Origin of the sequence: Haemophilus haemolyticus, assembly GCF_001008275.1 — a bacterium.
GTDB classification, from domain to species: domain Bacteria; phylum Pseudomonadota; class Gammaproteobacteria; order Enterobacterales; family Pasteurellaceae; genus Haemophilus; species Haemophilus haemolyticus_P.
On sequence record NZ_LCTH01000049.1, the window covers coordinates 1 to 42,385 of the forward strand.

At 36.9% G+C, this 42,385-nt stretch carries 36 protein-coding genes, 2 tRNA genes and 3 pseudogenes; 24 read left to right on the forward strand and 17 right to left on the reverse strand.

The window, feature by feature from the left end; all coding sequences use genetic code 11:
- Window positions 1-363 precede the first annotated feature (363 nt).
- From AAX15_RS07060 to AAX15_RS07105, 11 genes and pseudogenes are all read left to right on the forward strand, one after another.
- The gene (locus AAX15_RS07060) at window positions 364-816 is read left to right on the forward strand and encodes a DUF441 domain-containing protein (protein ID WP_046939760.1); all 453 of its coding nucleotides are present in this window, start codon (window positions 364-366) and stop codon (window positions 814-816) included.
- Window positions 817-1,191, forward strand: coding sequence for a DUF423 domain-containing protein (locus AAX15_RS07065; protein WP_046939762.1), 375 nt, complete (start codon window positions 817-819; stop codon window positions 1,189-1,191).
- Window positions 1,188-5,099, forward strand: a complete 3,912-nt coding sequence (gene hrpA, locus AAX15_RS07070; protein ID WP_046939764.1) for an ATP-dependent RNA helicase HrpA — start codon at window positions 1,188-1,190, stop codon at window positions 5,097-5,099. The genes AAX15_RS07065 and hrpA overlap by 4 nt, the downstream gene beginning before the upstream one ends.
- A 175-nt stretch (window positions 5,100-5,274) precedes the next feature.
- Complete coding sequence (locus AAX15_RS09640) at window positions 5,275-7,368, forward strand: P-loop ATPase, Sll1717 family (protein ID WP_046939766.1); 2,094 nt, start codon at window positions 5,275-5,277, stop codon at window positions 7,366-7,368.
- A 383-nt stretch (window positions 7,369-7,751) separates the two neighbouring features.
- Window positions 7,752-7,853 (forward strand): annotated as a pseudogene (locus tag AAX15_RS09730) (DUF3418 domain-containing protein); the annotation flags it as partial.
- Between the two features lie 256 nt (window positions 7,854-8,109).
- A complete protein-coding gene (gene nrfA / locus AAX15_RS07080) occupies window positions 8,110-9,636 on the forward strand; it encodes an ammonia-forming nitrite reductase cytochrome c552 subunit (protein ID WP_046939768.1) in 1,527 nt (508 codons plus the stop codon).
- Window positions 9,637-9,712: 76 nt separating this feature from the next.
- Window positions 9,713-10,363, forward strand: coding sequence for a cytochrome c nitrite reductase pentaheme subunit (gene nrfB, locus AAX15_RS07085; RefSeq protein WP_005634454.1), 651 nt, complete (start codon window positions 9,713-9,715; stop codon window positions 10,361-10,363).
- A complete protein-coding gene (gene nrfC / locus AAX15_RS07090) occupies window positions 10,360-11,037 on the forward strand; it encodes a cytochrome c nitrite reductase Fe-S protein (protein ID WP_046939769.1) in 678 nt (225 codons plus the stop codon). The genes nrfB and nrfC overlap by 4 nt, the downstream gene beginning before the upstream one ends.
- Window positions 11,034-11,999 carry a cytochrome c nitrite reductase subunit NrfD gene (gene nrfD / locus AAX15_RS07095; protein ID WP_009500169.1) on the forward strand — a complete coding sequence of 322 codons (966 nt, stop codon included), beginning with the start codon at window positions 11,034-11,036 and terminating at the stop codon, window positions 11,997-11,999. Before nrfC ends, nrfD begins: the two co-directional genes overlap by 4 nt.
- Before the next feature lie 100 nt (window positions 12,000-12,099).
- Window positions 12,100-12,509 (forward strand): annotated as a pseudogene (locus AAX15_RS07100) (hypothetical protein).
- 264 nt (window positions 12,510-12,773) lie between these two features.
- Window positions 12,774-13,598 carry a class II glutamine amidotransferase gene (locus AAX15_RS07105; RefSeq protein ID WP_046939771.1) on the forward strand — a complete coding sequence of 275 codons (825 nt, stop codon included), beginning with the start codon at window positions 12,774-12,776 and terminating at the stop codon, window positions 13,596-13,598.
- Between the two features lie 56 nt (window positions 13,599-13,654).
- Here AAX15_RS07105 and AAX15_RS07110 read toward each other — a convergent pair whose 3' ends face one another.
- The 4 genes from AAX15_RS07110 to bcp all read right to left on the reverse strand — a co-directional run bounded on the left by AAX15_RS07110 (window position 13,655) and on the right by bcp (window position 15,971).
- The gene (locus AAX15_RS07110; RefSeq protein ID WP_046939773.1) at window positions 13,655-14,428 is read right to left on the reverse strand and encodes an energy transducer TonB; all 774 of its coding nucleotides are present in this window, start codon (window positions 14,426-14,428) and stop codon (window positions 13,655-13,657) included.
- Between the two features lie 9 nt (window positions 14,429-14,437).
- Complete coding sequence (gene exbD, locus AAX15_RS07115; protein WP_046939774.1) at window positions 14,438-14,881, reverse strand: TonB system transport protein ExbD; 444 nt, start codon at window positions 14,879-14,881, stop codon at window positions 14,438-14,440.
- A gap of 3 nt (window positions 14,882-14,884) precedes the next feature.
- Window positions 14,885-15,337 carry a TonB-system energizer ExbB gene (gene exbB, locus AAX15_RS07120; protein WP_005627854.1) on the reverse strand — a complete coding sequence of 151 codons (453 nt, stop codon included), beginning with the start codon at window positions 15,335-15,337 and terminating at the stop codon, window positions 14,885-14,887.
- Window positions 15,338-15,503: 166 nt separating this feature from the next.
- On the reverse strand, window positions 15,504-15,971 hold the full coding sequence (gene bcp / locus AAX15_RS07125; RefSeq protein WP_046939776.1) for a thioredoxin-dependent thiol peroxidase: 468 nt from the start codon (window positions 15,969-15,971) through the stop codon (window positions 15,504-15,506).
- Window positions 15,972-16,072: 101 nt separating this feature from the next.
- On the opposite strand from bcp, the gene dapA reads away from it, so the two are divergent.
- Together dapA and bamC are read left to right on the forward strand one after the other, a co-directional pair.
- Complete coding sequence (gene dapA / locus AAX15_RS07130) at window positions 16,073-16,969, forward strand: 4-hydroxy-tetrahydrodipicolinate synthase (RefSeq protein WP_046939778.1); 897 nt, start codon at window positions 16,073-16,075, stop codon at window positions 16,967-16,969.
- A 98-nt stretch (window positions 16,970-17,067) separates the two neighbouring features.
- Window positions 17,068-18,072 carry an outer membrane protein assembly factor BamC gene (gene bamC / locus AAX15_RS07135; RefSeq protein WP_046939779.1) on the forward strand — a complete coding sequence of 335 codons (1,005 nt, stop codon included), beginning with the start codon at window positions 17,068-17,070 and terminating at the stop codon, window positions 18,070-18,072.
- Between the two features lie 31 nt (window positions 18,073-18,103).
- Here bamC and AAX15_RS07140 read toward each other — a convergent pair whose 3' ends face one another.
- Window positions 18,104-19,147, reverse strand: coding sequence for a glycosyltransferase family 9 protein (locus AAX15_RS07140; protein WP_046939781.1), 1,044 nt, complete (start codon window positions 19,145-19,147; stop codon window positions 18,104-18,106).
- Between the two features lie 76 nt (window positions 19,148-19,223).
- On the opposite strand from AAX15_RS07140, the gene AAX15_RS07145 reads away from it, so the two are divergent.
- Complete coding sequence (locus AAX15_RS07145) at window positions 19,224-19,949, forward strand: 3-deoxy-D-manno-octulosonic acid kinase (protein WP_032828045.1); 726 nt, start codon at window positions 19,224-19,226, stop codon at window positions 19,947-19,949.
- An 11-nt stretch (window positions 19,950-19,960) separates the two neighbouring features.
- Window positions 19,961-20,548: an RdgB/HAM1 family non-canonical purine NTP pyrophosphatase gene (rdgB, locus tag AAX15_RS07150; protein ID WP_046939783.1), complete on the forward strand. Its 588-nt coding sequence runs from the start codon at window positions 19,961-19,963 to the stop codon at window positions 20,546-20,548.
- A 90-nt stretch (window positions 20,549-20,638) separates the two neighbouring features.
- On the opposite strand, the gene AAX15_RS07155 is transcribed toward rdgB, so the two are convergent.
- Together AAX15_RS07155 and AAX15_RS07160 are read right to left on the reverse strand one after the other, a co-directional pair.
- Window positions 20,639-22,483, reverse strand: coding sequence for an ABC transporter ATP-binding protein (locus AAX15_RS07155; RefSeq protein ID WP_046939785.1), 1,845 nt, complete (start codon window positions 22,481-22,483; stop codon window positions 20,639-20,641).
- A 78-nt stretch (window positions 22,484-22,561) separates the two neighbouring features.
- Window positions 22,562-23,457 (reverse strand): annotated as a pseudogene (locus AAX15_RS07160) (cupin domain-containing protein).
- 111 nt (window positions 23,458-23,568) lie between these two features.
- Between AAX15_RS07160 and AAX15_RS07165 the strand changes: the two are divergent.
- Complete coding sequence (locus AAX15_RS07165) at window positions 23,569-23,910, forward strand: carboxymuconolactone decarboxylase family protein (RefSeq protein WP_046939787.1); 342 nt, start codon at window positions 23,569-23,571, stop codon at window positions 23,908-23,910.
- 118 nt (window positions 23,911-24,028) lie between these two features.
- On the opposite strand, the gene rnhB is transcribed toward AAX15_RS07165, so the two are convergent.
- From rnhB to AAX15_RS07190, 5 genes are all read right to left on the reverse strand, one after another.
- Complete coding sequence (rnhB, locus tag AAX15_RS07170; RefSeq protein WP_046939789.1) at window positions 24,029-24,622, reverse strand: ribonuclease HII; 594 nt, start codon at window positions 24,620-24,622, stop codon at window positions 24,029-24,031.
- Window positions 24,615-25,787, reverse strand: a complete 1,173-nt coding sequence (gene lpxB / locus AAX15_RS07175; RefSeq protein WP_046939791.1) for a lipid-A-disaccharide synthase — start codon at window positions 25,785-25,787, stop codon at window positions 24,615-24,617. The genes rnhB and lpxB overlap by 8 nt, the downstream gene beginning before the upstream one ends.
- A 66-nt stretch (window positions 25,788-25,853) precedes the next feature.
- Complete coding sequence (gene lpxA, locus AAX15_RS07180) at window positions 25,854-26,642, reverse strand: acyl-ACP--UDP-N-acetylglucosamine O-acyltransferase (RefSeq protein WP_005642748.1); 789 nt, start codon at window positions 26,640-26,642, stop codon at window positions 25,854-25,856.
- Window positions 26,643-26,656: 14 nt separating this feature from the next.
- Window positions 26,657-27,061 carry a 3-hydroxyacyl-ACP dehydratase FabZ gene (fabZ, locus tag AAX15_RS07185; protein ID WP_044233196.1) on the reverse strand — a complete coding sequence of 135 codons (405 nt, stop codon included), beginning with the start codon at window positions 27,059-27,061 and terminating at the stop codon, window positions 26,657-26,659.
- Window positions 27,062-27,188: 127 nt separating this feature from the next.
- Window positions 27,189-28,748, reverse strand: a complete 1,560-nt coding sequence (locus AAX15_RS07190) for a phosphoethanolamine transferase (RefSeq protein ID WP_046939793.1) — start codon at window positions 28,746-28,748, stop codon at window positions 27,189-27,191.
- 130 nt (window positions 28,749-28,878) lie between these two features.
- Here AAX15_RS07190 and pyrH point away from each other — a divergent pair, with 130 nt between their 5' ends.
- Entirely contained in the window at window positions 28,879-29,592 is a 714-nt protein-coding gene (gene pyrH / locus AAX15_RS07195; RefSeq protein WP_005628053.1) for a UMP kinase, read from the forward strand.
- Window positions 29,593-29,656: 64 nt separating this feature from the next.
- Here the strand turns inward: pyrH and AAX15_RS07200 are convergent, their stop codons facing one another.
- A complete protein-coding gene (locus AAX15_RS07200) occupies window positions 29,657-31,183 on the reverse strand; it encodes a catalase (protein ID WP_046939795.1) in 1,527 nt (508 codons plus the stop codon).
- Window positions 31,184-31,920: 737 nt separating this feature from the next.
- Between AAX15_RS07200 and AAX15_RS07205 the strand changes: the two genes are divergently transcribed.
- The 3 genes from AAX15_RS07205 to AAX15_RS07215 are packed head-to-tail and all read left to right on the forward strand — an operon-like array spanning window position 31,921 to window position 34,163.
- Entirely contained in the window at window positions 31,921-32,133 is a 213-nt protein-coding gene (locus AAX15_RS07205; protein WP_010129411.1) for a helix-turn-helix transcriptional regulator, read from the forward strand.
- Window positions 32,126-32,404, forward strand: a complete 279-nt coding sequence (locus AAX15_RS07210) for a hypothetical protein (RefSeq protein ID WP_010129410.1) — start codon at window positions 32,126-32,128, stop codon at window positions 32,402-32,404. Before AAX15_RS07205 ends, AAX15_RS07210 begins: the two co-directional genes overlap by 8 nt.
- 40 nt (window positions 32,405-32,444) lie before the next feature.
- Window positions 32,445-34,163: a hypothetical protein gene (locus tag AAX15_RS07215; protein ID WP_046939798.1), complete on the forward strand. Its 1,719-nt coding sequence runs from the start codon at window positions 32,445-32,447 to the stop codon at window positions 34,161-34,163.
- A 42-nt stretch (window positions 34,164-34,205) separates the two neighbouring features.
- Here the strand turns inward: AAX15_RS07215 and AAX15_RS07220 are convergent, their stop codons facing one another.
- Window positions 34,206-34,793 (reverse strand): hypothetical protein, encoded by a 588-nt coding sequence (locus AAX15_RS07220; protein ID WP_005644465.1) that lies wholly within the window; start codon window positions 34,791-34,793, stop codon window positions 34,206-34,208.
- Window positions 34,794-35,022: 229 nt separating this feature from the next.
- Between AAX15_RS07220 and merR the strand changes: the two genes are divergently transcribed.
- From merR to AAX15_RS07235, 3 genes are all read left to right on the forward strand, one after another.
- Window positions 35,023-35,415, forward strand: a complete 393-nt coding sequence (gene merR / locus AAX15_RS07225; protein WP_005644354.1) for an Hg(II)-responsive transcriptional regulator — start codon at window positions 35,023-35,025, stop codon at window positions 35,413-35,415.
- A gap of 28 nt (window positions 35,416-35,443) precedes the next feature.
- Window positions 35,444-37,084, forward strand: coding sequence for a mercury(II) reductase (gene merA, locus AAX15_RS07230; RefSeq protein WP_001031935.1), 1,641 nt, complete (start codon window positions 35,444-35,446; stop codon window positions 37,082-37,084).
- 225 nt (window positions 37,085-37,309) lie between these two features.
- Window positions 37,310-38,233 carry an ISL3 family transposase gene (locus tag AAX15_RS07235; RefSeq protein ID WP_005644441.1) on the forward strand — a complete coding sequence of 308 codons (924 nt, stop codon included), beginning with the start codon at window positions 37,310-37,312 and terminating at the stop codon, window positions 38,231-38,233.
- Window positions 38,234-39,046: 813 nt separating this feature from the next.
- On the opposite strand, the gene AAX15_RS07245 is transcribed toward AAX15_RS07235, so the two are convergent.
- The 3 genes from AAX15_RS07245 to gltX all read right to left on the reverse strand — a co-directional run bounded on the left by AAX15_RS07245 (window position 39,047) and on the right by gltX (window position 42,083).
- Window positions 39,047-40,246, reverse strand: coding sequence for a tyrosine-type recombinase/integrase (locus tag AAX15_RS07245; protein ID WP_046939806.1), 1,200 nt, complete (start codon window positions 40,244-40,246; stop codon window positions 39,047-39,049).
- A 238-nt stretch (window positions 40,247-40,484) separates the two neighbouring features.
- Window positions 40,485-40,560, reverse strand: a tRNA-Ala gene (locus tag AAX15_RS07250).
- Between the two features lie 80 nt (window positions 40,561-40,640).
- A complete protein-coding gene (gene gltX / locus AAX15_RS07255; protein ID WP_046939807.1) occupies window positions 40,641-42,083 on the reverse strand; it encodes a glutamate--tRNA ligase in 1,443 nt (480 codons plus the stop codon).
- A 170-nt stretch (window positions 42,084-42,253) separates the two neighbouring features.
- Between gltX and AAX15_RS07260 the strand changes: the two genes are divergently transcribed.
- Window positions 42,254-42,329 (forward strand) — tRNA-Val (locus tag AAX15_RS07260).
- Window positions 42,330-42,385 lie beyond the last annotated feature (56 nt).

Sequence of the window (42,385 nt, forward strand, 5' to 3'; positions counted from 1 at the left end):
AACTGGTGTTGGACGAGCATCTGCAAAATTTGAAGTAGATTTACAAGCAGTCAAACTTAGTGCAATACACATCGCTAATGCGGTTGTTTTTAACGTTGGTTTCATAACTTTTTCCTTTAAATATAAAGATATCGATTAATGCTTTCATTGAAATCATACTGACTACATAATGCCTTATTAACAATAAATTCCAATAAAAACTTCGGTATAATAAACCAAAAAAACATAAACGATAAATGAAAATTATTCACATCTGTAAACTTTAAACGCAATTTCTAAATAAATAGAGTGTTCGGTAATTCTATTCATTTTCATGATAGAATGCGCCTTAAATTTTTTTGTTTTTCACCGCACTTTTCAAGTATGTCGTTACAATTCAATATAATCGCCTTATTACTGGTGATTTTAATTATTCTCGGGTTACTCAGTCATAACAATGCAATTACCATTTCTGCTGCCGTATTACTTATCATGCAGCAAACTTTTTTATCTTCACACATTCCTTTGCTTGAAAAATATGGCATTAAAATTGGTATCATTATTTTAACCATTGGGGTTTTAAGCCCCTTAGTTTCCGGGAAAATTCAGTTGCCTGATTTATCAGGTTTTCTTAGTTGGAAAATGGCACTTTCCATTTCCGTTGGTGTGCTTGTGGCATGGCTTGCCGGAAAAGGTGTGCCTTTAATGGGCGAACAACCGATTTTAGTCACTGGCTTGCTTATTGGCACAATTATTGGTGTAGCATTTTTAGGTGGAATTCCTGTTGGCCCACTTATTGCTGCAGGTATATTAGCTTTACTTTTAGGGAAAATTTAAATGAAAAACAAATATCTTACTCTTGCTGCTTTAAGCGGTTTCTTCTGTGTCTCACTAGGCGCATTTGCAGCACATGGCTTAAGTCATATATTAGAAGCCAAAGCATTATCATGGATTGATACGGGTTTAAAATATCAAATGTTCCATACTATTGCAGTACTTGCCGTTGCATTATCCGCTTTACGTGACAACAAATTCGCCCGTTTATCCATGTATTCTTGGTTAATTGGAACCTTATTATTTAGTGGAAGTTTATACGCCCTCGCTTTCGGAGCAAGCAATGTAATTGTGTGGATTACGCCTATTGGCGGAACTTTATTTTTAATCGGATGGATTAGCTTAACTTACGGAAGTTTCAAAAGTAAATCTCTATGAAAAACAGATCGGTAAAACACGCATTAACACCTTTACAACAATCTCTTTATTCTCAATTAAATGACATCATGTTGGTGGAACAACGTCGCTTATCCGCCCGCATCCATGGCATCGGTAAGATTAAAAGCCAAGAGGCTCAACAAGCTGTTGCCGCTGAAATCCAGCTGCAGATTGAACAGGCTCAATTACGTGTAGAAAATCGTAAAAGTGCGGTCAAAAATCCGATTGTTTTTCCAGAGAGTTTGCCGGTTAGTCAACGCAAAGCAGAAATTCAAAAACTGCTTTCTGAACATCAGGTCATTGTGGTGGCAGGGGAAACCGGTTCAGGTAAAACCACCCAATTGCCGAAAATGTGTTTGGAATTAGGTTTCGGCAATTTGGGCATGATTAGTCATACTCAACCACGCCGTATTGCCGCTCGTTCGGTGGCAGCGCGTATTGCGGAAGAACTGGAAACGGAGCTGGGCGGTTTAGTTGGTTATAAGGTTCGTTTTAACGATCAAATCAGTGATGATACGCAAATCAAGTTGATGACCGATGGGATCCTGCTAGCAGAAATTCAAAACGATCGTTTCCTCAACCAATATTCTTGTTTGATTATCGATGAAGCCCACGAACGCAGCCTAAACAACGATTTTATTCTCGGTTATCTGAAACAGCTTTTACCACGTCGTCGTGATTTAAAGGTCATCATCACTTCTGCAACCATTGATGTAGAACGCTTTTCTAAACACTTTAACAATGCGCCGATTATTGAAGTCTCAGGCAGAACCTATCCTGTTGAAGTGCGTTATCGTCCCCTAGTGGAAGAAGACGATCAAGATCAGCTACAAGGCATTCTCAACGCAGTGGATGAACTGCAAGCAGAAGGTCGTGGCGATATTTTGATCTTTATGAATGGTGAGCGTGAAATTCGTGATACCGCTGAAGCCTTACAAAAACAAAATCTAAAACACACGGAAATTCTACCGCTCTTTGCTCGCTTGTCTGCGCAAGAACAGAATAAAATTTTCCATCCAAACGGATTAAATCGCATCGTGTTGGCGACCAACGTCGCAGAAACCTCATTGACCGTACCGGACATTAAATATGTGATTGACCCGGGTACTGCACGAATTTCCCGTTATAGCTATCGCACCAAAGTACAACGTTTACCGATTGAACCCATTTCACAGGCATCTGCTAATCAGCGTAAAGGTCGTTGTGGTCGTGTAAGTGAAGGGATTTGTATTCGTTTATATTCGGAAGAGGATTTTAATTCTCGTCCGGAGTTTACTGATCCTGAAATTCTGCGCACCAATTTAGCCTCCGTTATTTTGCAAATGACGGCATTGGGTTTGGATGATATTGAAGCTTTCCCATTTGTTGATGCGCCAGATAAACGCCATATTCAAGATGGGATAAAACTGTTGGAAGAATTGAGTGCGTTTGAAATGGTTCGCACTAAAACGGGCGAGAAACGTCAATTAACGGCAGTAGGCCGTCAATTATCGCAACTCCCTGTGGATCCACGTTTAGCGAAAATGTTGCTGAGCGCAGTTTCACAAGGTGCGTTGCATGAAGTGATGATTATTGTTGCTGCTTTATCTATTCAAGATCCGCGCGAGCGCCCACAAGAAAAACAGCAAGCTTCCGATGAAAAACATCGTCGTTTTGCCGATAAAAAATCAGATTTCTTGGCTTTCCTCAATCTTTGGCGTTATCTACAAGAACAACAAAAAGAATTGAGTAAAAACCAATTACGCCGTCAATGCCAAAAGGATTTCTTAAATTATTTACGTATTCGCGAATGGCAAGATATTTATCATCAAATTCGTTTAACCGTCCGTGAAATGGGCTTGCCGATTAATTCTGAAAAAGCAGAATATCAGCAAATTCATACCGCACTTTTAAGCGGTTTGCTTTCTCATATCGGTTTGAAAGAAACGGAGAAACAACAATATCTTGGCGCCCGCAATGCGCATTTTGCGATTTTCCCCAATTCTGTGCTTTTCAAAAAACAACCGAAATGGGTGATGGCGGCAGAGTTAGTGGAAACCTCCAAACTTTGGGGGCGTATGGTGGCGGAAATCGAGCCAGAATGGATCGAGCCACTTGCCGAGCATTTAATAAAAAAATCCTATTCCGAACCGCGTTGGTCGAAATCTCGTGGCGCCGTGATTGCTGATGAGAAAGTCACGCTTTACGGTGTGCCGATTGTGGCTGCGCGACCAGTGAATTACGGTGCTATTGATCCAACGGTAAGCCGTGAGATCTTTATTCAATCTGCCTTAGTCGAAGGGGATTGGAATACCAAGCATAAATTCTTCAAAGAAAATCAACGACTCGTTCGAGAAGTAGAGGATTTGGAACACAAAAGTCGCCGCCGCGATATTTTGGTGGATGAACGCACGCTTTTTGAATTTTACGATCAGCGTATTGGCACGGAAGTGGTTTCCCAAAAACATTTTGATACCTGGTGGAAAAAGGCGCAGCAAAAAGATCCGGAATTGCTTAATTTTGAACGTTCATTCTTGATTAATGATGATGCGGAGCAAGTGAGCAAGTTGGACTTCCCAAATTTCTGGCATCAAGGCAATTTAAAACTCAAACTGACTTATCAATTTGAACCAGGCACCGATGCAGATGGGGTGACAGTGCATATTCCGTTACCGTTGCTCAATCAAGTGGAAATGACGGGGTTTGACTGGCAAATTCCAGGCTTGCGTGAAGAATTGGTGATTGCGTTGATTAAATCTCTGCCGAAATCTTATCGCCGTAACTTCGTGCCTGCACCCAATTATGCTCAAGCCTTTTTAGGGCGCGCAGTGCCGTTGGAAAAACCATTGTTGGATACATTAATTTATGAATTGCGTCGCATGACGGGTGTTACCGTAGAAGCGGAACATTGGAATTGGGAACAAATTCCAAGCCATTTGAAAATGACCTTCTGCGTGGTGGATGAAAATGGCAAGAAAATTGCCGAATCCATGAATTTGGATGAGCTGAAATTTAACTTAAAAGATCGCGTGCAGGAAAGCATTTCTGCTGTGGCAGATGATGGTATTGAACAAAGCGGGCTGCATATTTGGAGTTTTGCAGATTTACCACAATGTTACGAACAAAAACAACGTGGTTTCAGCGTCAAAGCGTTTCCGGCCATTGTAGATGAAAAAGATGCCGTAGGTATTAAACTATTTGAAACAGAATTTGAGCAAGCGGTGGCGATGCAACAAGGTTTACGCCGCTTGTTGTTGCTTAATGTACCATCGCCGATTAAATATCTGCATGAAAAATTGCCGAATAAGGCTAAATTGGGTCTGTATTTTACCCCGTTTGGTCGCGTGTTAGATTTGATTGACGACTGTATTGCTTGTGCGGTGGATAAACTGATTGCCGATTTTGGCGGGTTTGTTTGGGATGAAGCAGGCTTTGAAAAATTGCGTGATTTCGTTCGAGAAAACCTGAACGAAGTGACCGTCGATATTGCACAGAAAGTGGAGCAGATCCTATCCCTCAACCATGCCTTAAACCAACGTCTAAAAGGCAAAATGGATTTCACGATGGCATTCGCATTGTCCGACATCAAATCACAACTTTCAGGCTTGGTGTATCAAGGTTTTGTGCAAAAGAGCGGTTACGATCGTCTACCAGATTTACAGCGCTATCTGCAAGCCGTTGATAAACGTATCGATAAACTGGCTCAAGATGTGAACCGCGATCGTGCGGCTATGTTACGCGTGGAACAGGTACAACAGTCTTACCAACAATTGCTCGCTAAACTTCCGAAATCTAAACCTATTTCCGATGAAGTGGCAGAAATTCGCTATATGATTGAAGAATTGCGTGTGAGTTTATTTGCGCAGCAATTAGGCACGAAGTATCAGGTGTCGGAGAAGAGGGTTTTGAATGTTATAGAACGATTTTAAAGAATAGTATTGTTTTTTAAATCTTTTGATTATTTTCTCATACTTTCTTTGTATTATGCTTGCTAATAGATATATAAAATATATTTCTGTTCTTTAGTATTTTTATAGGGGGAAATACAATATATTTAATATATTATGTTATCAGGCTTATACAAAATTATCTTAAGGTGTATATATGAACCAATCCATTAACTATAAATCAAATCCATTTGGTGATGTTACTGCAGAAAATGATAAGAGAATGCTTTCTTCAGCATTTTTAGAAACTCCAGATTTCCGAACTCTAATAGAGTCAGATGATAGGACTATTGTTGTAGGAAGAAGAGGAACAGGAAAAAGTGCCTTATTTCAACAACTGAAAAAGCATTGGGAAAGTGATAAAAAAATTTTGGTACTCACATTTTCACCAGATGATACTGAAATTATTGGATTCAGAGCTATTTTGCGGCCTTTTTCTAGTAATTTTAATTTAGCTAGAGCAGTAACAAAGATTCTTTGGAAATATGCAATGTTAATGGAGATATCATCATATATCTCTAGTCACTATAAATTATCTAAGCTGTTGCCTAAATCGCCAATTATTTCAAAACATTTAGAAGAATGGAATTCTGCTAGTGGAGATGTTTTTCGGAGATGTAGATTAATTGCTAAAAAATATTTAGATGAAAGTGATCCTGAAGGTTCAATAGGGGATTTACAATTCAATTTAGAGCTTTCAGATATTGAGAGAATAATCACAGATTGTATAATTTCTTCTGATTTAGAGATAAAAATTTTGATGGATAAATTAGATGAGGGATATGAGTCTGATAATATTGGTGTTGGTATTATAGCTGGTATTACTTATGCGAGTATTGACTTAAATAAAAAAACTAATCATATAAGACCTATCATATTTCTTCGTGATAATATTTTTAGAACCTTATCTAAGCAGGATCCAGATTACTCACGTAATTTGGAAGGACAAGCCATAAGATTGCATTGGGATTGGGCTCAATTATTGACGTTAGTCGTTAGGAGAATGCGAGTAGCTTTTAATATTGAGAAAGAGAAAGATCAAAAAGTTTGGGATAGTGTGACCGCTGATGAACTAAAGGGGAGAAATGGGTTTAAGAGATGTTTACAGTTTACTTTATATAGACCTAGAGATCTTTTATCACTAATGAATGAGTCTTTTTACAATGCATTTAGAGAGAATAGAGATGTCATTATTAATAGTGATGTAGATAGTGCAGCTAAAACTATCTCTGTAGCCAGATTAGAAGATTTATGGAAAGAATATAACAAAATATTTCCATCTATTCAAATTGTTACTAGCCATTTTAGAGATATTGATCCTGAATTAACAGTATATTCTTGTTTACAAAAAATAGACTCAAGTTATGAAACAGCTAAGACGCAAGGAGATCCTAAAATTGTTTCAGAATTTGAATTATTAAAAAATACGGGGATTTTGCAAGGTTTATATAGTGTTGGATTTATTGGTATTTCTAGTAAACAATCATCTAGTTTTGTATTTTGTCATGATGGAAGAACTCCTGATAAAGGAGTTGATAATGATGATAAAATTCTAATTCATCCGTGTTATTGGATAGCATTAAATCTCGATAAGAATACATTAAGTCCTGAAGAAGCGGAGAGTATTCATGATGAATATGATATAAATATTGTTTCAGATAATCCAGAAATTAGAAATAGAAAAATTGGCCAAATAGTATCAGCCTTAGAATCTATTCCAGAAGGGAGAGAAGGAGCCTCTGAATTTGAACAGTGGTGTGTTGATGCTTTGCGAGTAGTGTTTGCAGCTCATTTAACTGATATCAGAAAGCATCCTAACATGGATAGCGTTCAACGCCGAGATATCACAGGCACGAATAATTCTAAATCTGACTTTTGGAAAAGGGTGTATGAAGATTATTCTTCTAGACAAGTTATATTTGATGCTAAGAATTATAAAGAATTGCATAACTCTGAATATAGGCAGTTGCAATCCTATTTGACAGGGATATATGGTAAACTAGGATTCATTATTAATAGAGATGACAAACCAGAATTAACAGGTAATAACTTAGATTGGACAAAAGAAATATATTTTTCTCATGGGGCACTTATCATAAAATTACCAGCTAAATTTATTGTTAAACTTTTACAAAAATTAAGAAGTCCAGATAAGCATGATGTAATTGATACTCAAATGGCAAAGTTATTAACCACATATGAGACATTGTATTTATCTCTCAAAACTACTAGATCTAAAAATTCTAAATAATATACCCAAAGTAGGTCCCCTCGATGGCGCACGATTCCTAACGTGTGCCTTTTCCAAAATAGCGCAAGCGTCCACACTTGTACTTATTTAGTCCAAGCGAGGATGCTTGTACCATCTTTTAGTTTTTAAAAGTGCGGTCATTTTTCAAATGTCTTTCAACCTCAAAAACACTTTCAAAATCTACCGCACTTTTGCTTATCAAAACTCCACATAAACCTTCTTCCCCAATCCTTCCGTAGTACGTTGTAAAAAGGCAAGTGACGGGTTGTGGTTGCTTGATTCAAAACGACAGATACACTTTGGGCGATGCAGTTTTTCTGCAAAACCGTTTTGGCTGAGTTGCTATTCTTAGCGTAATTTAATGATCTAACGAATAAATTTAATACGTGATAGAAAAATTACGAGTCAGTTTATTTGCTCAACAGCTGGGTACAAAATATCAAATATCGGATAAAAGAATAGCAAATATTATTAGTCAATATTAATGATAATAATACTCAAAATTAAGGCGGTATAAACCGCCTTACATTTATTCAAAACAACACATACCTCTTTGTAAGTATTTTGAAAAATAAGTTTGATCAATCTCACATTTTTTAGTTATGCGAGTGGAAAAACTTTTTTCTTTTGATATCTTACGCGCGAGTGAATCTATATCCACACATTTTATGTGGTATTAAGAATAATTCTCAACTTTCTATTTAACCTAACCTTTTTATTACAACAAATGGAGTGATTATCGTGAACGCATTCAAAAAAAGCCTCATTGTGGCAGCGTCTTTCGCGAGTTTAAGCTTATTTAACTCAGCGATAGCTGATATGGTTTATAAGCCATTAGAACAACCTGTTGAACCAGTAAAACCAGATTTGAAAATTGAATCTGTAAATGAAAAATTTGCAGAAAAATATCCAAATCAATATAACAGCTGGCGTTCAACTGCAAACGGAAACGGCGAAAAAATTATTTATGCCGATGAAGAAAATCCACGCTTAATCGTTCTTTGGGGCGGTTATGCATTTGCAAAAGAATACAATGCACCGCGTGGTCACTTTTATGCGGTGACTGATGTTCGTAACATTCTACGAACTGGCGCACCAAAAACTGCAAATGATGGTCCACAACCAATGGCATGTTGGACATGTAAAGGGCCTGATGTTCCACGTTTAATTGCGGAATGGGGCGAAAAAGATTATTTCAACGCGAAATGGGCAAAAGGTGGTCCAGAAATCGTGAACTCAATCGGCTGTGCTGACTGTCACGATACGACCTCTAAAGATTTTGCTGAAGGAAAACCAGCATTACGTATTGCTCGTCCACACGTATTACGCGCGCTTGACGCTTTAGAAAAAGCAACTGCTGAAAAAGATAAAGCGGAAGGTCGCCCACACAATAATTTAAGTTTCAACACTGCAGCTCGTACTGAAAAACGCGCTGAAATCTGTGCAAACTGTCACGTTGAATACTACTTCGCAGGCGATATCAAACAAGTAACCTTCCCTTGGAATAAAGGTCAAACTGTTGATGATATTGAAAAATATTACGATGAAATTGGTTTTAGTGACTGGACTCATAGCCTTTCTAAAGCACCAATGTTAAAAGCTCAACACCCTGACTTTGAAATTTGGTCTTTAGGTATGCACGGTAAAAATGGTGTAACTTGTGTAGACTGTCACATGCCTAAAGTACAAGGTAAAGACGGTAAAGTTTATACTGATCACCAAATTCAAAATCCATTCGATGCATTTGACCGCACTTGTGCAAACTGTCACGATCAAAGCAAAGAAAAATTACGCGATATCGTTACTTCACGTAAAAAAGAAGTGAAAGATGTAATGGGTCGTTTAGAAGAGCAAGTTGTTAAAGCTCACTTTGAAGCGAAAGCTGCTTGGGATGCAGGTGCAACTAAAGAAGAAATGGAAGCGGCATTAATGGATATTCGTCATGCTCAATGGCGTTGGGATTATGCTGCAGCGAGCCACGGTGGCCATATGCACGCACCTGAAGTAATGCTTCGTGTATTAGGCTCTGGCTTAGATAAAGCCGCGGATGCTCGTACTAAACTTGCAGCAATCTTAACTAAACACGGTGTTAAAACTCCAGTTCAAATCCCAGATATTTCAACAGCTGATAAAGCGTGGAAAGTAATGGGGATTGATATTGAAAAAGAACGCAAAGCTAAAGAAGAATTCTTAAAAACTGTGGTACCACAATGGGAACAACAAGCTAAAGAAAAAGGCTTATTAGTTGATCCACCAGCACAAAAATAAATGAAAAATCCACCGCACTTTTAAGTGCAAACTAGAACGTGCGGTGATTTTCAAGGTCAAATTTGAGGTAACCCAAATGAATTTAACTTCTTTAATCAACAAATCTGCAAAAGCGTTAGCGTTAAGTGCGGCATTTGTAGCTGCGCCATTTTTGGCTCATGCTGATGATGCACAAAAACCTGCGGATCATTTTACTTATGAACCGCAATTAGATAACCAACGCGATCCAAATCAATATTGCGCTAAATGCCATAAATTCGACAAAGTAGATAAAAACCAAACTGTAGATCAGTCTGGTGGAGAACTCCACTTTGGTAAATTCCATGGTGCACACTTAGATAAAAAAAATCCAAATAACGGTAAAGCAATTACTTGTGTAAGCTGTCACGGTAACGTTTCTGAAAATCATCGTCGTGGTGCTAAAGATGTTATGCGTTTTGAAGGGGATATTTTCGGTAATAAAAAACCGATGTATTCAGTTCAAGAACAAAACCAAGTTTGTTTTGCTTGTCACCAACCTGACAAACTTCGTGAAAAACTATGGGCGCATGATGTACACGCAATGAAATTACCTTGTGCAAGTTGCCATACTCTTCACCCGAAAGAAGATGCAATGAAAGGTATTCAACCAAAACAACGCGTTAAACTTTGCGTAGATTGCCATGGTGAACAACAAAAACGTAAAGCAGAACAAGATAAACTAACCGAACAAAAGGATAAACAATGACAGCCTGCTCACGCCGAAACTTTGTTTCCGGCATGGGGGCAGTGATCCTTATGACGGGAACATCTTTACCTTCTTTTGCGAAAGAAGACAAGGCGGATAAACCTAAACGTTACGCAATGGTACACGATGAAAACTCGTGTATCGGCTGTACAGCCTGTATGGATGCATGCCGTGATGTAAACCAAGTGCCAGAAGGCGTTTCTCGCTTGGAAATCTTGCGCAGTGAGCCTTACGGTGAATTTCCAAATCAGGAATATGAGTTCTTCCGTCAATCTTGCCAACATTGTACAAATGCACCTTGCGTAGCAGTTTGTCCAACTGGTGCATCTTTTATTGATAAAGAGACTGGCATTGTAGATGTACATAAAGATTTATGCGTAGGCTGCCAATACTGTATAGCAGTTTGCCCATATCGCGTACGTTTTATTCATCCAGTACATCGTACCGCAGATAAATGTAACTTCTGTCGCGATACAAATTTAGCTAATGGTAAACAACCGGCTTGTGTGGAAGCTTGTCCAACCAAAGCATTAACCTTTGGGGATATGAATGATCCAATGAGTGCAGTTTCACGTAAAGTGAAAGAAAAACCGGTTTATCGCACTAAAGTGGAATTGGGTACACAACCAAACTTGTACCACATTCCATTCCAACATGGGGAGCCTAGAAGATGACATTAGATTATCCAGTTCCATTTCATACGCCTAATCTAGTGTGGGATTCTACCATTGCGATCTACTTGTTCTTATTGGGGATCTCATCTGGTGCGGTACAGTTAGCTATTGCGTATAAACGCAGTAATAAAATAGAAAATCTAAGCCAAAACTGGATTATTCGATCTGGGGTAATTTTAGGCTCTGTACCAACATTAATTGGTTTAACGCTATTAATTTTCCACTTGGCTCGACCTTGGACATTCTGGAAATTGATGTTTAACTATCAATTTAACTCCGTAATGTCGATGGGGGTCATGCTATTCCAAATCTATATGTTGTTTTTAGTAATTTGGGGAGTGGTGATTTTCAAAAAAGAAATCGAAGCATTAATTAATCGCTTTATGCCAAAACTGCAATTTGTGATGAAACTCATCGGTATTGCAGAACGTATTGCAAGTCCAGTCGAAGTTATTCTTTTCATATTGGCTGCAGTGCTTGGAGCATACACAGGGTTCTTACTTTCTGCATTAATTAGCTATCCAATGTTGAATAATCCTGTATTACCTGCATTGTTCTTAGCCTCTGGTACATCATCTGGTATTGCTGCAACCTTCTTAATTATCTTGATTGCGGGAAAATTAAAAGGTGATTCTCACGAATCGCACTTCATCCACAAATTTGAAGTACCTATTATGGTGACAGAACTTGGTTTGCTTGTATGTTTCTTCGTTGGCTTACATTTTGGTGGTGGACAAAAAACAGTTGCATTACATAATGCATTATCTGGTTTTTGGGGAGCTGTGTTCTGGATTGGGGTATTCTTTATTGGTATCTTGATCCCATTAATCGCCAATATGTTTGTTAATGACCGTTTAAAATACAACCGTAACTTTATTATCTTGGTGTCAATTTTTGACTTAATTGGGGTATTCTGTCTACGTTTCTTTGTTTTATATGCGGGACAATTAACTGTGGCATAAATCAGAATTATGTGTATAAGAAAGGCGTATTAATAAATACGCCTTTTTTCTTGTTTAAATAAGGGGCTAACGTAGATTAGCAAGTGCGCTAGTCTATAAAATGAAGATAACTCATTGTAAATTAAATAAATCTATACAAAATAAGCTACTTAAATTTTTTGTATTAGAAGTTACAGCCCGAGCAGCGGCTTATTTACTTGGTATCCACGCCAATTCAGCAATTTTGTTTTTCCGAAAAATTCCTAAAGTCATTAGCTATCATTTAGCCATTGAAGCCGATGAGTTTTTTAATGTGAGCAAATTTCACCACGAACGAATCTATCATTACGAACTATTTGCGGTGAAACAAAACCACATAAATGGAATAGAAAATTTCTGGAGTCAGGCGAATAAAATACTCCGAAAATATAATGAAATTGACCGAAAAAACTTCCTTTATTCTTGAAGGAATGTGAATTTCGGTTTAACGTTGGAGCACCAAAAGAACAGCTTAAAACATTGAGAAAATAGTTCGGTATTTAGCGGTAATCTACGTCATCCCCATTTCTTTTTATCAATATTTATTACTTTAATTTTCAAATCCTATTTCTTTAAATAACTCTTATTAGAAATAATCAGTAACGATTTCTAGAAAATATTGTGTTAACTAAAAGAATCATTTCGAAGAGACCTAATACCTACATGACATGAAAAATACATAGAATCTCTCTTGATATTCCTTTCGTAATGGTGTTAAATCACTCACATATTGTGAGGTTATAACTTATTTAAATTATGTGTCAACTACTCGGAATGAATTGTAATACGCCGACGGATATTGTCTTTTCTTTTGAAGGTTTTCGTCGTCGTGCTGGTTTAACTGATTGTCATTCAGATGGCTTTGGAATTGCTTTTTTTGAAGGGCGTGGAGTACGTATTTTTCGCGACAATCAAGCTGCTAGCCTTTCACCTATCGCTGATTGTGTGAAGCAATATAAAATCAAGTCTTTGAATGTTATTGCACATATTCGTAAGGCGACTCAGGGTGAAGTGAATATTGAAAATACTCATCCGTTTATTCGTGAAATCTGGGGGCAAAACTGGGTTTTTGCTCATAATGGTAATTTGAAAAACCTACCAGATATGACAGAACATTTTTTGCAGCCAATAGGTTCTACAGATTCTGAAGCTGCTTTTTGTTATATGGCGGAATATCTTAAAAATACTTTTCGTAAAAAACCGAGTGAAATGGAAATTTTTGAGGCTATTCAAAAAGTAACAAAAGAGCTGGCTCAACACGGCACATTTAATTTTATTCTTTCTAATGGAGAATGGATGATAGCCCATTGTTCGACGAATTTACATTATGTCATGCGACAAGCGCCTTTTGGTAAAGCACACAGAATTGATGATGATGGTGTTATTGATTTTAGTGATTATGCAAAGGAAGGCGATAAAGTGAATATCATTACGACCTTTCCATTAACCAAAGATGAAAATTGGACAAAAATGGAAAATGGTGGATTTGTATTTTTTAAGAATGGGGACAAAATTGCTGAAGTGGTAGGTACTCCGAAAGAAGCGATTGATGATGGTACATTAGGTAATCGAGCAGCTTAATTAAATCTAACCAAAGAAAAGTGCGGTTAAACTCAAAGAGAATTAACCGCACTTTTTTATTGAAGCGTAAAACTAATTGGCACATTTAACCCTGAAGGGAATCCTGAAGGTCTTGCACCGACAGGTCTTGCGCTGTTAACTGCTTCTAATGCTGCATTATCTAGGCTTTCATCACCTGATGATTGAGTGACGCGAGCACCACTTAGTGAGCCATCAGGACCTACATTGAAGGATACGCTGACCTTACCTTGCTTACGCATCATTTTTGCGCGAGTAGGGTAACGTTTATGACGTTCAATTTCACGACGAATTGCGGAGCGATAGGCTGCCATTTCGCTCGTGTCTGTTCCACTACCAGCCACTTGTGCATTGCTATTGGTGGCGCCAGTTGTGGTCGCTTTAGCATTCACGTTTGCACTTGAATCAATGTTTTGATCACCTTTTGGTAGATCTTTATTGATTGGTTTTTCCTGTGGTTTAACGTCTTTTTTCGGTTTATCCTTTGGCTTTTCTTTAGGTTTTTCTTTTGGTTTTGGCTTTTCTTTTTCCGGTTCTTTGATTTTTTGTGGCTCAGGTTTCACCGTTGGATCTTCCACAACCTCTTGTTTTTCTGGTTCTGGCTCTTTTTGTACATTTTCTGGCTCAGGAGCAGGTTCTTCCATCACCATGCCTTGCACCATTTCCATGGAAATACTTGTGGATATGTCGCCTGATGCGCTATTGGCGCTATCACTTGGCTTATTCCAACTCCATAAGATTAATCCTACAACAATGCTGTGCACGATCAAAGAAATAAGCAAACCTAATAGCGAACGTTTTGTTTGCTGCATAATTATTCCTTAAGGCGTAGTTGGCACAGATTGAGCGGGTGCAGATTCTTGAGGATTTTTACCCGCACTTTTACCCTTATCTTTCATAGAAACAATAGCTACATTTTTGATCTCATTTTTAGAGAGCATATCTGTAATGGTAACAAAATCTTGGAAAGAGGCTTCAGCATCAATTTTTAATGTGACTTTTTGATCTTTATTCCATTGGGCAATTTCTGCTTCTAGGGCTTCTTGCGTAATAGGTCTATCATTGAAATAGAGTTGTTTATCCGCTGTCACAGTCAATAATTTAGCAAGCTCATCAGCTTTAAATGCAACGGCTGTACTGGCTTTAGGTACGTTAACTTTAATTTTACCTTGAGAGATAAAAGACGCAGTGATAAGTACTACAGCAAGTAACACCAACATAATATCAATGAAAGGGATAATGTTGATTTCATCGAATTTTTTCACAGACTATTCCTTATCTTTTTGTTCGTTTAACACTTTCCATTTCAAACGATTAACTTCAACTTTACGACCTAAACCGTTATAAAACACCATAGATGGAATAGCCACAAGAATACCTAATGCTGTCGCTTTTAATGCTAAAGATAAGTGCATCATAATCACGCCAGTATCGATTTCGCCACCGCCATGACCGATTTGATAAAACGTTAATAAAATCCCGATAACTGTACCAAGCAAACCAACATATGGTGCATTTGCGCCAATGGTGGAGATTACGGTCATATTGCGATTTAAATCGATATCTAATGCGTGAATGGTGGAATAGTGTGCGACGTTTACCTTTCTTAAGAAAAGATAACGTTCAATTACCATGGCTAACATAATAATGCTCATCAGTAATAATAAACCGATGATAAAGTAGTCACTGTACTGTTGTAAAAAATCAAAAAGCTGCATCATTTTTTCTGTCCTTATTATTTGAGAAATATCTTGGGAATATAATTGAGAATGAATTTCAATCAAGGATAAATTCTAGCAAAGGCAGAATAATGCGTAAATATCGAACTGAAAAAATAATGAATTTTTACCGCACTTTATATAGAAAAGTGCGGTAATTTTTGCAGGGTTATAGGGAGCGAAGATAATCTACGATAACTTGATGATGTTCTGTTGTTTTGAATTTATCAAATACGTGAATAATTTTTCCATTTTCATCAATTAAAAAACTAATTCGGTGAATTCCATCGTAAGTTTTACCCATGAATTTTTTCTCCCCCCATACACCAAATTGTTCTGCAATTTTGTGATCAGGATCGGAAAGTAGTGTGAAATTAAGGGCTTTTTTCTCAATAAATTGAGCTAATTTTTTCGGTGTATCGGTGCTAATGCCAAGTACAACTAAACCTAATTCATCTAATTCTGATTTACTATCACGCAATCCGCATGCTTGTGTTGTACAGCCAGGCGTGAGTACCTTCGGGTAAAAATAGACTAACACTTTTTTTCCGCGAAAATCATTTAAAGAAACGGGTTGTTCTTGCTGATTTAATAACGTAAAAATGGGTGCTTGGCTACCAACGGATAATGGATTCATAAAAATCTCCTTTGATGAAAAAATATTTGCAAATTCAAGTCATTTTAGCGACTATAACGAGCTATACCAAATAATAAAATTAAAAAACCAACGGAGGTTCTATGTCAGCACAAAATCTTTTATTTTCAGGCAGTATTGTTGCACTTGTTACACCGATGAATAATTACGGCGAAGTAGATTTCGCTTGTTTAGAAAAATTGGTGGAATATCACGTTGAGGCAGGCTCTAATGCGCTTGTTTCTGTGGGAACAACGGGTGAATCAGCAACATTAAGTATTGAAGAAAATGTAAAGGTTATTGAGAAGACAGTTGAATTTGCCAAGGGGCGTATTCCTGTGATTGCTGGCGCAGGCGCAAATGCGACGAGCGAAGCAATTACAATGACTAAATTATTACGCGATAGCGGCGTTGCGGGTTGTCTATCCGTTGTACCTTACTACAATAAACCAACCCAAGAAGGGATTTTCCAGCATTTTAAAGCCATTGCTGAATGTACAGATTTACCGCAAATTCTTTATAACGTACCAGGTCGTACCGGTAGCGATATGAAGCCAGAAACGGTTGCTCGTTTATCGAAAATCAACAACATTGTTGGTATTAAAGAAGCAACTGGAGATATTAGTCGTGTCACCAAAATTAAAGAACTCGCAGGCAAGGATTTCATCGTTTTAAGTGGTGATGATGCAACGAGTTTGGATGCGATGAAACTTGGCGCAGAAGGCGTGATTTCTGTAACGAATAACTTAGCACCAAAAGATATGGCTGATATGTGTCGCTATGCCCTTGCGGGAGATTTTGCTAAAGCCGAAGAAATTAATGCTCGCTTAATGCGTTTACATCATGATCTCTTTGTTGAATCAAACCCAATTCCTGTGAAATGGGCGGCTTATCGTTTAGGTTTAATTAAGTCAGCACACTTACGCTTGCCATTGACGGTGTTAAGTGAAGAGCTTCAACCAAAAGTAGAAGAAGCACTGAAAATCGCAGGATTATTATAAAAATCAGGGGTAAGCCATTACCCCTAAACTTTTTGCATTATAGGCTGTCGAAGTGCGGTCAAAATTCATAAAGTTTTCAATTTAGTTAAGGTTCAAATATGAAAAAAATAATGTTGAGTTTAGCAGCGGTTATCGTATTGGCTGGCTGTTCGTCTGATCCTGAAGCATTAAAGACAGCTAATGATTCTTTCCAAAAATCAGAGGGTTCTATCCCTGGATTTTCACCGTTGGCGAGTGGTGGCGTAATGCTACCAAAAGCAGACGATACTTATGCGTTGCCTAATATTGCTGTGAAAAAGGGAGAAAATATTGATATTCGTCCTCCATCAACACCATTAGCCATTATTGAAAATTCATTAACACAATTCGATGGTGAACGAGCATTAATCGTGTATCCAGAACAGCAAACGAGTGTGTATAACCTACAACAAGTTGAACGCTTATTAAAAGAAGACGGTATTTCATCAACGACGAATGGTGCGATTTTAACGACGGACTGGGCGCCAACAGGAAGAATTGGTGATAAATCGGGCACTGAGATTAAATATCAAGTAGAACAAGTTATGGCTCAAGATGCGAGTGCACTAGCCGTGTCTGTTTTACAAATGCGTCGTGATGGCGTGATTTTCACTCCAAGTGTATCCGATAAGCAACGTTATACGTCTGAACGCTTAAACCGCATTGTGTCTGCATTAACTTCTGCTTATAACAAACAGCAACAAGATTTATCTGGCGCTTCTGTGGGAGCGGTAGCTTCGCAAATTATTCAGGATTTGAATGGTCAAACTGCATTAGCGATGAATGTTAATTTTGGTCAAGCATGGGAAAAATTAGGTGGAGCTTTACCTAAAGTAGGTTTTGCAATTAAATCTGAAACTGCAGGTAAAGGTTATCGTGAATTAAAATATTCAGCATTAAAAAAAGAAGATTGGTTGCGTATGGGTACTGAACTTCCAGAACTTGAAAACGGTACTTACCAAATGCAAATTTCTGATCATGGCAGACAAAGCTCCGTTGTCATTTCTGATGAAAAAGGCAAGGCGTTGTCTGGTGATTCAGCTGCGAGAATTTACCAAGCAATTAGTAACTTGATTGCAAGATAAATAAAAGCTCAGCATTAGCTGAGCTTTTTCTTTAGAATAATCCCAATTTTTTCATTTGTTCAATGACGGGTTCGAGTTGAATCTCTGCCATCAAATTTTTCCCTTTTAGTTTCGTTGCCCAAGGTAGTTTAGAAGATGGTTTGCCAAATTCTTTTTGGGCATTTTCTTCATATACTGATACCACGTTATCTAAATTATTATAAGGAGCAGTACGCAAAGGATTGTGATACGCATATAAGCCAATAACGGGTGTTCCTTGTGTTGTCGCAATATGGGCAGGGCCAGAATCTGGCGAAAGCACCAAATCAACCTTAGAAATTAAAGCGGTAAGCTGTTTTAGGTTTGTTTTTCCTGCAATATTGGTTGGAGTAAAATGGCAATGTGCGGTAATTTTTTCGACTATTTCTAATTCTCGTTTGGCTGGCGAGCTACAGAAGATGACATTGATATTATGCTGATGAGCAATATTGGCAACCTCTGCATAACGTTCGATTAGCCAATCTTTTTCTGCTTTGCTAGAACAAGGGGAAATTAATAAATTTTTACGAGAGAAATCAATAAATTGATCGGCAAATTTATAATCATCTTGTGAGATAGCTAATTCCCATTTTGGTTCTAATTTCGGTACGCCAATATATTCAGCGAAAGCCATAAATCCATCTAATACATGGGGCGATGAGGGATCTGTGATACGACGATTTACAAATAGCCATTGTCCTTCTCGAGAACGTTTTTCTCCAAATCCAATTTTGAATTTTGCTTTAATTCCTAAAGAAAGGATTGATGCACGAAATGCTGTTTGCATATTTAATAGCGCATCAAATTGTTTATTTTTTAGTTTTTTCCAGAGTAATAAAACACCTTTCCATCCCGCTTTTTTATCGTAAGGAATGAGCGTGACATTAGGAATGCCTGAAAGTAAACCCATTTCGGTTTTGCCTACAATCCAAGTAATTTCTGTTTGAGGATAATATGCCTGAATGTGCTGAACCACTGCTAAGGCATGACAGACATCGCCTACAGCTGATAATCGGAGAATACAAAGGGATTTTGGAGCTTCGGTAAAAAGTGGCATTGGCATTCCTTTCTCATTTAACTTGCGCCTATTTTAAAGTAGAATGAGTCCATTTTCTATTCATAACAACATTCCAATGCACCAATTCCAACAAGATAACCAATATTTTATCTTTAATTTTGACCGCACTTTTGAGCAATCAACCGAGTTTTTCCGAGCGGAATTTTGGCAAAAACAAAAACGAGTGATAGGGAGTGCAAAAGGTCGAGGCATCACTTATTTCTTGCAAACGGAAGATTGGTTTGGCGTAAATTGTGCCTTGCGTCATTATTATCGCGGTGGACTTTGGGGTAAACTGAACAAAGATCGTTATCGTTTTTCTGCTCTTGAAACTACCCGTAGTTTTGCTGAGTTTCATTTGTTGCAACGTTTGTATGAAGCAGGTTTGCCTGTGCCTAAACCCATTGCCGCACGTATTCAAAAAGGCAAGTTAGGTATTTGCTATCAAGCGGATATTTTGACGGAAAAAATCGAAAATTCGCAGGATTTAACCGCACTTTTACAAACACAAACATTGCCAAAAGAAACTTGGATGCAAATTGGTCGTTTGATTCGAAAACTACATGATTTACAGATTTGCCATACAGACTTGAATGCACACAATATTTTGGTTCAACAAACTGAACAAGGGCAAAAATGTTGGTTGATTGACTTTGATAAGTGCGGTGAAAAATCTGGAGATTTTTGGAAAGTGCAAAATCTGAATCGTTTAAAACGTTCCTTTGAAAAAGAAGTTGGACGAATGAATATTCAATTTACCGAGCAAAACTGGGCTGATTTAACAGCGGCTTATTATCAATAAAAGGACTGATTATGAAACAAAAAATCGTACTTGCTACAGGCAATAAAGGCAAAGTGAAAGAAATGGCGGATGTCCTATCTGATTTTGGTTTTGAAGTGATTGCGCAAACAGATTTAGGCATTGAAAGCCCAGAAGAAACAGGTTTAACTTTTGTTGAGAATGCGTTATTAAAAGCACGTTGTGCATCAGAAAAATCAGGTTTACCTGCTATTGCGGATGATTCTGGCTTAGTAGTTTCCGCACTTAATGGTGCGCCAGGCCTGTATTCTGCACGTTATTCGGGTGAAGAGGGAAATGATGCTAAAAACCGTGAGAAATTATTGGCTGAGCTTGCTCATGTTGCACAAGATAAGCGCCAAGCCAAATTTGTGAGCTGTATCGTGTTTTTACAGCATCCAACGGATCCATCGCCAATTATTGCCGAAGGTGAGTGTCACGGTGTGATTGGTTTTGAAGAAAAAGGCGAAAATGGTTTTGGTTATGACAGTTTATTCTTTAGCCCAGAACAAGGTTGCACATTTGCTGAATTAGAAACCGTTGAGAAGAAAAAAATTTCTCATCGTGCGCGAGCATTGAAAGTATTAAAAAGTAAGTTATAAATCTAGTTAAACGTATGATAATAAAAGGCACGCATATTTTTTATATGTGTGCCTTTTTATATGGATTTTATCTAGAGCGGAAAAGTAACATTATTCAGCATGTTCACTTAAAAATCCGCCACTTTGATGATTCCAAAGTTTAGCGTACAGACCATTGAGTTCCAGTAATTCAGCGTGAGTACCTTGTTCAACAATTTGTCCTTTATCAAGCACAATCAGGCGATCCATCGCTGCGATGGTGGATAAACGATGGGCAATGGCAATCACAGTTTTATTTTCCATCATCTTATCGAGACTTTCTTGTATCGCCACTTCTACTTCTGAATCCAGTGCGCTTGTGGCTTCATCTAACAATAGGATTGGTGCATCTTTTAACATGACACGAGCAATAGCAATGCGTTGACGTTGACCACCTGAAAGTTTTACACCTCGTTCACCCACGTGGGCATCATAGCCTTTTCTGCCTTGAGCATCAGTGAGAAATGGAATGAAATCAGCGGCTTCTGCTCTTTCAGCAGCTAAAACCATTTCTTCATCTGTGGCATTAGGGCGTCCATAAATAATATTGTCACGCACGGAGCGATGTAGCAGAGAAGTGTCTTGAGTCACTAAACCGATTTGGCGGCGTAGGCTTTCTTGTTGCACATCTAGTACATCTTGCCCATCAATGGTAATCGCGCCTTGTTGTGCTTCGTAGAAGCGAAGCAACAAGTTCACAATCGTGGATTTTCCTGCACCAGAACGGCCGATTAGTCCGACTTTTTCACCTGGTTTGATGGTGAGATTGAAATGATTGAGCAATGGTTTTGTCGGATCATAAGCAAAGCTAATATCGTTAAACTTAATTTCCCCTTGTGTCACTTGTAACGGAGATGCTTGTGGTTTATCCACAATAGTGTGAGGTTTGGTCAACGTATTCATTCCGTCGTTTACGGTTCCGATATTCTCAAACAAACGAGCAGATTCCCACATAATCCAACGAGACAGCCCATTGACTCGTAATGCCATTGCAGTTGCTGTTGCTATTGCACCCACACCAACTTGACCATTTTTCCATAAAATAATACCAAGTATTGCAGTACTTAACGTAAGTAGAATATTTGTAGCGTAAGTGAGTGTATCTAGTGATGTTGCTAAGCGCATTTGGGCGTGCACTGTGACCATAAAATCTTCCATAGAACGTTTGGCATAAGCAGCCTCACGCGAACCATGAGAGAATAATTTTACTGTGGTAATATTGGAATAAGCATCTGTAATGCGTCCTGTCATTAAAGAACGAGCGTCAGCTTGTCGTTGAGCAGTCTTTGATAATTTAGGAATGAGGGTTCGTAGGATAAAAACAAAAATCGTAATCCAAGCAATAAATGGCAGTAAGAACCAAGAATCTAATGCTGCGAGCACCAAGCCCGATGTAATAAAATATACGATGACATATACAAACATATCCGCTAGTGTGAGCACTGTATCACGAACAGCAAGTGCGGTTTGCATTACTTTGGCAGATACTCTGCCGGCAAATTCATCTTGATAAAAACTCAAACTTTGTCCAAGCATTAAACGATGGAAATTCCAACGCAATCGCATTGGAAATACGCCTTGTAAGGTTTGTAAACGTACGGTAGAGGCTAAAAATCCCCACACTATGCTAACAAGTAATAGGGCAGCCATACCAATTAATAAATGACCTTTTTCTTGCCATAATGCCTCAGGCGTAAATGTCCCTAACCAATCCACAAGCGTTCCCATAAATTGGAATAATACGGCTTCCATTACACCAGTACCAACCGTTAGCAATGTCAGTAAGAGAATCCAGCCTTTCATTCCTTCAATGCTAGACCAAATAAAGCGCAATAAGCCTTTTTTAGGTGTTGTTGGATTACCTTCTGGATAAGGATTTAAACGGTTTTCAAACCACGAAAAAATTTTGTTAAACATATCTTTTCCTTAAAAAGAAAAGGCAACAGATGTTGCCCTTCAAGAACCTTGTCAATTATAGCGCAAAAAACATCCAATTTATAGGCTGGCAGATTTTCTGTATTGGCTTGGCGAAAGTTGGTAGTAATTCTTAAAGGCTTTACTAAAATGCGCTTCCGATTGATACCCTACTTCTAAAGCAATGGCAAGCACGGATTGTTGAGATTGCTTTAATAAAAACGCTGCCGATTGTAACCGCACTTGAGTAATAAAACGCCCTGGAGACATACCAAGTTGTTGTTGAAAAACACGAATAAAGTTTGCTCGAGACATTGCAGAAAGGTCGGCTAATTGTTCAATTCGCCAATCTTCTTGAGGGCGTTGTAATATCGCACCTAGCACCGTATTTAATCGCTTGTCTTGCAACGCAAGTAGCACACCGCCTGTAATTAAGTTCTCTTGAATAGCATGGCGTAAAATATAAATTAAAAGCACATTCGAAAGTGCATCGACGACTGATTTCGTACCTGCATCGTTTTTTTGGCTTCTTGTAGAAAAAGTTGAACCAAAGGATGAATCGGCGTATCACATAAATTGAGATGCAAATATTCAGGCATAGAAGCTGTAAGAAGGGCATCTTGCTGATAATAAAATGCACCGCAGAACATTTTTAAATCCGGTGTGCCTTGCCCTACTTGATACAATTCAAATGCACCTTGCCAGCTTTTTTTCAATGATGCGTCCTTTGTTTGGTTGGATGAATGACGCATAAAGTGCGGTTGATTTTGGGGAAGGAAAAAGATATCACCTTCCTTTAAATGAAATTGCTTTTGTCCTAGTGTAAGCCAGCATTCGCCTTGTTCTATAAGATGGAATACGCCTTTTCCTGCATCTTTTTCTTGATGGGCAACTTGCCATTCACCTTGAAATTCACAGCGAATATTAATTTCCCCACGCACTTGTGCTAAATGGGTGAGTTTATCTAAATAATCCATAATGAGATGTTAGCGATAAAAATTGAGATAAATAAGCAAGTATCATAATTCAATCTGCCTATAATTTGCCACACCAGTTGGTTATTAATTCAATATATTTAGGAGAACATTATGTTTGCAGATTGGAAAGAACACACATCACACGTTAAAAAATCATTTGGTGCGTTAGGTAAACAATATCCAAAAATGTTACAAGCTTACCAAGCATTAGGTGCAGCAGCGGCAGAAGGAAATGTGCTTGACGCTAAAACTCGTGAGCTTATCGCATTAGCTGTTGCTGTGACAACCCGTTGTGAAAGCTGCATTAGCGTACACGCAGAAGAAGCTGTAAAAGCTGGCGCAAGCGAAGCTGAAGTAGCTGCAGCATTAGCAATGTCTATCGCATTAAATGCAGGCGCTGCTTATACTTATTCTTTACGTGCATTGGAAGCATATAACGTACAGAAAGGTTAATTACCCGTCATTCCATAGAGTTAAGTTGATTAAAGGAAAGGGAGTATTTTTAGTACTCCCTTTGTTTTTATCGATATTTTACTGCCTAACAAAATAAAAGCATTTTGCAATTAAAATTCTAACGATTTTCTAGCGCTTTTTTCACTGGGGCAAAGCTACGACGATGTTGCGGTAACGCGCCAAGTTCAGCTAATTTTTCCAAATGTAATTTGGTCGGATAGCCTTTGTGCTGGGCAAAAGCGTATTTTGGATATTGCTTGTCTAATTCTTCCATTTCTTGGTCTCGTGCCACTTTCGCCAAAATAGAGGCTGCACTGATTTCCGCCACAAGGCTATCGCCTTTTACGACGGCTTGCGCTGGAATATTTAAATCTTTTGGGATCTTATTGCCATCAACCAACACAAAGTGCGGTTGAATTTTTAAAGATTCTACCGCTCGAGTCATTGCCAGCAAGGAGGCTTGCAGGATATTTATCTCGTCAATTTCGTTAGCTTCAGCTCGTCCTAATGCCCAAGCAAGAGCTTTTTCTTTGATTTCTTGTGCAAGGGCTAAACGTTTTTTCTCAGAAAGTTTTTTAGAATCAGCGAGGCCTTCAATTGGGTTATTAGGATCTAAAATGACGGCTGCCGTTACAACAGCCCCAACTAGAGGGCCTCGCCCAACTTCATCAACGCCAGCGATCAATTCATAGCCTTGTGGATATTCAAACATTTTCTGTTCCCTCTAATAAATCAATGACCGCTTGAGCTGCTTGTTTATCGGCATTGCATTGAATTTTTTGGTGTAAATCTGTGAAGTGCTGAATTAAAACATGGCGATTTTTTACCGCACTTTCATCATCAGAAAGATAAACAGATAGTTTTTCAGCGAGTAATTCTGGCGTGCATTCTTCTTGAATCATTTCAGGAACGAGCATTTCATTCGCAAGCAAGTTTGGTAAAGAAATATAATCGGTTTTCACTAAACGTTTTGCTAAGAAATAGGTCAGTGGTTTCATTCGATAGCCAACCACCATAGGGGATTTACAAAGCATTGCTTCAAGCGCAGCTGTTCCTGAAGCAAGAAGCGTTGCATCAGCTGCGATCATTGCTTGTCGTGCATTGCCATCAATTAAATGCAGGTCTAGATTTGGCGCAATTTTAGCTTTAATAGCTTCAAATTGAATTCGTCGTTTTTCGTTCACCAAAGGAACTAGGAATTGTAAATCAGGAAATTGTTCTTTTAACAATAAAGCCGTTTTTAAGAAAGGCTCAGCCAGAAATTCCACTTCTGAACCACGACTTCCAACTAAGATAGCTAAATAGCGTTGTGCGGGATCAATCTGGAGCATTTGGCAGGCTTCGGCACGGTTTGGTTTGAGCGGAATAGCATCTGCCATTGTGTGTCCAATAAAACGGCAAGGCACATTAAATTTATCGTAAAAGGCTTTCTCAAAAGGCAAAAAGGCAAGCACTTGATGAGTTGCTTTGGCAATTTTGTGAATGCGATTTTGACGCCATGCCCATACAGAGGGGCTAACGTAATGAATAGTTTTAATTCCGTTTGCCTTGAGCTTGAGTTCTACATCCAAATTAAAATCAGGCGCATCAATGCCGATGTAAACATCAGGTTTTTCTTGCAACATGGTTTGAATGACATTTTTGCGAATTTTCAACAGACGAGGAAGATGTTTCAAAATTTCAGACAAGCCCATGACTGATAGCTCTTCCATATCGACGAGCGTCTTACAGCCTTCAGCCAACATTCTTGGGCCTGCAATGCCAATAAAGCGAGCATTAGGATAATGAGCTTTGAGCTGGCGAATTAAACCAGAACCGAGAATATCACCAGATACTTCTCCAGCAACAAGAGCGATGGTTGGATTTGTTTTGTTCATCAAATTTACCCTAAAAAATAACCGCACTTTGGCGTGCAAAGTGCGGTTGAATACAGAGATACTTTATTAACGAATAATACCGCGAGTTGAACGTTTGAAAAATTCAACAAAGAAACTGATCGCTGAATCGGTTTCCGCAATTTGCTCAATTTCTGGTAACACTTCTTCGAGCGTTTTGCCGCTACGATAGATCATTTTATAAACGTTACGGATTGCGTGCATGGTTGGTTTATCAAAACCACGACGTTTTAAACCTTCTAAGTTTACGCCAAATGGACGGGCGTGGTTGCCTTGTGCCATAACATAAGGAGGTACATCTTGGCTTACCATAGAACCGCCGCCTAACATGACGTGTGCACCAACGATTACAAATTGGTGAATTGCTGACATGCCACCAACAATCACGAAATCATCTAATTCTACGTGACCAGCAAGCGTTGCATTGTTTGCTAAAATACAGTTGTTTTTAATTTGGCAATCATGTGCAACGTGAACATTCACCATTAATAAATTGTTATTGCCAATAGAGGTTACGCCACCGCCCTGAATGGTGCCACGATGGATTGTCACGTGCTCACGAATTCGGTTGCCATTACCAATAATCGTTTTGGTTGCTTCGCCGTTATATTTTAAATCTTGGTTCACTTCACCAATGCTAGCAAATTGATAGATTTCGTTATCTTCGCCAATAACCGTATCGCCTCGTACAACAACGTGAGATTTCAATACAGTGCGAGCTTTAATTTCAACAGTGCCTTCAACAATACAGAAAGGCCCGATAACAACACCTTCACCAATAACTGCGCCTTCTTCAACTAAGGCTGTAGGATGGATTTTTGCATTTGGGTGGATCATATTTACCCCCTTAATTAACGACGAGCGCACATTAGTTTTGCTTCACAAGCAATTTCACCGTTTACGGTTGCAACACCAGTAAATGCAGTGATGCCACGACGTTCTTTAATCACTTGAACGTTTAATTCCATTTGATCTCCAGGTAACACTGGGCGTTTAAAGCGCGCTTCATCAATACCTGCGAAATAGAATAATTCACCACCTTTTAATTCGTGAGTTTTAAAGGCTAAAATGCCCATTGCTTGTGCCAAAGCTTCTAAAATTAAAACGCCCGGTAAAATAGGTTCGCCAGGGAAGTGACCTGTGAAACAAGGCTCATTGACGCTAATATTTTTAATCGCTTTTAACCATTCGCCTTCTTTAAAATCCAATACGCGATCCACTAATAAAAATGGATAGCGATGTGGTAATAACGTCATAATTTCTTTTGATTCGATCACTCTTGGTTGTTGTTCTGACACGTTGACACCTTACAAAAAATAAACAAATAAAATCTCCCAGATTATACGATATTTACGGCTAAAAATAAAACGCACTCAATATAGCTTAGTGTTTAGGACGAATATCAATGGCTGGATCGTCATCTTTACGATATTTTTCATCAATTCGTTTTTGCAATCCAAAGTCATTTTTATCCGATTCGTTAGAAAATAAATCTTCTGTTTGCGTTAATTGAGGATTTTTAATCCCTATCCAATTTGCGATTCCTTCTAAGAAGTTTAAACCTGATTTAAACACCTTATATTCTTTGCGTTCGGTATCATCTGATGAAATTTTGAATAGCGGAATATTATGATGTTCTCGGCTGAAACAGTTTTGATTGAACAAAAGTATATTGTTTTTTTCATCCTGTTGGTGGCATAAACCGTGATCTGAGAAATAAATCATTGAGAAAGTGCGGTGATTTTTCTTCGCGTTTTCTTCAAGCTGCTCATATACACGTTTTAAAAATTCATCAGTTTTCTTAATAGACGACACATAGCAATTTAAGTACCCATATCTCGGATTAAGATCTTTATCATCAAAGATTTTTGGATAATCTTCGACACGGTCGCAAGCCATTGGATGTGAACCATAAATATGCAACACAATAAAACGTTTTCCTTGAACAGGATCTTCTAGTACTTGGGCGAATTTGGGTAATAAATCAAAATCACTAAAGTTAGTAGAATTAAAGCTCCCGCCTTTTTTCAAGAAAAAGGTTTCATCAGATTTTGATGCAAGGGATGAAACTGGCGTATCGAATTCACCGAGCATACCTTGATTAGAAAGCCAATAAGTTTTCAGGCCTGCAGATTTGATGAGATCGACTAAACTCAAGCTGTAATTGGGTTCCCATTTTTCTTTGTTAGGAAGGGTTAACATAAGTCGAAGTGAGGCGACAGTATTTGTTCCCGCTGAACGAAAACCATCAATCAACGTGCCTTTAGCTCTAGACATAAACGGCGTGTTTTCAATCGGATATCCATAGGCATGATGATAATCTTTACGTGCACTTTCACCAAGAACAATCACATAATCATCATAGCGTGAATTTTCTAATGTTGATTTTCCCCAGTTATCAGATTGGGACATTTGTTTGAGTTTTTGCACTTCATCCACAATTTTTAATGTGGAACTTACCGTTTCTTTGATCGGTTCAGCAAGCGGCATGTTGTAGGCAAAGAGCAATGTCGCTAAGGCAATAAATGTTTTATTACGATAAAATTTTATGCCAAATTTCACCGCACTTTTGTACTGAAGAAAAATCAAAATAGGAATGGCGAAAGCAATTAAGTAACTACTCACCGGGATTTGCAATAGAAATTCCTTCGTTTCCAACATATCTGTCGCGAAAAGCGAGGCAATATATTGGTAGCTTGGAGGACCAAAATTTAGCCCTGTAGGCGTATAAAAAGCATGCAGTAATGCAAGCGGTAGCAAAATAAAATAGAAGGATTTTTTACTGCTACTTAATAAGAGAATAGTTGTTGTTGCAAGCAGAATGAGAGCTACACTTGGTTCTGTAAACATTCCAGAACCGATTAAAATAAAATACCCCGCTAATGTGGCACAAATCACCGCAAAAAGTGCGGGTAAAATTTGGCTTGTTTTTTTCGTGTTCATCATTGTCTTCCCTGAAAAGAAAATGTCGCTATTATCCACCTTTTACTCAGAATTTCCATATTTAACTTCTTCACTCTTGAGTGGTTATTTTATAGAATAAGCCAATTTTTTAAGCCAGAGGGAGAAAACAATGAGCCAACCAATTTATAAACGTATTTTATTGAAATTAAGCGGTGAAGCATTACAAGGAGAAGATGGTTTTGGTATCGATCCTGCGATTCTCGATCGTATGGCTGTTGAAATTAAAGAATTAGTGGAGATGGGCGTGGAAGTCGGCGTTGTTCTTGGTGGTGGCAACTTATTTCGTGGCGCAAAACTAGCAAAAGCAGGGATGAATCGCGTGGTGGGCGACCATATGGGAATGCTTGCTACGGTGATGAATGGCTTGGCAATGCGTGATTCTTTATTCCGTGCTGATGTGAATGCAAAATTAATGTCCGCTTTCCAATTAAATGGTATTTGCGATACTTATAACTGGTCTGAAGCAATCAAAATGTTACGCGAGAAACGCGTAGTCATTTTCTCCGCGGGAACAGGAAGTCCATTCTTTACCACAGATTCTGCCGCTTGTTTACGTGGTATTGAAATTGAAGCTGATGTTGTATTGAAAGCGACTAAAGTTGATGGTGTATATGATTGTGATCCTGCAAAAAATCCTGATGCAAAACTTTATAAAAATTTAAGTTATGCAGAAGTGATCGATAAAGAATTACAAGTGATGGACTTAGCTGCGTTTACTTTAGCTCGCGATCATGGAATGCCGATCCGAGTGTTCAATATGGGTAAACCTGGTGCATTACGTCAAGTAGTGACTGGTACCGAAGAAGGCACCACTATTTGTTAGTGAATGTTGAAAAGTAAAACGGTAGGAAAATTCCTACCGTTTTTGTTTGGTTACAGCCTAGAGATTATAACAATCCGCCTTGACCTAATGCTGGGTCAGTTTCACGTGCTTTTAATGCATCTTCAACTGTTAATCCTAATGCTTTTGCAACGCCTTCACCATATGCTGGCTCACACCAGTGACAGTTACGGATATGACGGTATTTGATGAACTCAGGTGCATCACCCATTGCAGCTGCAGTGTTGTTGAATAACGCTTGTTTTTGCTCTGCGCTCATTAAGTTAAATAATGCACGCGGTTGGCTGAAGTAATCATTATCATCATTACGGAAATCCCAGTGTGCAGCATCACCATTAATGCGAAGCGGTGGTTCAGCAAAGTCTGGTTGTTGTTGCCATTGGCTAAAGCTGTTTGGCTCGTAGTGCGGTAAGCTACCGTAGTTGCCATCTACACGACCTTGGCCATCACGTTGGTTGCTATGAACAGGGCAACGTGGACGGTTTACTGGAATTTGACGGTAATTCACGCCTAAACGGTAACGTTGTGCATCCGCATAGTTGAATAAACGAGCTTGTAACATTTTATCTGGGCTTGCGCCGATACCTGGAACTAAATTACTTGGTGCAAATGCAGATTGTTCTACATCAGCAAAGAAGTTTTCTGGGTTACGGTTAAGTTCAAATTCACCCACTTCAATTAACGGATAATCTTTTTTCGGCCATACTTTGGTTAAGTCGAATGGATGATAAGGTACTTTTTCCGCATCAGCTTCAGGCATAATTTGTACATATAAGGTCCATTTAGGGAAATCACCACGTTCGATTGCTTCATACAAATCACGTTGATGGCTTTCACGATCATTTGCGATGACCGCAGCTGCTTCTGCATCAGTTAAGTTTTTAATACCTTGTTGAGTATGGAAATGGAATTTTACCCAGAAACGTTCACCAGCTTCATTCCAGAAACTGTAAGTATGTGAACCATAACCATGCATATGACGATAGCTTGCAGGAATACCACGATCACTCATTACAACGGTTACTTGGTGTAATGCTTCTGGTAATAATGTCCAGAAATCCCAGTTGTTCGTTGCTGAACGCATATTAGTGCGAGGATCACGTTTTACCGCTTTGTTTAAGTCTGGGAATTTACGTGGATCACGTAAGAAGAATACTGGGGTGTTGTTACCCACTAAGTCCCAGTTACCTTCTTCAGTATAGAATTTTAATGCGAAACCGCGAATATCACGTTCAGCATCAGCTGCACCACGTTCACCTGCAACAGTGGTAAAACGTGCGAACATTTCTGTTTTTTTGCCAACTTCACTGAAAATTTTTGCGCGAGTATATTTAGTAATATCGTGTGTGACAGTAAAGGTACCAAATGCACCAGAACCTTTTGCGTGCATACGACGCTCTGGAATAACTTCGCGTACGAAATCAGCTAATTTTTCGTTAAGCCATAAATCTTGTGAAAGTAATGGACCACGCGGACCAGCTGTTAAACTGTTTTGGTTGTCCGCCACAGGGGCTCCATTTCCCATAGTTAGGTTAGTAGACGATAAATGCGAAAAAGGGCATTGAGAACTCATTATTAACTCCTTGTATGTATGAAATAAATAGGGTTGAAATAAATTTCATAAACATCATACAAAAAGGTTTTAACGATTGAAATCTATTAAATCAATCAAAAAAAACTATGTAAGGTGATAGGGTTTTGAGATTAGATGTATTTTTATTGGTTTTATAATGCAACAAAAAAGCCTTGAAATTTAAAATCCCAAGGCTTTCTTATAAACTGGTGGGATAATCTCACTTGAACTAGCAATATAAGGCTTTGATTTATAATAACTTTATTTGTTGGGTTTGTGTTCAGTGTTACTATTGGTGTTACTAAAAAATGAAGTGATAGATTATCTATAATAATTAAAGCACTGGTATGCTACCTTGTGAGTTAATGGTAGCACAACAATAGGAAAATATCTAAAAAAGTAAAATAGTATTATTCGACTATTTTTTAGACAGAAATTTTTAAAAATTTTCTTAATGAAAACATTAGTTATATATGAGAATGAATAAGATAAGTTTCCTATGTTGGAAAGCAGAAAATTTGTTCAAAAAATGCTTGCAAGCAATCTGGAGGAAGTATAGGATGGTCTCAAGTTGATTTTAGTTAGACCATACAACAGTAAGGATTTCTTATTAATATATGAAATAGAGGCTATACGCCTTATCAAAAGTGATATTACAGATCATTTTTTTAAACGCAATAATATAAGGGTATTACTAACTAAAGAGTAATACCCTTTTTATATATAGGGGTTTTACCATGGATAGAATAATCAGGGTAAAAGAATTTTTAACGATATTAGGAATATCTAAAAGTACATTCTACACTTGGCAGGATAAAAGTTCTGCTTATTATAAGCCTAATTTTCCCAAAAAAGTTAGCCTAGGAGCTAACTCCGTAGGCTACTTTGAATCTGATGTAAATCGGTACTTAAACAACATTAAAAACCTAAATGAGGTGATCTATGCTTAAAACAGTAGATGATAAGATTTTTTCAATTATTAATAGGAAATTGCCATTAGAGAAACGTTTTAAGAAGTTAACTAGCAATGCTAGAAATGTCTTATACACATTAATCATAAAAAGTAAAAATGAAAATAAAGAAATAACGTTAACTACTTTCAACTCGGAATCTGTTTTTAACTTAAAAAGAGATTTATTCATTAAAGCTATAAATGAATTGATAAAAGTAGATTATTTAAAAAGAACTGAAATAGATAATATCTATATGCTAAAAATTTAAATCCAAGCCACTATTTAGTGGCTTTTTTATGGAGATTATTATGAAGAAAGAAAATGTAAGTTTTCCAGATAAATGGAAGGGATGGAGATTAAAAAATAATGAGATTGATTACAATGTAGATGATAATAACTATCTACTTTCTAGGCGTAACTATTTACTAGATAAAGTAGATGATAGCAGTTACAAACTTAAGAATAGCATAGATAGCTATTCAAATAGGCAAGTCTTAGCTTGGGGTTGCGGCTCAGGGAAAACCACAAATTTAAAGGTTCTTTGTGCTAATACTGATAAGTCTACTTTGATTATTGTAAAAACAAATGAAGAAATTAAAAGGCTTGTATTTGATGTTAAAGCATTAAATCCTAAACAGTCCATTTGTGGAATTTATAAAGGAAGCGATACATTAAAAGAATTAGAATGTAATATTTATGCTTTGTCAAAATATAGAATAGTAGTAACTAATAACTGGAGGGCTTTATATGAATCAAGCAATATATTTATTAACTATGATGATCCCATAAAGAAAGAGATAACAAAGAGAGAATTAGTTATCTTTGATGAATTCCAGACCCCTTATACGGATATAGTAGTAAAACATGAGAAATTATTAGTAGAACTTTATAAGAGAGAGTTGATATACGGAAAAGAGATAAGGCTAAATAAGGAGACAATTAAGAATATAATAAATTTTGACAAAAATATATTTAATGAATTATTTAATGATTTACCTGATATAAAAAATGAAAAACTATATCATGAAAGAGTTAGCTGGCTATTCAATAAACTTATAGTATCTTTAGGAGATCTATCTAATACAGATATATCATCAGATATTATCATACACCAAGATATTAATGACTTTATAGATGAAGATACAAAATTAATTATTTTAGATGCCACAGCAGAATTTTTATTTGAAGGTAGTAATAATTGGAATATAGAAAGATATAATCAAAGTAAAGTAGTTATAAATAATAATATTTATTATGATACATTGTTATCAACACGAAGGACAAGAAAAAGTAATGAGAAACATAAAAAAAATATTGTTGAAGACATAAGAAAACTTGAGAAATATATTTCTATGAATAATGGAAATAAACATCTTGTTATCACATGGAATAATACATTTCATATAGAGAATCTACCTAACTTCATTAAAGAAAATATTAGTAAAGATTTGCGAGATAAATATGAGGTTATTCATTATAATTCAGGAAAGTGTAGAGCTACAAATGAGTATATAAAATATGATTCAATAATATTTTTTGGTGAGTGGTTTAATAATTCATTTCATGCAGAGAGACTTTCTGAAGTATTAAATACTAAAATAGAATCTAAAGATCTAGTAAAATCAGAAATAGTTCAAGCAATTTTTAGAACTCAAGCAAGAATAGGAAAGTCAGTATCTATCGCATTTTTTTACAATTATAATGAGAAATTATTGGATGGATACGATTCATTTGAAGAAAGTATTAATAGTATATTGAATATAGAAGATAATGATTTTAAAAGAATGGTTAAAATGAGAAGAATATTAAATATAATGGAAAATGAATTGAATAAGAATACACTAAAAAAAGTAAAAAACTTCATTCGTAAAATGAATATTTTAGATTTAAAAAATGAAATTATGGAAATTAAAACCAGCCTTAAAGAATTAAATGATATTGTTGATCATAAATTTAAATCTAGGAGAGATGTTATACCACTTCAAAATGCTCTCATGGAATACCTTAATATAAATTTAACTTTATAAAATAAAAGCCTAATAGGGAGTTAATCTATTAGGCTTTATTTTTTATTGAATAGTTACATAAAAATCTTTTCCATTATCACTACTTTCAATTTTATAACGTATAGGTGCTTTTATGCCACTGTTATATTGATTTCTATAAACTTCTATTGCTTGTTCATGTTCTCTAACCATTTTATCTAACTGTTCTTTAGTTTCAGATAAATATTTATCCCTTTCTTGTTGATAATAAATTTTTACTCTATTAATATCTTGAGGGTAAGATTCTTCTAAAATCCTAAGATTATCTTCAATATTCTTAACCTTATCATCCCTTTCTTGATTGAATCTATTTTTATGATGATTGTAATTATTAGAAAGTTCCTTTTTGTTACGTTCTAAAGACTCAGACACTTCTTTATCACTTGCTCCTGCTCTTTTATAGTTTTTAGCATCTAATTCGATTTGGCTAGACATTCTTTTATAATGATTTTCATTTTCTAGTAATTTTTGTTCTGAATCAGAAATAGCTTTATTTTTATCTGAAGAAAGACTGTTCTTTTTACTAGAATATTTATTTTCTAATTCAGATAACTGTTCTTTTTCTCTTTTATCCATTTTTAATGAAAATTCATTAAATGCATTTTTTAGCATTATTTCTTTTTTTGGGTCTTCGGAATATATAATGGAATTACTTTCTTAATAGTTTAAAAACAACTGGTGTTTAAATTGGATTTTCTGGTGGGATGTTAGGATAATCAATAGTATTATATAAAAGTATCAATCACATACGAGTGATACTTTGGGAAAAAAATAAAATAGTCCAATTTACTTGACCGTGTACTATGGTACATGGTTTATAATATTCAGGGGGTGAAATAAGATGATTTATCGCATTAGTGAGTTTGCAGATAAATGTGGAGTTAATAAAGAAACGATCAGATATTACGAGCGAAAAAATTTATTACAAGAACCTCACCGAACGGAAGCTGGTTATCGGATATATTCATATGATGACGTTAAGCGTGTTGGGTTTATTAAACGAATACAGGAACTTGGTTTCTCTTTAAGCGAGATTTATAAATTACTTGCTGTTGTAGATAAAGATGAAGTTCGTTGTCAAGATATGTTCGAATTTGTTTCTAAAAAACAAAAGGAAGTGCAAAAACAAATAGAGGATTTAAAACGAATTGAAACTATGTTAGACGACTTAAAACAACGATGTCCAGCTGAAAAGCAATTACATTCGTGTCCAATAATAGAAACATTAACATGAGAGATTAATTAACGAAAGGAGCTTTTTTATGAATAAATTTAAGGTAAACATTTCAGGAATGACCTGTACGGGTTGTGAAAAACACGTAGAATCAGCACTTGAAAAGATAGGTGCTAAAAATATTGAGTCTAGTTATCGTCGTGGTGAAGCAGTATTTGAACTGCCCGATGATATTGAGGTTGAAAGTGCAATAAAGGCGATTGATGAAGCAAATTACCAAGCCGGAGAAATTGAAGAAGTATCATCACTAGAAAACGTGGCGTTAATTAATGAAGACAATTATGACCTTCTTATTATTGGTTCTGGTGCTGCTGCCTTTTCTTCGGCAATTAAAGCTATAGAATACGGTGCAAAAGTTGGAATGATTGAGCGTGGAACGGTTGGGGGAACCTGTGTGAATATTGGCTGTGTTCCGTCAAAAACTCTTCTTAGGGCAGGGGAAATCAATCATTTATCAAAAGACAATCCGTTTATAGGTTTACAAACATCCGCTGGAGAAGTGGATTTAGCTAGTTTAATCACGCAAAAGGATAAATTGGTGAGCGAACTTCGGAATCAAAAATATATGGATTTAATTGATGAATATAATTTTGATTTAATTAAAGGTGAAGCAAAATTCGTTGATGCTAGTACGGTTGAGGTCAATGGGGCAAAGTTATCTGCAAAACGCTTTTTAATTGCAACAGGTGCATCGCCTTCGTTGCCCCAAATTTCAGGACTTGAAAAAATGGACTATTTAACTAGTACAACACTTCTTGAGTTAAAGAAAATACCAAAACGATTAACTGTAATTGGTTCAGGATACATTGGAATGGAGCTTGGACAACTATTTCATCATTTAGGTTCAGAAATAACGCTTATGCAAAGAAGTGAGCGACTTTTAAAGGAGTATGATCCTGAGATTTCAGAGTCAGTTGAAAAAGCGTTAATTGAACAGGGTATAAACCTTGTCAAAGGGGCAACTTTTGAGCGTGTTGAACAAAGTGGAGAGATAAAAAGGGTTTACGTAACAGTAAATGGCAGTAGAGAAGTCATTGAATCAGATCAGTTACTTGTTGCCACTGGAAGAAAACCAAATACGGATTCTTTAAATTTAAGTGCAGCAGGTGTTGAAACTGGAAAAAATAATGAAATCCTGATCAATGATTTTGGTCAAACAAGTAATGAAAAGATTTATGCAGCAGGAGATGTGACTTTAGGACCACAATTTGTATATGTAGCAGCCTATGAAGGTGGAATTATTACTGATAATGCTATTGGTGGATTAAACAAAAAAATAGATTTATCGGTAGTTCCTGCTGTTACGTTTACGAATCCGACGGTTGCAACGGTTGGTTTAACAGAAGAACAAGCAAAAGAGAAAGGGTATGATGTGAAGACATCTGTATTACCTTTAGATGCTGTTCCAAGAGCAATTGTAAACCGTGAAACAACCGGTGTATTTAAACTAGTAGCAGATGCAGAAACACTAAAAGTATTAGGGGTTCATATTGTATCTGAAAATGCAGGAGATGTCATCTATGCAGCATCATTAGCTGTTAAATTTGGCTTAACGATAGAAGATTTAACAGAAACCCTAGCACCATATTTAACAATGGCTGAAGGGCTAAAATTAGTTGCACTTACGTTCGATAAAGATATTTCGAAATTATCTTGTTGTGCAGGCTAAGGGAACTTTTTTACAACTCCCTATTCAAGTGAACCAGCTAATGCTTTAAGGGATTTTCTAAGTGCATTTGTGGTCACAAAAATAATTTAACACTGATGATTTCGACATCAAATCTATAATTGATACCTTAACACCGCAGAGTAATAAAGGATGAATAATATGTCAGACTTATTATCCCTACCAGACATTAAAACAATAGAACCGCCACAATAAAATGAAACCGATATGATGTTTAAAGTTGAAGCAGTCGGACCACCTGAACGTTGTCCTGAATGTGGTTTTGACAAGTTGTACAAACACAGTTCAAGAAATCAACTAATTATGGATTTGCCCATTCGTTTAAAGCGAGTGGGCTTACAATTGAACCGTAGACGATACAAGTGTCGTGAATGCGGATCTACCTTCTGGGAACGCCTAATATCTGTAGATGAAAAGCGTAGTATGACCAAAAGGCTTTTAAAGTCCATTCAAGAGCAATCCATGTCTAAGACCTTTGTAGAAGTCGCAGAAAGCGTTGGTGTTGACGAGAAAACCATTAGGAACGTTTTTAAGGACTATGTGGCACTCAAAGAACGTGAATACCAGTTTGAAACTCCTAAGTGGCTTGGGATAGACGAGATACATATTATCCGTAGACCTCGGCTTGTATTGACTAATATTGAACGCAGGACTATTTATGACATCAAGCCTAACCGTAACAAGGAAACAGTCATCCAACGTCTTTCAGAAATCAGTGACAGGACTTACATTGAGTACGTCACAATGGATATGTGGAAGCCCTACAAAGACGCAGTGAACACTATCCTTCCACACGCTAAAGTTGTCGTAGATAAGTTTCATGTAGTTAGAATGGCTAATCAAGCCTTAGATAACGTCAGAAAGTCTTTGAAAGCCCATATGAGCCAAAAAGAAAGACGTACCCTTATGCGTGAAAGGTTTATCCTTCTAAAGCGTAAACACGATCTAAATGAACGTGAATCATTCCTCTTAGATACTTGGTTAGGTAATCTTCCTGCTTTAAAAGAAGCCTATGAACTCAAAGAAGAGTTTTACTGGATATGGGATACTCCTGATCCAGATGAAGGTCATCTTCGTTATAGTCAATGGAGACACCGTTGTATGTCCAGCAACTCTATATGCAAAAATTGAACGTGGAGAAACTAAGCTCAATCTTCATAAATTGGAGCAAATTGCCAATATCTTTAATATTGATGTTTTAGAACTAATCAAAAATGATGATAAGAATGTATTGTTCTTTATGAATGATCATAATACTAACTACTACGGTTCAAATGAGAATTTGACATCAGAAATTGATCTATTAAAGCTAACTATTTCACATAAAGATGAGCTATTGAAACAAAGAGATCTAGTGATTGAACAAAAAGATAGCGAGATTTCAGCATTGAAAGAGATTATTTCTTTGCTTAAATCAAAATAGACACTATCTATAATATACTTATTTTATCTAAATTTATTTAAGTATCAAAAAACGCTGTATAACCTATCTAAATCACTGCTATCAGCATTATTTCTGACAAGATGAGTACCCTACGAGTTTTTTTATCTTTGCTGCTATAAGCGTCTCTCGCATTATATTGACTATATATTCTATATCTAAGTGATTTCCTATTTTTAAGATCCCATATTATTAGAATTCTATTAATTAATAAAAATTATAGATCAAGGGCTGATGATTCTCATCATCAGCCTTAGCTATCTATATAGATCTATAATGATAATCTTCTTCAAAAATAAACGTAGATAAGAGATCTTAATATATAGTAAAAGCTACAATTTGTATTTGTAGCTTTTACATAGGTAAGTAATCATATCTATCAAGATAGATACTCATTAAGTGTTTTTAACTAATTTATAAATAAATTTAGTTGTTTTTTTATTATTAATAGAGGCAGGTCAAAAAAAAACAACTCCGTTTAATGGTAATTTCTCCTAAAAAATTTAAGATTGAGAACATTTCTCAATATAATCTCCCCACATTTGCATAATATCCCTTCTTTTCTCCAAATAATTAGCATGATTATAAGCTAGGCTAACTTGGCTTCCTGTTTTATGTGCTAGACAAGCTTCAGCATGCTCATGTTGAACGCCTTGTTCTGCTAAAAAAGTTCTAGCCAATCCCCTTAATCCGTGTGCAGTCTGTTTATCTTTGTAACCCATCCTTTTTAGTGCCATATTAACAGTAGATGAACTCATTGTTTTCTTTAAATCACTTCTATGAGTAAACAAATATTTATTATGACCCGTCATTGGTCTTAGCTGTTCTATCAAAGCCATTACTTGGGATGATAATGGTACTGTATGTGGAAACCTCACTTTCATTCTTTCAGCAGGAATATTCCATTCTTTTTTATCAAAATCAAATTCGCTCCATGAAGCGTTACTTGCTTCATTAGGTCTAACCATTGTTAATAATTGAAATAAGATTAATAATTGAGTTTTCTTTTCAATCTTAGCACTATGTATTGATTTTATAAGGGTAGGAATTTCTTCAATACTTATTCTAGGGTTATTTCTTTGACGAACAGACTTGAATGTAGAGCTAATTTTTAGGCAAGTATTACTTTCAATTAACCCACTATTAACCGCAAAATTTAAGATTTCATTTAGATGACCGCATAGTCTATGAACCATATCTAGAGATCCATTTTCCTCCACTTTCTTTAACATTTGGACTACTAAAGAAGGCTTAATTTCTTTAATAGAATATCGACCTATCAAAGGAAAAAGATGAAGCTCTAAGTTTCGCCAATATTTATTGATCGTTTTCTCTTCAACTTCTGAACTTTTTTTCTCTTTCCAAAGTTCTGCAACTTTCTCAAAGGAACTTTGAGTATCCATAAGCTGCTTTCTTTCTAGTTCTTCTCTATGTTTTTTAGGATCAATTTGTTGAGCTAATAATTTACGACAGTCATCTCTTAACATTCTAGCTTCAGCTAAGCTAACTATCGGATATGTACCTAGCCCTAAATTAGTCCTTGTACCAAGAATAGGTCGTATATAATTAAATAGCCATAATTTAGAGCCGTTAGGCTTAATTCTTAATAAAAGCCCATAACCATCACATAAGCTATACTCTTTTTCTTTTGGCTTAGCTTTTTTTATCTCTGTATCTGTTAAAGGAGTTGTTCTTCTTGCCATTAGATACCTCCAAAATGAAGTAACACTAAAATATTAGAAATTTATTTTATAAATCATTGAGTTATAAGTTATTTAGTAACACTATATGAGTCTATCATACCATGGTGTTACTATTAGTGTTACTAAAATTTGTGGATTTGGTCAGTTTCTATCGGACTTATTAGAACAACAAAAAAGCCTTGATACATTATATATCAAGGCTTTATCGGACTATATCATACTATATAGAATTAGAATTTGGTGGAGATAATCGGGATCGAACCGACGACCTCTTGAATGCCATTCAAGCGCTCTCCCAACTGAGCTATATCCCCATAAAAGACAGCGACATGATAAAATTTGACTATGTAGCTGTCAATACGATTTTATTATACGTTTGTTATACGGTTAAATATTAAGCGTTTTGTGCATTAATAAAATCAATAGCGCGCTGAATACGCGCAAGTACGCGATCTCTGCCGATACCGACTAGGGTAACATCCATTGATGGCGATTGACCAGAACCTGTCACAGCGACACGTAATGGCATGCCAACTTTACCCATGCCCACTTCTAGTTCAGCAGCAGTTTGCTCAATTGCTTCGTGAATAGAATGTAAATCCCAGCTAGAAAGTGCGGTTAATTTTTCTTTTACTTTTGTAAGCGCTTCAACAGCATTGCCTTTGAAATGTTTTTTCGCTGCAGCTTCATCAAAGGTTTCAAACTCTTCAAAGAAGTAGCGGCTTGAACTAGCCATTTCTTTTAAGGTTTTGCAGCGTTCCGCAAGCATAGAGACAATTTCAGTTAATGCAGGACCATTGGTTGTATCAATGCCTTGATCTCTGTAATGCCATTCGAGGTGTTTAGCCACATATTCTGGCGGTAATTCACGGATATAATGTTGATTCAACCATTGTAATTTTTCAGTGTTGAATGCACTAGCTGATTTGCTTACGTGATCTAATTCGAAATAGTTAATCATTTCTTCGCGACTGAAAATTTCTTGGTCGCCATGTCCCCAGCCTAAACGTACGAGATAGTTGATTAAAGCTTCCGGTAAGTAGCCATCATCTCGATATTGCATTACGCTCACTGCGCCATGTCGTTTAGAGAGTTTTTGACCATCATCTCCATTAATCATGGAAACATGCGCATAGGTTGGAATTGGTGCACCAATCGCTTTTAAAATATTGATTTGACGTGGCGTGTTGTTGATATGATCTTCTCCTCGTACCACATGAGTGATACCCATGTCCCAGTCATCTACAACTACACAGAAGTTATAAGTTGGTGAACCGTCTGTACGACGAATAATAAGATCATCAAGCTCACTGTTGCTGATTTCAATACGGCCACGTACGGCATCATCAAATACTACTGAGCCTTCAGTTGGATTTTTAAAACGTACAACGTGGGGTTCATCAGGTGAATGGCTGTGATCGTGTAAGCAGTGACGGTCATAACGTGGTTTTTCTTTATTTTGTTCTTGAGTATGACGAAGTTCTTCTAAGCGATCTTTAGTACAATAACAACGATATGCTAAGCCTTGTTCAATCATTTCATCGATCACTTGGTTGTAACGATCAAAGCGTTTAGTTTGGTAATAAGGGCCATGTTCCCAAGGAAGATTTAACCATTCCATTCCTTCAATAATGGCAGCAGTTGCTTCTGGTGTTGAACGCTCTAAATCAGTGTCTTCAATTCGTAATACAAATTCACCGTTATTATGTTTTGCGTATAACCAAGAATAAAGTGCGGTACGTGCGCCACCTACATGTAAATAACCCGTAGGACTAGGAGCAAAACGAGTACGCACTTTTACATTTGGATCTAAATTAAAAGGAGCATCTAGTTTCATTTTTATAACCTATCTTCAATAAAATATTAGTCGTTATTCTACTACGACTTGTTTGACTTCTAAATAAAAAAGCGGATTTTATGCTTATTTTTACGACAATTAAACAAAATTTAGTAAAAAGGTATTGACTGAAAATGCATTCTCCCTATAATGCCAACCCACAACATTAAGGGCGATTAGCTCAGTTGGGAGAGCACCTCCCTTACAAGGAGGGGGTCACTGGTTCGAGACCGGTATCGCCCACCACTTCTCTAAAAAGTATTCTTGATGTTGCTAAGTTTGACCAAGCGGGCGATTAGCTT

Excerpts from the sequence above, each read along its gene's own strand:
- bcp (WP_046939776.1), bottom strand. The coding sequence starts at position 15,971 with ATGAATCCATTATCCGTTGGTAGCCAAGCACCCATTTTTACGTTATTA.
- AAX15_RS07205 (WP_010129411.1), top strand. The coding sequence starts at position 31,921 with ATGGATAGAATAATCAGGGTAAAAGAATTTTTAACGATATTAGGAATA.
- AAX15_RS07110 (WP_046939773.1), bottom strand. The coding sequence starts at position 14,428 with ATGCAGCAAACAAAACGTTCGCTATTAGGTTTGCTTATTTCTTTGATC.
- nrfD (WP_009500169.1), top strand. The coding sequence starts at position 11,034 with ATGACATTAGATTATCCAGTTCCATTTCATACGCCTAATCTAGTGTGG.
- AAX15_RS07215 (WP_046939798.1), top strand. The coding sequence starts at position 32,445 with ATGAAGAAAGAAAATGTAAGTTTTCCAGATAAATGGAAGGGATGGAGA.
- fabZ (WP_044233196.1), bottom strand. The coding sequence starts at position 27,061 with ATGACGTTATTACCACATCGCTATCCATTTTTATTAGTGGATCGCGTA.
- AAX15_RS07065 (WP_046939762.1), top strand. The coding sequence starts at position 817 with ATGAAAAACAAATATCTTACTCTTGCTGCTTTAAGCGGTTTCTTCTGT.
- lpxB (WP_046939791.1), bottom strand. The coding sequence starts at position 25,787 with ATGAACAAAACAAATCCAACCATCGCTCTTGTTGCTGGAGAAGTATCT.
- AAX15_RS07165 (WP_046939787.1), top strand. The coding sequence starts at position 23,569 with ATGTTTGCAGATTGGAAAGAACACACATCACACGTTAAAAAATCATTT.
- AAX15_RS07155 (WP_046939785.1), bottom strand. The coding sequence starts at position 22,483 with ATGTTTAACAAAATTTTTTCGTGGTTTGAAAACCGTTTAAATCCTTAT.
- AAX15_RS07190 (WP_046939793.1), bottom strand. The coding sequence starts at position 28,748 with ATGAACACGAAAAAAACAAGCCAAATTTTACCCGCACTTTTTGCGGTG.
- AAX15_RS07245 (WP_046939806.1), bottom strand. The coding sequence starts at position 40,246 with ATGGCAAGAAGAACAACTCCTTTAACAGATACAGAGATAAAAAAAGCT.
- AAX15_RS07105 (WP_046939771.1), top strand. The coding sequence starts at position 12,774 with ATGTGTCAACTACTCGGAATGAATTGTAATACGCCGACGGATATTGTC.
- gltX (WP_046939807.1), bottom strand. The coding sequence starts at position 42,083 with ATGAAACTAGATGCTCCTTTTAATTTAGATCCAAATGTAAAAGTGCGT.
- merA (WP_001031935.1), top strand. The coding sequence starts at position 35,444 with ATGAATAAATTTAAGGTAAACATTTCAGGAATGACCTGTACGGGTTGT.
- exbB (WP_005627854.1), bottom strand. The coding sequence starts at position 15,337 with ATGATGCAGCTTTTTGATTTTTTACAACAGTACAGTGACTACTTTATC.
- rdgB (WP_046939783.1), top strand. The coding sequence starts at position 19,961 with ATGAAACAAAAAATCGTACTTGCTACAGGCAATAAAGGCAAAGTGAAA.
- hrpA (WP_046939764.1), top strand. The coding sequence starts at position 1,188 with ATGAAAAACAGATCGGTAAAACACGCATTAACACCTTTACAACAATCT.
- AAX15_RS07140 (WP_046939781.1), bottom strand. The coding sequence starts at position 19,147 with ATGCCACTTTTTACCGAAGCTCCAAAATCCCTTTGTATTCTCCGATTA.
- merR (WP_005644354.1), top strand. The coding sequence starts at position 35,023 with ATGATTTATCGCATTAGTGAGTTTGCAGATAAATGTGGAGTTAATAAA.
- AAX15_RS07220 (WP_005644465.1), bottom strand. The coding sequence starts at position 34,793 with ATGCTAAAAAATGCATTTAATGAATTTTCATTAAAAATGGATAAAAGA.
- bamC (WP_046939779.1), top strand. The coding sequence starts at position 17,068 with ATGAAAAAAATAATGTTGAGTTTAGCAGCGGTTATCGTATTGGCTGGC.
- nrfB (WP_005634454.1), top strand. The coding sequence starts at position 9,713 with ATGAATTTAACTTCTTTAATCAACAAATCTGCAAAAGCGTTAGCGTTA.
- rnhB (WP_046939789.1), bottom strand. The coding sequence starts at position 24,622 with ATGTTTGAATATCCACAAGGCTATGAATTGATCGCTGGCGTTGATGAA.
- AAX15_RS07210 (WP_010129410.1), top strand. The coding sequence starts at position 32,126 with ATGCTTAAAACAGTAGATGATAAGATTTTTTCAATTATTAATAGGAAA.
- AAX15_RS07200 (WP_046939795.1), bottom strand. The coding sequence starts at position 31,183 with ATGAGTTCTCAATGCCCTTTTTCGCATTTATCGTCTACTAACCTAACT.
- AAX15_RS07060 (WP_046939760.1), top strand. The coding sequence starts at position 364 with ATGTCGTTACAATTCAATATAATCGCCTTATTACTGGTGATTTTAATT.
- nrfC (WP_046939769.1), top strand. The coding sequence starts at position 10,360 with ATGACAGCCTGCTCACGCCGAAACTTTGTTTCCGGCATGGGGGCAGTG.
- AAX15_RS07235 (WP_005644441.1), top strand. The coding sequence starts at position 37,310 with ATGATGTTTAAAGTTGAAGCAGTCGGACCACCTGAACGTTGTCCTGAA.
- lpxA (WP_005642748.1), bottom strand. The coding sequence starts at position 26,642 with ATGATCCACCCAAATGCAAAAATCCATCCTACAGCCTTAGTTGAAGAA.
- pyrH (WP_005628053.1), top strand. The coding sequence starts at position 28,879 with ATGAGCCAACCAATTTATAAACGTATTTTATTGAAATTAAGCGGTGAA.
- AAX15_RS09640 (WP_046939766.1), top strand. The coding sequence starts at position 5,275 with ATGAACCAATCCATTAACTATAAATCAAATCCATTTGGTGATGTTACT.
- AAX15_RS07145 (WP_032828045.1), top strand. The coding sequence starts at position 19,224 with ATGCACCAATTCCAACAAGATAACCAATATTTTATCTTTAATTTTGAC.
- dapA (WP_046939778.1), top strand. The coding sequence starts at position 16,073 with ATGTCAGCACAAAATCTTTTATTTTCAGGCAGTATTGTTGCACTTGTT.